Genomic DNA, 57,671 nt, shown 5'->3' with positions numbered 1-57,671 from the left:
CTGCCGGCCGCTCCGATGTAACCGAAACCGGTCTCAGCAGAGTAAGCGCCATCATTCACAGTGTTCAGAATGGTGTCGGCGTTTTCTGCAACGATTTTGTTGTAGTCCTCGCTCATGGGTTCATTGGCCATATTGGCAAAGTAGACCACATTGGTGGGTACAACAAAAGCAGAAACGGTCACCACCGCGTCATCGCAATCCAGCAGTGTTCCCTTGACGGTGGCATCGCCCAGATTGTCGAAGCTCCATTCCACAGCGGACTCAACGGTCTCGCCGTTCCAGATTACTTCCAGGGTGTCGGGCAGGTTGCTGCCGTCGGTGTAAACGGTCTCGGGCAGCTCGGTGACAACGGTCACGGGAGCCAGCTCATTCAGCCGATCCAGCGTCCAGTTGCTTTCGCCAAGGATCGCAATGGTATCGGTGTCGGGGTTGACCTGCAGGGGCAGCCATACGGTGCGGCTGTCGGTCAGATTGTTGCCGTTCCAGCGGTCGCCCATGTAGATGAACTTGCCGGCCTCTGCGTCAATGGGCAGCACATAGGTTACCTGAGTATTGAAGCACTTGCCGGTATCATTCAGGGCGGGGTTGCCCATGGCTTCCCAGCCGGAAAGCAGGTTCTGACTGCGGTAGTAGGTATGGGCGGTGCTGTTCCAGCCGTCGGTGCCGGAGGTGATCAGGTAGTACCAGCCATCGTACTTGAACATGGCCGGAGCTTCCCGATTGGTCTCGGTCACGATGCGGGCGGCCCAGGTCTCATTCTGACCTTCGGCGCCCTCGGTGATGGTGTCGGTGTAGTTCTCATCCAGCAGAGAGATGTACAGGCGTGCATTCATCTCGCTGGAGTAGATGACGTAAGCATCATCCACACCGTCGCCGTTGCTGTCGGTGCCCTTGTCCACGAACACGGTCATGTCACGGGCTTCGCCCAAACGATCCGCGTTCAGGCTGGTGTCGTAGTTCATGCGGGTCATATTGACCAGCTTGAAGGGACCAAAGGGAGTTTCGCTCTCCGCGAAGCCAACCATGGCGCGGCTGTAGCGGCTTGCGCTCATCTGGCCTTCGCAGTCATTGGCGACCCACTGGTTCAGGGTCTCGTTGTTGTACAGGGGGCCATCCGCATGGAAGACGATCACGAACTTGCCGGTGGACTCGTTGTAGATCATCTTCGGACGCTCGGTGATGCAGTAATCACCGTACAGACCCTCAAACGCCAGCTGCAGTGCAGAGGTGGTCTGAGTGCCTTCGGTCTGGCTGTCCGGGTACAGGAAGCTGGAGGTCTCGAACTGGGTCTCATCATAGCTCTTGGCCGTCCAGGTGGTGTCCTCGGCGCTGGTGGGCGCCTTGTCGAACTCGGTCACATAGGCGCGCAGGAAGCGCTTGACTTCGTCAAAGTCCTCCTGTGCAACGCCTTCGGGAGCAGTTTCCATCATGCCCCAGGCCTTCAGCGTCTCGTAATTGGTCTGAGACAGCTGCATGGCGTTGTAGCTCTGAGTGGTGCCCTCGCCATCCGCGCCAACGGAGGAGGTCACGGCAGCTTCGTCGGACTCTTCAATGGGCAGGATGGTGTTCTGCAGATACAGAACAGTGCCGCGGTCGGTCCAGTTGTACAGGTCGGTGGAAACATAGCAGCGGACACCGTCCACAGGGCGGGTGCTGTTAGTCTTGTCCTCGCCGTACCACAGGTATACAGTCTTGCCTTCGGTGATTTCACCGTCGCCGTCCAGGTCCACGTTCACGCAGCCCTCGCCGGTGCCCTCCACCATTACGGTGGCGCTGCCGCCGTGTGCCTGCATGGGCAGACCGGTATCGGCATAGATCACATCGCCGTCGGTGCCGGGAATGCTGGTGTATTCCTCAGGCAGAACGCGCAGATTCTCGTAGATGGTCTCGATTTCTGCGGCGGCTTCCTGAATCTGCTTGTCGGTTGCAGCCTCATTTTCCAGCAGAGCCTTAGCGGCATCCAGCGCTGCGTTCAGATCCTGCAGGCTGTCCTTGGGGATCACGGAGCCGGAACCGGTTACCTGACTTGCGGTCAGGGGAACCTCGGCGTAGTTCACGCCGGCGGCCTCATCGGCGGCCAGCTTGGCCTCGATGTCTGCAATGGTCTGCTGCAGCTCTGCTTTCAGCTCCTCACCGGGAACACCGTTCACCGCCAGCCAGCTGATAACAGGAGCCTGAGAGCCGGTGCAGGTCAGAGTGTATCGAACCGTCTGGGCTTCTTCCAGCGTAAAGGTGAATTCGTTGTAATCCAGCCAGTTGCTGCTGCTCAGAGAGATGCTGCCCGCATCCAGAACGGTGTCGCCATAGGATACGGTGGCATCCATGGGCCGGGTCATGCCCCACCACTCGCGGTGTGCCGAGGTGATGGTATACGTACCGGCTTTCAGATAGAAGTCGTAGGAGATGGTCTCGCCGGCCGTATTGTTATGGCCGTAGATACCGGTATCCTCCTTGTTTTCGGTGCTGGACCAACTCTTGGTGCCAACATCGGTGTCCACCAGACCCCAGGTATTGTCACTGGTCTTGAACTGGTCGAACTTATCGTTCAGCAGCTGATCGCCCAGTGCGTCTTTCAACAGAGTGAAATACTCGGTAGTCTCGGGAGCGTTTGCATCATTCAGGTTGCAAACGGTGTCGATGAAGTAGACCAGATTCTGGGGAACCACTTCCACCACTACAGTAGCGGTCAGGGGCAGACCCAGCACATTGGTACCACCCTGTACCACGCCGGTGATGGTGGCGCTGGTGAAGGGATCAGCCAGGTTTTCTGCGGTGTTGCCTTCCCACAGGATCTCCATCTCCTTGGTCTCGCCCTTGGAGGTGAGAACGGAAACGGTGGTGGGCAGAGCATCCTCGGAAACAGGCTGGCCTGCTTCGGCCACAAGGGTGGCGGGCAGCTCGGTCTCGATGGAGACCAGCGAATCGGTGGTGATCGGCAGCTCCTCACCCAGGGTGTAGAGCGCGTCGATCTGCAGAGTGCCGGACTTCACAACAACCTTCACAGAGTGCTTGTCGTTGGTCAAGCCGGTCAGAGTGTAGGTCTCAAAACGGGTGCCGCTGGAGGAAGTCTGTGCGTTTTCAGCAACCAGGTTGCCGTCCACATAGACATCCAGAACGGCGCTGCCGTCGTTGCCGCCGGTAATGGCAAAGCCGGTGCCGGCCACAGGGAAGTCGAAGGTGAATTCAGCGCCCGCAGTGCTGGTCACGCTCATGGTGCGGTACCAGTTGTCGGCGCTGCCGCCGCCGGGCTTGGTGATATCCCACACGCTCTTATCGGCGTAGGTCACGCTGTCATCCTGGCCGTCCACCATGCTGGTGGCGTAGGGGATGGTGCCCTCGATGGTGGTCACCTTCAGGTTATCGAAGTAGACCACGCTCCAGGGGCTGCTCAGCTTGATGCGGCCCGCATCCATGGGATTGGAGTCGGTGTAGCTGTAAACCACCTGGCCGTCCAGGCAGGCAACGATCATGTTGCCGTTGGCATGGATCTGTACAGCGTACTTGCCCTCGGCATCGGCCTCTACCTTGCCGTTGGACAGCTTGGTGCCGCCGCGGTAGAACTCCCAGTCACCGTCGCCGTACACCCGCAGGGTGTAGCCGTCCTGGTTCCAGTTCATACCGGTCTGGCTGCGCACGCCTACGCCGGCCCATACGTTTGCATCTGCACCGGGAATCTCCACATCAATGCTGGTGGAGTAGTTCATCCAGCGGAAGTCGCCCACGATGGTCATGGGTTCGCCGCCGTTCCACTGACCCACTTCCTGATCCAGGACCTGAGCCAGCTTGCCGTCCTCCACGACCCACGCGCCGTGGGAGTCCAGCATGTAGCGGGGCTCGTTGCCGCGTGCAGTCAGGTAGTCCACAGTGTAAGCATCCTTCACGCCGTCCTTGCTTACGCCCATGTCAGCTTCCTCGGCGTACTCAAAGTTATCGGCGTACAGGTACTCGTCGGAGGAATCCAGAGTCTTACCGGTGGCGTCGGTGTCCAGCACCAGACGGTCCTCGGTGTTGATGCCTTCCGCAGGCATCTTCAGGGCTTCCTCGCTGTACTCGTCCAGGGTGGTGGCGGTCACCACGCTGTAGGCGGGGATGGTGATGATCCAGCTGCCGTCAGCATTCTTTTCCAGGGTCTCGCCCTGCTTCATGTAGCTGTCGGTCTCGGTTACCCAGGTGCACAGCTTCTGATCTTCTGCCAGCTCCATGTTCTCGGTGCTGATGGCAAAGGTCTTTGCGTTCTGGGTATTGTTGACAAATACGGTAGAGAAATTCTTCTTGTCCGGATCTGCCATGGTCAGGTAGCTTGCATTGCCGTTGATGCCGGCGGTTGCATGCTCGTTGTCACTGCCTGCAAAGGATTCCTGGCTGGCGTTTACGATCAGCCGCCAGATGCCCTTGGTGTTGTCTTCATTCTCCCAGCCGGTATCGGCAAAACGGGAGAAGTGCGCGATCATCTGGAGCGCGGGATCGTAATGGATGTAGCCGCTCCAGGGGTCACGGGCACTGGCCAGCTCCTTATGAGCATACTGGATGCCCTCGTAGAAGGAGCCCAGCGCAGGCTGGAACATGTAGTGAGTCCGGCGGGAGGACATGAAGGCGGTGGTCATGCTGTCCACCAGGGCCAGCGGGCTCTGGTAGCCACCAATGCTCTCGTAGCCATACTCGCTGTTCTTGTTCTCCTGCAGTTCGGTGTAACCGAAGGTGGCGCAGCCTTCGCTGTACCAGACTTCCTTGCCCCACTCCTCAGCCATCTTCACATAATCCTCGGTGGCGCTGGTGCGGTAATGGAAGCCGATGATGTCAACATCATTGAACAGCTCTTTATCTGCCAGCATGCTGGGCACAATGTTCAGAGTCTTGTTCTCGTCGGAAGCGATGATGCGGATGTTCCGGTAAGCTTCCTTCGCTTCCTCGGTAAAGTAGTTGGGGAACTCGGTCTCATTCTCGATCCGATCCGCGAAGTACTTGATCAGGCCCTCGTTGGGGTTGGAGGTCTCGTTCCGGTCCGGGTTCACGAAGTCCACCACATAGCCGTACTTCTCGTAGGCATCGAAGATGGTCTCGCGGTACCAGGTGTACATCTCATCCCAGCCGCTCTTGTTGTTGGAATCCCAGTCGGTGAAGCCGGTGTCCGCGATCCAGTCGGGGTACATCCAGCGCAGCACGCTGATTTTCACATCCGGGTTCACGGCCTTCGCGTCCGCCGCCATTACGAAACCGGGAGAACGGGAGGCATCCGCCTTGTCATTCGCCCAACGCATGGTGCAGGCTTCCGCACCGGTGGAGTTGTTGCCGTCGTTACCCATTTCCATCTTGATGTGGGTGAACAGCGGATGCTTGCCGCCGAACAGGTACTCCATCATCTCCCAGTATTTGTCGGGATGCTCGGCCTTGTAGTCCAGCAGCAGGTTGCTAGTGCTGTTGCCGTTCAGCATGCCCCAGCCCTTCCAGGTCAGGCCGTTTACGTTCTCCGCTGCGGCGTCCACATCGGCGCCGTCCAGGGTGATGGTTGTGGGAGTTACCTCCTCCATTGCCGCAATCAATTCATCGGTGGCCGCGTCGATTTCCTTCTGGGCCAGAACAGTGGTCTGCGCCTTATCCAGAATCTCCTGACCCGCTTCAATCGCGGCTTCCAGTCGGTCACTGGTCATGCCGGAGTTAACCTTGTCTTTGGCCTGTTCCAGAGCTTCTTTCAGCGCATCCAGGGAGGCCTGATTCTTCTCCTTCTTGTGCTGGGCGGTCAGTTTCATGGCCTGACTTGCACCCATCACCCCGGAGGAGTAAACAATGTTGTCGTAGGTGCCCTGCTGCAGGTAGCTGGTATTAAAGGACCGGCCCAGCATTGCCTGCACATCACCCATTTCGCTCAGCTTGAAGCCGATGTCGGCCACTTCAGCAGCCTTCACACCGTTCACATAGACGACAACGGAACCATTGCCGCCATCTTTTTCCTCATACACCAGCGCAATGGCGTTCCACTCGCCCTGGTTGAAACCGGTCAGAGGCACACTGTTTGCACTCACGCCGCTAGGCAGTGCACCGTAACGCAACTCGCCCGCATAGGTGGAAATCCGCACTGCATTGTCCGCATTGCCGATATTCAGTGCCGCGGTACGTGTCAGCAGATCACCGGTGGCAGTCTGTTCGGTCTCCACATCCAGCAGGATGGTGAAACCAGTGGTGTCAAACTTGGCCTTCGTGTCATTGATGGTCGCATGGTACTTTGCGGTGTTGTTCCAGGTCTGGTCCATCTGGAACACAGTGCCGAAAGGCTCCATCTCCGACACCACCGCACCATCTGCATAGGTCAGGCCGTCGGTCTCTTCCAGGGGCTCACTCAGCTCCACATCGGGAACCACAGGTGCAGTCTCCTTGGCAGCAATCATGATGAAGCTCACCTGCACCGCGCCGTCAGTGTTGGCATTCGGAGCCACCTCCACGGTCATCACACCGCTTGCATCCACGGTGATGTCGGTGTAGCTCAGGGTGTCTGCCGTGCCCACACAGTTCTGAGCGTAAGAATACCCCGTGGTCAGGGTGGCATCGTTAATGATCACATCCGCAGCACGCTTGGGGTTGCTGCCCGTCCAGCCGGAGGGCTCGTGCATACCAATGTATACATCGTAGGTGCCGGGCTGGAGGTTGTCGAACTGATAGCTGATGCTATCGGTTTTATTCGTCGCATAGCGCATGCTCTGGTAGATATCCGCAACATTATTGCGAATGGTACCGGCAGCACCCACATAACCGAAGCCGGTCTCGGCGGAGTAAGCTCCGTCGTTCACGGTATTCTTCAGGGTGTCTGCATTGGCGGCCACAATGGCCTGATAGTCGGCCATGTCATCCACGGCCTGCGCCATATTCACAAAGTATACCAGGTCCTGGGGAACGACCATGGCATCAACAGTAACCTGTGCATTGCCGCACTCGGTCAGGGTGGCAGTCAGGGGAGTACTGCCGAAATCACCCGTCAGACCGGACCAGGTCACCGCACTGTTGACCGTTTCACCGTTGTAAACAGCGGTGGCGGTGGTGGGCAGGTTGCTGCCGTCTGCATAAACTGCTTCCGGCATATCCAGAGTGACCTGACCCAGATCACAGCGGACTGCCAGCCAGCTGATGGCCGGTGCCTGGGTGGTGCCGTTCTGAGAAACGGTGTACCGGACCTTGGTCTCCTCGGTCAGGGTGAAGGTCAGGTTGACCTGTTCCTTCTGGCCCTTGGTCTGGATGGTGGCAGTGGTCTCGGCCAGCACCGCGGCATCCGCAGAGGTACCGTTGTACACGGTCATCTTCATGGGCCGGGCATTGCCCCACCACTCCTGATGCAGAGAGGTCAGGGTGTAGGTACCGGCAGGCAGGGTCAGATCGTAGGAAACGGACGCACCCTCCACGTTGTCATGGCCCAAAATACCGGTATAATCCTTGTCCGCTGTGCCCACATCCGCATAGGATTTTTCCTGAGCATAGTTGTTCACCAGGCCCCAGCTTCCCTTGCTGGTGTGCTGGTCATAGCGATCGTTCAGCAGCTTGTCGCCCAGCAGCGTCTTCACGGCGTCGAAGGCCTCGGTGCTGGCCAGCGCGCCGTCCGCACTGGGTTTGGCAACCGCCGAGTCGATGAAGTACACCAGATTTTCCGGCACAACCTCCACAAAGTAGGTGTTGCCGTCCACATCCTGCACCTCCACTGTGCTGTAGAGAGTGCCGAAGGTTTCAGCAGTCACGGTTTCGGGCCAGCTGATACCTTCCGGAAGGGTGTTCTGGTAGGTTGCGATGTAACTGGTTGTCGGCTGAACAGGCTCAGCTTCCTCTTCACCGTCAGCCTGCTCTGTGCTGCCAACCGCATCGCTTGTCGCAGCGCTGCTGGCAGCGGTGTCGCCTGCCGCAGTACTGTCAGCAGAAGAATCGCCCGCTGCAGTACCGTCGGCAGCATTGACTGCCGCGGTATCATCAACAGCCGTACTGTCAGCTGCGGTGCTGCCTGCAGAAGCATCGGCCGCCGCAGTGCTGTCGGCTACCGCAGCATCTGCCGGCTCGGAACCGGTTTGCTCGTTCTGAACCACCGAGGAAGCCACTGAAGAAGCTACTTCCTGAGCTGCATCCGCAAATACGCCCATGGGCATAGACGTTGCGAATACACCGGCACAAAGAACGGCAGCCACAATCCGTTTTCCTTGTTCCTTGATTCCTTTCATTCCGTCTCCTTTTACTCCTTTCACATTGCTTGCCTGCCTTTTCCGCCGCCTTTGTCCCCACACTGACGGAACAGAAAAGCGCCCCCGATACAAGCAACATTCATTTTGCTCTGGAAATCACCAATTTTTCTACAAAACCAGCAATATTTCCAGATGTTAATCATTATAAATCTTTTTTTTATGCAAAGTCCATGTAATTTTTCCTATCCTCTTTTAAAAAAACGCTTCAAAAAATGCATGTTTTCCCCCTTGTTTTTTATCTTTCATGAGCCTTTCGTAAAAAGTGATCTTTCTTTTTTGTTCAACTTGACAACACGCTGAATTCGCACAAAAGTCCTCGGGATTTATATGATCGAATAAATTTTTAATTGCATTGCCCTGTCAGAACATTTTATTCCGTTTCCTTAATCAGCAATATTGCACTAGTTATGGAGCACAACGCAACCGAATTCTGTATTTCCTCTTTTGCGCCAGGCTCCCCTTCTTGACAGATACGGAAAAATATGGTAAACAGAAAGCAACGATTCCCCGTTTTCTCATCAACACCGGAACAGGAGGTTCTTTTTATGATCGATTTTAAAAATCCTACCGCTTACAAGCTCACCGCTGCCGATCCTTCCGCCTATCAGGCAATGCTGCAGCCCATGATGATCCCGGATGAAGAGATCATTCAGGCCTACAAGACGGTGCGGGATGCCATTGTATTCACCAACCGCCGTATTTTTGCCATCAATCTTCAGGGGCTGACCGGCAAAAAGAAGGACATTTCTTCCCTGCCCTACAGCAAGATCCAGGCCTTTTCGGTGGAGACTGCCGGTGTACTGGACATCGACAGTGAGCTGGAGCTCTGGTTCAGCGGCCTGGGTAAGATCCGGTTTGAATTCGCCGCCAAAACCGATGTGGGCGCACTGTGCCGCTGCATCAGCACCTACACCCTGAAATAAATCATTTTGCAGTCTCTTCTGTCCCATAACCAGACAAAAAGCAAGGGCGCTTCCCGCTTGGGGAAGCGCCCTTGCTTTTTGTTTTGCTGCGCAAAAGGAAATTACTCCTGCGCCTCGTTGAAGGCCTTGAAGGCCTTGTAAGCCATGTAGATATCCACCTTGGAGGCCAGCTCGAAGGGAGAGTGCATGCTCAGCACCGGCACACCCACATCCAGGGTGTCGATGTCGTGAGCCGCCACATACTTGGCAACGGTGCCGCCGCCGCCCTGGTCGACCTTGCCCATCTCACCCAGCTGCCATACCACGCCGGCATCGTCGAAGATGCGGGTGAAGTAGCTCACCAGCTCGGCGCTGGCATCGTTCGCGCCGCCCTTGCCGCGGGAACCGGTGTACTTGGCCAGGGCCACGCCCTTGCCTGCATATGTACTGTTCTGGGGCTCGAAGGCGCTGGAGAAGGTGGGATCGTAAGCCGCGGTCACGTCGGCAGACAGGCACTTGGAGGCCTTGAAGCAGGTGACGCTGTCCACACCATGGGCAGCGCACAGCTGCTGCATGAAGTGGAACACATACATGCTGGCCAGGCCGGTGGGGCCGTCAGAGCCGATCTCTTCCTTGTCGGTCAGCACACAGACGGTGGTGAAGGCGGGGTTCTTGGTCTCGATCTCCGCTACCAGAGCCGGATAAGCGTCGATGCGGTCATCCTGACCGTAAGCGCCCACCAGACCGCGGTCAAAGCCCACGTCGCAGGCCTTCTGAGCGGGCACAGCCTCGATCTCGGCCCGGTTGAAGTCCCGCTCGGTGATGCCGTACATGTCGTTCAGCAGCTTCATGGTGAGCAGCTTGACCCGGTCCTTCACTTCCTCGTCCTCGTAGGGCAGAGAGCCAACCACGATGTTCAGCTCCTCGCCGGTGATGCCCTCGCTCAGCTTGCGGACATTCTGGTCCGCGCCCAGATGGGGCAGCAGGTCGGTGATGCAGAAGACGGGATCGCCGGGCTTCTCACCGATGTTGATCTCCACCTTCTCGCCGTTCTTCTTGAACACAACGCCATGCAGGGCCAGAGGCAGGGTGGGCCACTGATACTTGCGGATGCCGCCGTAGTAGTGGGTCTGCAGCAGGGCCAGGTCGGCGCTCTGGTACAGGGGGTTGGGCTTCAGGTCCAGACGGGGCGCATCCACATGGGCGATGTTCAGGTGCATGCCCTCGGCCATGCTCTTGGTACCGATGGTGGCAGCCAGGATGCTCTTGGCACGGTTCACGGTGTAGATCTTGTCGCCGGGCTGGTAGGCCACGCCGGGCTCAAAGGGCTTGTAGCCCGCTTCCACCAGCATCTTCTCCGCATAGGTGGTGCACTCGCGCTCGGTTTTGCCCTCGTCCAGGAAGGTCTTGTAGCCCTCGCAGAAGGCGTTTGCCTTCTCAAAGGCATCGGCAGCGCTGTCCGCCGCCAGAGGTGCTTCGTAGAACAGCTCGTCGGCCAGCTGCTGGCCCTTGGTCTTTTCTTTGCTCATTGGTTATCCCTCGATTTCCACGCTGGAATACAGCGTTTGATATTTTTGGAACGCATGTGTGATCTTGTACACATACAGTTTCATCTGTTCATAGGGGAAGGTGTGCAGGATTTCTCCGTCGGCCGAATAAGCCTCCTTCTCCAGCAGTCCATCCACGGTTCCCCAACCGCTGTGATAGGCGGCAGCCGCGGTGGCCAGGTCGTTTTCGTAGCGGCTCAGGCAGGCGGCAAAATAATAGGAGCCAAAGCGGATGTTGGTCTCCGGGTCATACAGATCCTCGAATTCCAGCTCTTCTTTTGGGGCGATTTTGCTTTTGATCCACCAGAAAGTCTCCTCGGTGATCTGCATCAGGCCACGAGCGCCCACGTTGGACTCCGCCTTGGGGGCAAAGCCACTTTCGGTGCGGATCACGCTGTAGATCACCAGCGGGTCCACCTGATTTTCACGGGCATACTGCTCCACCAGCTCCTGATATTTTTGGGGGTAGCGCGCCAGATCCAGCTTATGCAGCCCGGCGCGAATCAGCGGCAGCGCCAGCAAAACCGCTGCCACAAGGCCCAGCATCAGTACAAGCAGAGCCTTGCCGTATCGTTTCAACAATCACATCCCGCCTTTCAGGTGTTCCAGCACCCGGTCCGCCTGCTCCAGCAGGCTGGCCAGCGTGCCGTCGTTTCGGATCTCCCAGGCGCAGGCGGCCCGCAGGGTCTCCTCGCTCAGCTGGGCATCCAGCCGGCGGCGGGCAGACTCTTCCGAAATACCGTCCCGGGCACAAATGCGCCTGACGGATTCCTCCAGCGGTGCGCTCACCAGGATGATCCCGTCGCAATAAGGCTCAAAGGGTGCGCCCACAATGACCGCACCGTCCACAAAGAATACCTCCTGCCCCGCCTGCCGGGCCTCTTCGCCCTCCTGCAGCAGACGGCGGACGATCTCCGGGTGGGTGATGCTCACCAGACGCTGGGAGCCATCCGGCCGGGCAAAGGCCCGGTCTGCCAGCAGGCGGCGCTGAATGCCGCCCGATTCGTCCAGGATGTCCGCGCCAAACTGCTCCACCAGCAACGGGATACAGGCAGAGCCCGGTTCCAGCACCTGCCGGGCCACCAGGTCCGCATCCGCTACCCGGTAGCCCAGGGCCCGGTAATGGGCCGAAACGGTGGATTTGCCACAGCCGGACCGGCCGGTGATGCCGATGGTCCTCATGATTCCACCACCCGGAAGGCGGCGGCGCGCAGCAGCCGGTTATACACCGCCAGCGATACGCCGGTATCCGCCGGGCAGCGGGCAAACACCTGCTTTGCGCCCAGCTCATCCAGCCGGCGCAGAGCAGTGAACAGGGCGTGGGCCTGCTCGGCCCCGCTGTCCTGTGCGCCGTATTCCACACAGGGCACCGGCAGCTGCCCTGCCTCGCCGGTAAAGCACAGGCAGAGGGTATGCTCGGTCTTATGCTGCTCCACATAGGCGGCAAAAGCGGCCAAATCTCCCTTGACGATGGTCACCTCCGCCTTGGGGGCATAGTGCTTATACTTCATTCCGGGGGAACGGGCGGTCTCCCCTTCCTTCAGTTTTGCCAGAATCGCGCCGGACAAAACAACCTCTTCGCCCAGCACCTGCTCCATCTGTTCCTTGGTGATGTAGCCGGGGCGCAGCAGCACGGGGGTATCCCCCGCCAGGGTGATAACGGTGGATTCCACACCCACCTGGCAGTCGCCGCCGTCCAGAATCAGAGGCAGACGGCCGTCCATATCGCTCATTACATAATGGGCGCAGGTGGGGCTGGGGCTGCCGGAAAGGTTCGCCGAGGGCGCCGCCAGAGGCAGTCCACTTGCCGCGATGACCGCCCGGGCCACCGGATGGCTGGGCATGCGGATGGCTACCGTGTCCAGACCGGCACAAACCTCGTCCGCCACCTTGTCGCCCCGGGGCATGATGATGGTGAGCGGGCCGGGCCAGAAGGCCTCCGCCAGCTTTCTGGCTCCCTCCGGCACCCGGCTTACCAGACCGTCCAGCATCTCCATGCGATCGATGTGAACGATGAGGGGGTTATCCTGGGGGCGGCCCTTGGCCTCAAAGATTTTCTTGACGGCGTTGCCGTCAAAGGCGCTGGCAGCAATGCCGTACACCGTTTCGGTGGGGATCGCCACGATCTCGCCCTGTTTCAGAAGCTCCGCCGCTTTGGCGATGGAGGCTTCGTTTGCTTTTTCCAATAAGGTTTCCATGGAACTCATTCCTTTTCTGCCGCTTTCAGCTTTTCCGCCTGATCGACGGTGATCAGCGCATCCAAAACCTCGTCCAGTGCGCCGTCCATGATGCTGTCCAGCTTGTACAGGGTCAGCCCGATGCGGTGATCGGTGAGCCGCCCCTGGGGGAAGTTATAGGTGCGGATGCGCTCGGAGCGGTCGCCGGTACCAACCTGGCTGCGGCGATCCGCATCGATGGCATCCTTCTGGGCCTGCTGCTTTTGCTGCAGCAGGCGGCTGCGCAGTACCTTCAGGGCTTTGTCCTTGTTTTTGTACTGGCTGCGCTCGTCCTGGCATTCCACCACCATGCCGGTGGGCAGGTGGGTCACCCGGATGGCGCTGGAGGTCTTGTTGATGTGCTGACCGCCCGCGCCGGAGGAACGGAAGGTATCGATCTTCAGATCGTTCATGTCCAGCTCCAGATCCACCTCCTCCGCTTCGGGCATAACTGCCACGGTGACGGTGGAGGTATGGATGCGGCCCTGGGTCTCGGTTTCCGGTACCCGCTGCACCCGGTGCACGCCGCTCTCGAATTTCAGGCGGCTGTATGCGCCCTCGCCCTGCAGCGAGAACACGATCTCCTTGATGCCGCCCAGCTCGGTCTCGTTCAGGCTCAGCACCTCGTAGGTCCAGCCCCTGGAGGCGGCATACATACTGTACATCCGGAACAGGCTGTGGGCAAACAGGGCCGCTTCCTCGCCGCCCGCGCCGCCGCGGATCTCCACGATCACGTTTTTTCCGTCGTTTTCGTCCTTCGGCAGCAAAAGCAGCTTGAGTTTTTGCTCCAGAGGCTCCAGCTTTTCCTTGTTTTCGGTCAGCTGCTGCTGTACCATTTCCTTAAAGTCCGGCTCCAGGCCACCTTCGTCCAGCAGCTCCTTCGCCTCGCGGCAGGCTTCCTCGGCCTGTTCGTATTCGTCCATCGCCTCGATCAGGGGCGTGAGATTTTTGTATTCCCGCATCAGGTCCCGGAACAGCTTGTTGTCGCTGACGGTGGCGGGGTCCTGCAGACGGCGGTTCACCTCGTCGTAGCGAAGGCGCACATCGCGCAGTTTATCCAGCATGGGCAGTTTCTCCTTTTTTGTAAAAATGCAAAGAAACGCCCGCCGCTACTCCTCGCCGCGCAGGATCTTTTTGATGTTCTTTTCGATCTTGGCCCGGGGCACCATGACCTCGCGGCCGCAGCCGGTGCAGCGGATCTTGAAATCCATACCCACCCGCAGCACATCGAAGCAGCTTGCTCCGCAGGGATGGGGCTTTTTGGTGAGGATCTGATCCCCAACGCGAACGTCCATAGGCGGCCTCCTTTTGTGTTTTTGCGGCACACAGCCGTTAACTAATACATTATACCCTATCTTGCGGAATTTGCAAATATCCCGCCCAAGGGGTGCATATATTTTTTTAAGCGGCCACGGCCGCAATCTGAAACCAGTAGAAATGAGGATGAGGATTCATGGTGGAATATAAACCGGAGGGGCTTTGCCGCCCCGCATGCGAACTTAGCCCCTCTCAACTGGCCCAGGCGCAGGCTCAGGGTGAGGTGCTGCAGGCTACGGCTCTTGCCTTCGACCGTCAGCAGCGGCTTCGGCTGAATTTGAACGGCCAGCCCGCCTATATGGAGCATGACGACTGTGCCGACGGCATTGACTCCGGCCAGGTGCGGGAGATCGCGGTGCTCACCCGGGTGGGGCGGCCCACCTGTTTCGTGATTTTGGAAGCACCCGGGGCGGACGGAGCCTGGCGGCTTTCCCGCCGGATGGCCCAGCGCCGCTGCCGGGAGGAATATCTGGATCGGCTGCAGCCCGGGGACATCTTGCCCTGCCGGGTGACCCACATCGAGCCCTTCGGGGCCTTCTGTGATGTGGGCTGCGGCATCAGCGCGCTCTTGCCCATCGACTGTCTTTCGGTCTCCCGCATCCAGAGCCCGGCGGACCGGGTGCAGCTGGAGGAGGACCTGTTCTGCGTGATCAAAAGCCGGGATGACCAGGGCCGGCTGGTGCTGAGCCTGCGGGAGCTGCTGGGCACCTGGGAGGAAAACGCGGGCCGGTTTGCCGTGGGCGAAACGGTGGTGGGCATTGTGCGGAGCATCGAGGACTACGGCGTATTCATTGAAATCGCCCCCAATCTGGCGGGCCTTGCCGAGCGCACCGACGGGCTGCGGCTGGGTCAGCCGGTGAGCGTTTACATCAAGAGCATCCTGCCGGACAAGATGAAACTGAAGCTGGTGATCGTGAACCGGGAGCTGAGCGAGCCTCTGCGCTTTGCCCTGCCCTACACCCGGACCAGCGGGCACATTGATCGCTGGGTCTATTCCACCCCCTTCAGCCGCAAGCACATTGAGACGGAATTTAAATCTGAGGTGATGGCGGCCGCCGGGCCTTGCGCAGGTGAACAAATCCTTTTATAATAGTAACAGTACACCTAAGAAAAGGAAGTGTTTGCTGTGGCCGGAAATGCATTTACCTTTGGCGTAAAGCCGGGCGGCCTGACCGACCGCTCCCAGGTGAGCATCCTTTTGTGCTACCTGATTCGCACCGCCGCGCCCCTGTGCCGGCAGGATATAGAAAACGCGCTGCTGGGCGAGCAGCTGGTGAATTATTTCGAGCTGGCCGGAAGTCTGGCCGACCTGGAGGATCAGGGGCTTGTGACCGTGAATGAGAACGGCGGCTATCATATCACCCCTAAGGGGATCTCGGTGACCGATGAGCTGGGCTTTGACCTGTTGCCCCGCAGCGTGCGGGAAACCGCCATTCGCGCGGTAATCCGGGCGCAGCAATGGGTGCGCAAGGCCGCCCAGCATCAGACCCAGGTGACCAAAACCGACCAGGGCTATGTGGTGCACTGCTCCATCAACGAACTGGGCAGCGAGGTGTTTGGTCTTTCCTTCACCCTGCCGGACCCGCTGACCGCTGAAATGGTAAAAAACGCCTTCATCGAGAAGGGCAGCGAGATCTATGCCCTGCTTCTGGAAACCATGACCACCGATTCCACCCGGCAGGAGGAGCCGGACAGTGCCGCCAAGGGCTGATTTTCTCCTCTTCCCTTTTAAACGAACACAAACAAAACCGCCGCCGTGCAAGGTGAATGCACAGCGGCGGTTTTTCTTTTTTATCCGTCAATCAATCAGGGCTGCTTGCCTTCCACGATGCCCTCGTGGTGCAGCACGCTGCGGATGGTGCCGAAGAAGATCTTCACATCCAACCCGAAGCTCAGGTGCTGAACATAGTAGCCGTCCAGCTCCGCCTTTTTGGGAATGGGCAGCTCGTCGCGGCCGTGGATCTGGGCATAGCCGGTCAGGCCGGGCACGCAGTCGTTGGCACCGTACTTGTCCCGCTCGGCAATCAGGTCGTCCTGATTCCAGAGAGCAGGGCGCGGGCCCACAATGCTCATCTCGCCCTTGAAGATGTTGAACAGCTGGGGCAGCTCGTCCAGGCTGGTCTTACGCAGGAAATGGCCGATGGGCGTGATAAAGGCATCCGGGTTTTCCAACAGATGCGTGGGCATATCCTTGGGGGTATCGGTGCGCATGCTGCGGAACTTATAAATCTGGAAGTAGGTCTTGCCCTTGCCCACCCGCTTCTGGCAGAAAAGTACCGGCCCCGGGGACGAAAACTTGACGCACAGGGCCAGAATCGCCAGCAGGGGCGACAGCACAACAATGGCACAGAGCGAAAGCACCCAGTCAATCACACGCTTGATCACATTGCGATACATGAAACATTCCTCCTAGCTGGTCTCGCCTCATCAGGCGGGTTCCTGCCCACAGTTGGTCTTGTGGTGGAAGGTGGGCACCATGTCGATGAGCGCCTGCACCAGATTGTCGCTGTTGTTGGTGTAGGCGATCTGCTTCAGGGTCATCAGGTGATCGAAGAAGGTCTGGTTGTTCAGCTTGAGGGGCGCGCCGATGTAGATCTTCCGGTTTTCGGTTTTGCGCAGGCCCTCCTCGTCCATCAGCAGCTCCTCAAACAGCTTTTCGCCGGGGCGCAGGCCGGTGAAGACGATCTGAATGTCCTTGTAGGGAATGAAGCCGGAAAGCTTGATCAGGTTCTCGGCCAGATCCAGAATGCGCATGGGCTTACCCATATCCAGCACGAAGATCTCGCCGCCGGTGGCCATGGAACCGGCCTCCAGCACCAGGCTCACCGCCTCGGAGATGGTCATGAAATAGCGCACAATATCCGGGTGGGTCACGGTGACCGGGCCGCCGCAGGCGATCTGATCCTTGAACAGAGGGATCACCGAACCATTGGACCCCAGCACGTTGCCGAAGCGCACCGCCGCAAACCGGGTCTTGCTTCGCTGGGCCATGGCCTGCACGATCATCTCGCACACGCGCTTGGTGGCGCCCATCACGTTGGTGGGGTTCACCGCCTTGTCGGTGGAGATCAGCACGAACCGCTCGGCCCCGTACCGGTCCGCCGAGCTGGCCACGTTGAAGGTGCCGAACACATTGTTCTTCACCGCCTCTTCCGGGCTGTCCTCCATCAGAGGAACATGCTTATGAGCAGCGGCATGGAACACGATCTCGGGGCGATAGTGCTCGAACAGTGCATCCATCTTTTTGGAATCACGCACCGAGGCGATCTGCACCTGCAGATCCAGCTTATCGCCGTATTTGCGGCGCAGCTCCTGCTGGATGGCATAGGCGCTGTTTTCGTAGATATCCACCAGGAGCAGCTCCTTGGGCTCACAGGATGCGATCTGGCGGCACAGCTCGGAACCAATGGAACCGCCGCCGCCGGTGACCATGACCCGCTTGCCCCGCAGAAATTCCGCGATCCGCACCGACAGCTGCACCTCTTCCCGGCCCAGCAGGTCTTCCACTTTTACATCGCGGATACGGGAGGCAAGGTCCTTGCCGTCGGTGATCATCTTCACAATGTCCGGCAGGATCTTGATGTTGCACTTGGTCTTGTTGCAGATGGACAGCACCCGGCGTTTGTTTTCCTCATCCATGGTGGGGATAGCCAGCAGAATGCTCTCGATCTCACATTGCTCCACGATCTCGGGGATGTCCTCGGTGGTACCCATGATCTGGATGCCCATGATGTAGCGGCCCTGCTTTTCCGGCGCGTCGTCCACACAGCAGATGATGTTCATGTCCGGGCTGGGCTTTTTGAACTGCTCATGCAGAAGGGTGCTGGCCGCGTCGCCTGCGCCGATGAGCAGGGTGCGGCGTGCCTTATGGGCGCCCTTTTTGCCCAGCTTCACATTCCGGTACATCCGGTACACCAGGCGGGAATACATGGTCACACCCGCCGAGAACATGGCACTGAGGAAATAAACGGAGACGGGCACCTGACTTCCCGTTCCCTGGAAGATGAGCAGTGAGCTGGCCACAAACAGGAAAATCGCAATGGCCGAGCCGGTACACAGCCGGAAGAATTCCACCACCTCGGCGTAACGCCACAGGCTGTCGTACATGCCCATCAGGCCGTAGACGATCTCGAAGCAGCAGACGAACAAAAAGCAGCTGGCCACCAGCAGGCTGGAATACTGCGCGTAGGGCGCGCGGCCGCTGATCAACACCCAGGGGGCCAGATAGCAGACCGTGAGAGCGCAGATGTCGAACAGCATCAGAATCTGCTTGCGGAATCTGCTCAGGATCGCACCGATCTTCATTGACAAATTCTATCACCAAACTTTGTTTTTGTTTTCAGCCGGACCCCGGGCGCGACAAATAGTGCCCTGCCGGCAATCCACAGGACACCATGCCCCATTGTTCCGAATAGCTCCACGACCCTGATAAGACAAAATGCCTGTCATCCGGCACGACACCGCCCCGACCGGGCGGCAAAAAGGCGCAGTGCTACCCCTTGTTTTTCTTGTAATTTTACACTATTTTCACCAAAGAATCAATGTTTTCGCAGCTGATTTGCCTCATTGGGATTAGTTTGCACCGTTTTTACACAAAAAAGCCGCCGTATTTTGCCGATACGGCGGCTTTTTCCCGAAAACCATTTTTGTCACAAAATAATACAGATCAGTCCGGTGCAGCCCTCGTTGATCACCCGTTCCAGAGTTTCCTGCAGACGGGCACGGGCCTCCTGGGGCATGTGCAGCAGCTTGTTCTGCAGCCCCTCGTTCACCAGCTCATGCAGGCTTTTGCCGAAGATGTTGGACTGCCAGATCTTCAACGGGTCCTGCTCAAAGTCGTGCAGCAGGCTGACCACCAGTTCCTCCGACTGCTTTTCCGAGCCGACGATGGGCGAAATCTCGGTGTTGATGGTGGCCTTAAGCAGATGGATGGAGGGCGCGCTGGCCCGCAGCCGTACCCCATAGCGGCCGCCCTGGTGCACGATTTCCGGCTCCTCCAGCCGAAGCTCGCTGATGGTGGGCATCACGATGCCATAGCCGGTGGCCTCCACCTGTTCCAGCGCGCTGCGAATCTTCTCGTACTCCCGCTTGGCCCGGGCAAGACCGATGATGCAGGGCATCAGACTGGCCTCGTCGCAGATCTCCAGCCCGGTGGTCTCGCCCAGCACCTGATAGAAGATCTCCGGCCGCAGCTCCAGCTCCAGCACCACCCGGCCGGTGGCCAGCTCCAGCGAGCGGATGCGGGAGGTCTTCAGCGCCTCGCACTGCACCGGGTCCTCCCGGCAGGCCACATCCTTCATCTGAGCCACCGAGTCCGCGTATTCCCGGGCCGCCGCGTAGACCTGCTGCTGCAGCCAGTGGTCCGGCTCCAGCATGGTGATCCACTTGGGCATGGCGAAGGCGATCTCCTTCACCTCGAACTCATAGAGCACGCTCTGCAGAATCTTACCGATAGCCGCCCGGTCCAGGTCCAGGCAGCTGACCGGGATAACAGTATGGCCATACTCCTGCTCCATCTGCTGGGCCAGCTGGTACACATCCGGCTTATGAGGGTCCACACAGTTGAGCAGAATCACAAAGGGCTTGTTGATCTCGTCCAGCTCGGCGATGACCTGAGCCTCCGCCGCTTGGTATTTTTCCCGGGGAATGTCGCTGATGGAGCCGTCGGTGGTGATGACCAGCCCGATGGTGGAATGCTCCCGGATCACCTTGCGGGTGCCGGTCTGGGCAGCCTGGTCGAAGGGAATCTCCTCCTCGAACCAGGGGCTCTTCACCATGCGGGGCTTTTCGTCCTCCTCATGGCCCATGGCCCCCTCCACCATGTAGCCCACACAGTCGATGAGCCGGGTCTTGAAGCTGCCGCCCCCCTCCAGCTCGATGGTGACGGCAGTCTCCGGGATGAACTTGGGCTCGGTGGTCATAATGGTGCGCCCTGCGGCGGACTGGGGCAGTTCGTCCCGCGCCCGGTTTTTCACCGCCGGGCTGGTAAGCTGGGGCAGCACCAGCTCCTCCATGAATTTTTTGATGAAGGTGCTCTTGCCGGTGCGCACCGGGCCCACCACACCGATGTAAATATCGCCGCCGGTACGGGCTGCGATGTCCTTGTAAACGCCCTGGGTTTCCATTGGATTCCTCCCCTCCTTTCACATGCTGGCCGGCACCAGCAGCCGGGCCGCCTGGGTGATGCGGGTGTCCTCCAGCTGGTTGCTTTTCAGCATGGCCGCCGGTGACACATGGTACCGCTTGGCGATCTCAAACACATCCTCGCCGGGGGCTGCGTAATAGATGCGCAGCGCGATGTCCGGCTCCGGCTGCTCCAGTGCCTCGCCGCACTCCACCTGCTCCAGCGCCGTCTGCCAGCTGCGCTTGAACACCAGACCGTCCAGCCGGATGCGGGCGCTCAGGGTCATTTCGGCCCCATTCTTGCGCACATCGATGTCGGTGACGGTAGGCCAGCACTCGCAGCGGTACTCCTCCGGACTGCCCGGCCAGGGTGGGCTGAGCGTGTATTCAAAGCTCTTGTCGTAGCAGTCGATCTCGCCCAGCGAGTTCATACAGAACACATGGGCGCTGGCCCGGCCGCTCAGCTGTACCCCCTGCCCCACAGCACTCAGCTCCGGCAGGCCGGGCAGCACAAAGCAGTGGATGATCTGGGCTTCCTCATCCGGCAGCGCGCCGCCGGTCTGGGCTTCGCACTCCTGGCTGAGGGTCTGGAACAGCTGCTCGGTGAGGATACGCTGGCTGCTCACCTGAGTCTCGTACTGCGTAGAGAAGGCATCGCTGACCAGATAGCACTCATTTTTACGCCACACCCGCAGATGCAGCGCTGCGGTGGCGGTGATGGTATGCCCGTTCTCCTGGGCCGCAGCCATCACGGTGCAGCCGGTGAGCTCGGCGGATGCAAAGCACTCGCTGTCCTCCGGTACACCCTCCAGGTCCAGAATCTGATTGAAGGGTACCCGCTGCTGGGTCTGCTCCATCTGATAGCCGGGCCCAGTGCGGTACAAAAGACTCACCTGGATGGCACCTTTGACCACTGCCTTGCCGGAAATCAGCTTCACGTCCTCCACCTGGCCCACTCCGGCCACATCCAGAATGGCCTGGGGCGGCTGGGCAAACTGCAGCTGTTCCTCCGCGGTAATCATCTTGTCCAGACTGGCCAGACACTTGACGCCCTCCACCGATTCCATCCGCTGCTCGATGCCGCAGTCCGCCAGAGCGGTGATCACCTCCTGATCGGTGCGGCAGGCCACCCGGGCGCTGAGGGCATAGGCCCCCCGCAGGTCCACCCGACGCTGGTTCACCGCACGGCAGTTCAGATATTCCAGCTGACCGCCCACCTGAACGCTGTAGCCGGAGTAATCCCCCTCCGGCAGGTCCATCGCCCGGGTGAAGGGCAGTTTCTGTTCGGTCTGACACAGGCTCTGGTCCTCCTCGGCCTGGTAATACACCACACACCGCAGGTAGCCGTCCACGGTAAGGCGGCCGGCCGTGATCTGTTTTTGCAGCGGCACCAGGTAGACGAAGCATTTTATGATCTTGAACACCTGCGGCAGATAATCCGGAATAAGGATCTCCGCCTCCACCGGAAGCTCTGCCTTGGTTTCGCACAGGCTCCCCATGGCGGACAGCGAGTCCCTGAATACCTTCAATTCCATTTTTTCGCCCCTTTCGCGCGTTTCTAGTCCCATGTATATGCGCGCGGTGGGCAAGCCATACCCCTTTTTGCAGACAAAAGGCCCGCCGCCTGGTTTTTTCCAGGCAGCGGGCCCTCTCATCGGGTTGGATTCAGTTTTCCTTTTTGATTTTAAACAGCGCCCGCAGCACTCCTGCCAGGCATTTGGGGCTTTTGACCACGATCACTTGCATTGCCTCTTCCCTCCCTTGTGGCTGATGGTTTTGCTCCAGTATATCCATCCGCCCTGGAATTTGTGCATCAGTAGTCCAGTTGGTGGTCCTTTTTGGTGCGGATCACCAGCAAAGTGCCCTCTCGTACTGTGATGGTGGCGCCGCCGGGCATAGTCTCATTGCTTACCCCCAGCGGAAAATCCACCGTGGTGAGGGTGGCATCCTCCAGCGTGTACTTAGCCCCCCGCTCGCACACTCCCTCGGCCCTGCCCTCCAGCGGCAGCACCGAGAAGTATTCCTCCGGCTCGTAGGGCAGCTCCAGGCTTTTGCCGGGCATCAGGTAGCAGAGCAGGCTGTCCTCATCGGCCAGCATCACCTGTATGCCCTGCTTTTCCAGCCATAGGCCGGTGCCGATGTTGGCCAGTGTATGCTCCAGCCGGTGTCCGCCCAGCGCCCCCAGCATGAGCACCTGGGAAAACCCCTTTTCCGCCGCCAGCTTGGCAGCATAGTGGGTGTCCGTATCGTCCTTGACCCGGGGCAGCACCACGGCACCGGTCCCCTCCGGCGGAGGTGCGCTGTCGAAATCCCCCAGGATCACATCCGGCTCCCGTTCCAGTATCTGCCGGGTGCTCCGGTAGCCCCCGTCGCAGGCGATCAGCCAGTCGCCGGGCCGCAGCAGTTTCTTCATGGAGGGTGCAAGCGGTGCGGCCGAGACGATCACGCATCGTGTTTGCTGCATACGATTCTCCTTTCCGCGCCTCCCTTTGGGGCGGCAGAGCTTACGCCTGATTGTACCACACTGCCGCCCGGGATGCAAACCGGCCTTTGCATTTTGCCAAACGCAGTGGTATAATAAAGCCAAACAGAAAACTGCCATGAGTCTGGCACAATAGAAATAATTCGTTACGGCGTAGTCTATTCATCCGATGGACTGGGCCGTTTTCTTATTTTTAAGAAGGAGTGTTTCTATTATGCCGAAGACAAAACTGGAAGAACTGGTGTATGGTCTGCTGATGACCCTGTTCATGGTACTGGCCATGGAGCTGTACAACACCGGCCTGCGTATGGGCGGGCTGACCAACGCGGGTATTCTGGCCGCATTGCCGGAGACGCTGATCATCTTTCCCATCTGCTTTGTGATGGGCTTCTGCTTTGTGGACCGGTTCGCTCCGCGCATTGCCTTCCGGCTGGTGGACCCGGCAGTGGACCGGCCTGTTTTTGTGATTTTGGCCCGTGCCAGCATCACGGTGGCTTTCATGTGTCCCATTATGAGCTTCTGGGCCACCGTGATTTTCAAGCGACCGGGATGGGAATTTGTGCCCTGCTGGCTGCAGACCGTTGCCTGCAACTTCCCCATGGCGTTTTTCTGGCAGATCTTTTTCTGCGGACCGCTGGTAAGGTTTTTATTTCGTTTGCTGTTCCGCCGGAGCAATCCTTCTTCTGCGGAATAACTTCCGCCTGCTGCCTTTCTTTTCAACAAAACGCCCCGCGCCTGTCAAAAACGGCAGACGCGGGGCGTTTTTTATTTGATTGCTTTCCCGAAAGCCGTCAGCGCAGTTCCCAGTCCTTGATGTCCTTCACTTCGTCGTACATGGCGGCGTAGCTGTCGTACCGGCTCTGGCTGATCTTGCCCTCCTTCAGGGCCTCCAGCACCGCGCAGCCCTTTTCGGCCCGGTGGGCGCAGCCGGTGAACTTGCACTCATGCACGTAGGGTGCAAATTCCGGGAAGGCGTACTGCAGGTTCTCCTTGGGAATGTAGCAGGCCTTGCCGGTGTCCAGGCTGGCAAAGCCCGGGGTGTCGGCCACATAGCCGCCAAAGGCCTCGAAAATCTCCACCTCACGGGTGGTGTGGCGACCGCGGCCCAGCTTCTGGCTGATGGAGCCGGTCTGCTGGGCAAGGTCGGGCAGAAGGGCGTTGAGCAGGGTGCTCTTGCCCACGCCGGAGTTGCCGCAGAAGGCACAGAGCTTGCCCTGGATCATGGCCTTGATCTCCTCCAGTCCGCCGCCGGTGGCGTGGTCTACGATCACCACCGGCAAAGTGGACAGCGCATAGGCTTCCATCAGCTTTTCGGTGCTGGCCAGATCGCCCTTGGTGAACACCAGCACCGGCTGGACCTCCTTGTCCACCGCGATGGCGGTGAGCTTATCCAGCACCAGGGTGCTGGGCACCGGCTGGGTGGTGCTGGCCACGATAAACAGCACATCCAGATTGGCAATGGGCGGCCGTACGAATACGTTGCGGCGAGGAGCGATCTCAGCAATCACATTGCCGCCGTTCTCCACCTCCACCGTGACCCGATCGCCCGCCACCGGGGTAATGCCCCGCTTGCGGAAGATACCCTTTGCCTTGCATTCCAGCAGCTCATCGCCGCACTGCACATAGTAGAAACCGCCGATCCCTTTTTTGATATATCCTTCCGGCATAGTGAATTCCTTTCCCCGTTTGCTTGGTTCGTGCCATTGGAAAGAGCCGGGCCGCAGATTTACGGCCCGGCCCTCATGTTATGTTACATTCGTTTCCGGCAGGATCAATCGTCTCCGTGCTCCTGCTGGTGCCCCTGATTGGCACTGTTGCCATTGTTGCCCTGATCCGGAGTTACCACCACCGGCGGCATGGTCGCGGCCGGAGTGGGCGCAGGCGTAGGTTCCGGGGTAGGCTCGGGCGTGGGTTCCGGGGTCGGTTCCGGCGTGGGCTCCGGTCCCAGAGACACGGTGTAGCCCACCGTGGTGTTGATGCGCACCAACGCGCCCGACTCGTAGGTCTGGGCAATCACGCGGCCGGCCTCGTACTCGCTGCTGTAGGCTTCGGTGCGGGTACCGGTGCGAAGGTTGCTGGCGGTCAGCGCCTTCTGTGCGTCCGCCTCGGTCAGGCCGATCAGCTGGGGCACCGAGCGCTCCAGATCCACCTTCTTCTGGCTCACATACATGGTCACGGTGGAGCCGCTGGCCACCTGCTCGCCGTTGGCAGGATCGGTGCGGATCACGCTGCCCTCGGGCACGGTATCATCCGCCTCATTGATCCGGCGGACCTGCAGGCCCTCGTTCTTCAGAGCCTCCTCCGCTTCGGCGGCGGTCCAGCCGTTCACCGAGGGGATGTTCACATACAGAGTACCAATGCTCACCTTCAGGGTGACCTTCTGGCCCTCCTTCACGGTACGGGGACCGCGGGGCGACTGGCTGATGATGATGCCCTCTTCGGTCTCGCTGCTGTTCACCATCTCAGCGGTCAGACTGAGCTTGTCATTATACTGGGCTTTTACTTCCTCCCAGTTCATGCCGGTGAAATCGGGCAGTTCCACGTCCTCCTTGCTGCTGAACAGGGGATTGGTGGAGTTCGCGAAGATCATAAAGCACAGAATGGCGGAGCCCAAAGCGAAGGCCGTGGCCATGCCCGCCAGCACCGGCAGCAGACCGATGCTTTTTTTCTTCTTTTTCCGGCTCTGGGTACCCGTGGGGCGGCTCTGAGCACTGCGGGAAGCCTGCTGGCTGCCGGTGCGTGTGGAACGCTGACCGGTGCGCCGCGGCTCGTTCTGACCGGAGCCGGGTCTGCTTTGTTTAACCACCTTGTCAATATACCTCGACGGCGAATCCTCAGTTAAATACTCATACTCAAACCGGATGCTGGGGTTGCGCTTGAATTCCTCAATGTCCTCCAGCATAGCGCGGGCGCTGGGATATCGCCGGTTCGGGTCCTTCGCCATGGCCCGGGCGGTAATATCCTGCAGTGCCTGGGGCACATCCGGTGCAATCTGTCCCAGAGGGACAGCCTTGTCTGAAATCTGCTTGATGGCCACCGAGACCGCGTCGTCCGATTCAAAAGGCAGCTTGCCGGACAGCATCTCGTACAGCATGATGCCTACGGAATAGATGTCTGCCTTGGCGTCGGTCACGTCGCCCTTGGCCTGCTCGGGGCTGATGTAATGCACCGAACCGATGGCCTTGTTGCTCACCATCTGGCTCTCGGCGCGGGAGAAGCGGGCGATGCCGAAGTCCATGATCTTGACCTTGCCATCGGCCAGCAGCATGATGTTCTGGGGCTTGATGTCCCGATGGACCACGCCTTTCCGGTGGGCATGATCCAGGGCATCCAGAATCTGCTCGGTGAAATGCACCACCTCTTTCCAGGTGAGAGGCTCGCCCCGCCGGGTCATGTACTCCTTCAGGGTGATGCCGTCGATGTATTCCATCACGATGTACTGGAGCTTGTCGGTGACCGACACATCGAACACCTTCACGATGCCCGGGTGGTCCAGAATGGAGATGGCCTTGGATTCATTCTTGAACCGGTAGACCAGCTCCGGATTCTCCAGAAATTCCTCCCGCAGGACCTTCACCGCGATCACACGCTGGTTTTTCAGGTCCACACCTTTATAAACGTTGGCCATACCGCCCACGCCCACCAGTTCCTCCAGCAGGTAGCGGCCGTCCAGCTTTTTGCCTATCAGTTGATCCATCTCAGTCCTCCGTTTGCTCTACCTCGATCAGCAGGGCGGTGATGTTGTCCTGCCCGCCTGCCTGGAGCGCCTGCTCCACCAGCCGCCGCGGCACCGTGAAAAACGGATTGTGCTGGATGATAGCCAGCAGCTGACCATCCGGCACCACGCCGGAAAGCCCGTCGCTGCACATGAGGATCACGTCGCCGGGCTGCGCAGACATGCTGGAATAATCCGCCTGCACACCGGGCTCCACCCCAAGCGCCTTGGTGATGAGGTTTTTGTGAGGGTAGTTCTCGGCCTCCTCGGTGGTCAGCCGCCCTGCCTCCACCAGCTCCTGTACCATGGAATGGTCCCGGGTGAGCTGGCTGATCTGCCCGTCCCGGCACAGGTAGGCGCGGGAATCGCCCACGTGGGCCACGTGCAGAGTGTCGTGCCGCACCAGGCAGCACACAGCGGTGGTGCCCATCCCCTTATTTTCCGGGTGGGCCTGGGCCTCGTTGTAAATGGCCCGGTTGGCCTGAGTGACGCAATGCATCAGGAAGGCACGCTCCTGACCCTTGGGCAGGTTTTTTAAACCGCTTGCAAAGCAGGACTCCATGGTATCGGTGGCGATCTGTGCCGCCAGCTGACCCGATGCCGCGCCGCCCATGCCGTCGCACACAACGGCCCAGACGGTGTCGTCCGGCAGGCGGGCGGCCCGGTAATTGTCCTGATTTTCATTGCGGCAGCTGCCGATATCGGTTTTGCCGGCCAGTTTCATGGCTGTTCCTCCTTTGCTGCCTCCCGCCGCAGCTGGCCGCAGGCGGCGCTGATATCGCTGCCCAGGCGGCGGCGCACGGTGGCGTTCACCCCTAAATCGGTGAGCATGTTCTGGAATCGCTTCACGTTCTCCGCGTCGGTGGCGGAGTAGGGGCTGCCGTCCACCGGGTTGATGGGGATCAGGTTCACATGGGCCCCCATGCCCCGGATGAGCTTCGCCAGCTCCTTGGCGGTGGCAGGGCTGTCGTTCACGCCCCGTACCATGGAATATTCAAAGCTGATGCGTCGGCCGGTGACCTTCTGGTAGCGGCGGCAGGCGGCGATGAGCTCCTCCACCGGGTATGCGTCGTTCACCGGCATCATCTGGCTGCGCATGGCATTGTTGGGCGCGTGCAGCGAGATGGACAGGGTGAGCTGCAGCTTCTTTTCCGCCAGCTTGTCGATCTGGGGCACAATGCCGCAGGTGGACAGGCTGATGTTCCGCATGCCGATGTTCACGCCCTCGGGGCTGGAAATGATGGTGAGAAAATCCATCACATTGTCGAAGTTGTCCAGTGGTTCGCCGATGCCCATGAGCACGATGTGGGAGATGCGCTCGCCGATGTCCTTCTGGGCGGCGTAGATCTCCGCCGCGATCTCTCCGGCCTCCAGGTTGCGCACCCGGCCCGCCTGAGTGGAGGCGCAGAACCGGCAGCCCATGCGGCAGCCCACCTGGGTGGACACACACACGGTATTACCATAATTATAGCGCATTACCACCGTCTCGATGCAGTTGCCGTCCGCCAGGCGGAAAAGATATTTCACGGTTCCGTCCTTGGACTGCTGCCGCCGCTGGATGACGGGAGCCGCAATGTAGTACTCCTCTTCCAGCTTTGCCAGCAGCGCCTTGGGCTGGTCGGTCATGGCCGAAAATTCGGTGACCAGCTTCTGGTGCAGCCAGTGAAAAATCTGTTTTGCCCGGAAGGCGGGCTGGCCCATGGCCTTCAGCCGCTCGGCCAGCTGCTCAAGGGTGTAGGATGAGATACAGGTTTTCTGCATGGTTCACAACTTCTCCATAATGGCAATGAAAAATCCGTCCGGCCCGGCCTTGCCCGGCAACAGGGTCAGCATGCCGTCCTCCACTCGTGCTCCTTCGGGCACGAAGGGGGGCTGGACGAGCCGGAAAGCGGCGTTTTGCTCCAAAAAGGCCCGCACGATGTTCTGGTTCTCCCACGGGTCGATGGTGCAGGTGGAATACACGATGCGGCCGCCCTCTTTCACATAACGAGCGGCGGTGGCCAGAATCTTCGCCTGCAGCTCGTGCAGCTGCTCCACCCCGTCCATGGTTTTGTAGCGGATGTCCGGCTTTTTGGCGATGATGCCAAGGCCGGAGCAGGGCACGTCACACAGCACACGGTCCGCCCCGGCAAACTCTTCCCGGTAGACCGACGCGTCGTTGTGCAGCACCGTTACATTGGCAAGGCCCGCGCGGGCGGCGGCCTTTTCGATCAGCGGCAGGCGGCTTTCCACCGCATCGCAGCTGATGAGGGTGCCGGTGTTCTCCATGTCCTCGCCGATGGTCAGGGTCTTGCCGCCCGGCGCGGCGCACAGATCCAGCACCTTTTCCCCGGGCTTTGCCTGCAGGCTATAAGCCGCCAGCTGGGAGGCCTGGCCCTGCACATGGTAAAGCCCCTGCCGGAAGGACTCGGTGGCCGCTGGGCTGCCGGTAAACTTGGCCAGCAGGGTGTTCTCCAGCCAGCCGGGTTCCACCTCCACGCCCTCTGCTTCCAGCAGCTCGGTCAGCTGGGCGGGTGTGGTTTTCAGCGGGTTACACCGCAGGGCCACCCGGGGTGCTTCAAAGAATGCCTGCAGAATCTGCTCGCATTCTTCGGGATAATTTTTTTGAATCAATTTTACCACCGGCAGGCCCACGGAATACCGGATGCTCAGCCGCTCGGCCTCGGTTTTGAAGGAGGCCGAAGCCGGGTCCTGGGTCACGGCCTTGCGCAGCACCGCGTTCACAAGCCCGGCGGCGCTGGATTTTTTCAGCGCGCGGCACAGGCTCACCGACTCGTTCACCGCCACCGCGCGGGGCACCTGCATGTAGCGGGCCTGATACAGACCGCTGCGCAGGATGGCCCGCACCTGGGGGTCCAGCTTGGCCAGCGGGCGGCTCAGACAGCGGGCCAGCGCCCAGTCCAGAGTGAGCAGCCGCTCGGTGACGCCGTAAAACAGGGCGCTCACGAAGGCCCGGTCCCGGCCGGTCAGGTCCTGATGCTCCAGGACTGCGTTCAATACCAGATTGGCAAAGCCGCTCTCCTCCTGGCGGACCAGTGCCTGAACCGCGATGCGGCGGGCTTTATCCATAAACGTGTTCCTCCAATGGTGAAATTACAGCCGGTCGCCCGCTTTCAGGCGTCGACCCGCCGCCCAGGCGGAGCCCGCCATGGGCTTGGAGCCCTCCGGCACCACCTCGTCCAGCTCCAGCGCACCCTCGGCGCAGGCGATGGTGAGGGGTTTGATGCTCAGTACAGTGCCGGGCGCCCCGCTTCCGGCGGCCACATGGCTTTTGCGTAGCTTGATCTTTTTGCCTTCCTGCTCAAAGTAGGCCACCGGCCAGGGGTTCATGCCCCGCACCAGGTCGTGCAGCTTCTGGGCAGGCTGGTCAAAGGCAAAGCGGGCCATCTCCTTGGTCAGGGGCGGGGCCAGCGTGGCCTTGCTGTGGTCCTGGGGGGTGCGCACGGCAGTGCCCTCGGCGATGGAGGCAATGGTCTCCACCAGGGTTTTAGCACCCTGGGCGGTGATGCGCTCGAACAGCTCGCCGCTGGTCTCCTCGGGGCCGATGGTCACCGGGGCGACGTTCAGAATGTCGCCGGTGTCCAGGCCCTCGTCCAGATACATGATGGAGACGCCGGTCTCCTTGTCGCCGTTGATCACCGACCACTGCACCGGCGCAGCGCCACGATACTTGGGCAGCAGCGAAACGTGCAGGTTGATGCAGCCCTTGGGCGGCACGCACAGCACCTCCGGCGGCAGGATGCGGCCATAGGCCACCACCACGATCAGCTCGGGGGCCAGGTCCCGGATCTGCTGCTGCACCTCCTCGGTGCGCAGGGTCTTGGGCTGGTAGACCGGCAGATCATGCTCCAGCGCCAGCTGTTTGACCGGCGGAGCGGTGAGGATCTGCTTGCGGCCCACCGGCTTATCCTCGCGGGTGAACACGCCGCACACCTCATGCCCTGCTTCCAGAACGGCAGCCAGGCTGGCAGCGGCAATGTCCGGCGTGCCCATAAACAGAATGCGCATTATTCCTCGTCCTCTTCGATCTCGTCCGGGTAATCGTCCTCATAGAAATGGTCGGCCAGGTCCATGATGGTGATGCCGTCCAGATGGTTGGTCTCGTGGCAGAAGCAGCGGGCCAGCATCTCCTCGGCCTCCATCTCGAAGGTCTCGCCGTGGCGGTCCTGGGCGCGGAGCTTCACCTTGCGGGGGCGGCTGATGGCGCCGTTGTGGCCCGGGAAGGACAGGCAGCCCTCGTACAGGGTCACCTCATCCTCGGACTCCTCCAGGATCTCCGGGTTGATGCACTCGATGAACTTGGGCTCGTAGCCCTCGGGCATGGTGCCATCCTCCGGCAGGTCGCGCTCGTCCAGCGCGATGAACAGGCGGCGCATCACGCCCACCTGGGGGCCGGCCAGGCCCAGACCGCCTGCGTCGATCAGGGTTTCTTTCATATCGTCCAGCAGAGTTGCCAGACGGTCGTCAAAATTAGTCACCGGGCGGCAGACTTTTTTCAGAATGGGATCGCCGTCCTGCACGATGGTACGCAGAGCCATAGAAGTTTATCCTCCTTAAAATGAGCCGGCGGGAAGGCCGGCGAGATTGGTTGATGAAAGATTCTCGAGGGGATCAGTCGCCGTCGGAATTGAAGTCCAGCGTCACCGACGCTTTGGACGGCAAGCCCTCGTCGCTGTAAGCCGCCAGCACCCTGCCCAGCACCTGGCGGAAGGCCCGGTCGTTGCGGCATTTGATGGTGAGCTTGTAGCGGTAGCGGTCTTTGACCATGACGATGTTCATGGGCGCGGGGCCAAGAATTCGCAGCGGCATGCCCGGATGGGCGCTGGCCTCGGCGCCCAGCAGCCGGGCAAAGCGGGCGGCCGCCTGCATGGTGCGGTTTTCGTCCGCGCCACTGAAGGCAGCGATGCAGACGCTGCAGAAGGGCGGATACAGGCAGATCTTGCGGAACATGATCTCCTGATCAAAAAAGGCCTCGTAGTTCTGGGCCGCCGCCAGATTCAGGGTGGAATTTTCCGGGTCCATGGTCTGGATCAGCGCCCGGCCCGCGGCCCCGGCCCGGCCGGAACGGCCGATCACCTGGGTCACCAGCGAGAACACATTCTCCACCGCCCGGAACCCCTGGGAAAAGAGCAGCGAGTCGATGCCAAGCACGCCCACCAGGGTCACCTTTTCAAAATCCAGTCCCTTGGCCACCATCTGGGTGCCCAGCATGATGTCGTATTCGCCCCGGGCGAAAGCCGCCAGCATGTTCTCGTGGGCGTTCTTCTGGCTGGTGGAGTCCTGGTCCATACGCAGCACCCGGGCGTCCGGGAACAGCTCGACCAGCTCCTCCTCCACCCGCTGGGTGCCGAAGCCGGTGTAGCGCACCTTTCCGCCGCATTCCGGGCAGACGGTGGGCACCAGGGAAATCGCCTTGCCGCAGTAATGGCAAAGCAGCTTGTTTTCAGATTTATGATACACCATGGGGACGCTGCAGCTGGAGCATTTGATCACCTGCCCGCAGCTGGAGCACATGCCCACGGTTTTGTAGCCCCGCCGGTTGAGCAGCAGGATCGCCTGCTCGCCCCGGGTCAGGGTCTGGCGGATGCGCCCGGCCAGCGCGGTGCTGATGCTGCCGGAGTTTCCGGCGGCCAGTTCGGCGCGCATATCCACCATTTCCACCGCGGGCAGCGGCTGACCCGCATAACGCCGGGTGAGCTTATACAGGGTATAGCGGCCCTCCAGCGCGGCTTGGTAGCTTTCCACACTGGGGGTGGCCGAAGCGAACAGCACCAGAGCGCCGTGGTCCACGGCCCGGCGCTTGGCCACCTCCCGGGCATCGAAGCGGGGTGCGCTTTCCGACCGGTAGGTGTGCTCCTGCTCTTCGTCCAACACGATGAGGCCGATGTTTTTCAGCGGCGCGAATACCGCACTGCGGGTGCCCACCACGATGTCGGCCCCGCCGGCCTGGATCATCTGCCATTGCAGCAGGCGCTCGGTGTGACTGAGAGCAGAATGCTGCACCGCCACCCGCCCGCCGAAGGTCTGCTTCAGGCGGCGGATCATCTGGGGGGTCAGGCTGATCTCCGGCACCAGCACCAGAGCAGTCTTGCCCAACTCCAGCGTGCGCTGAATCAGCTTTAAAAACACCAGCGTTTTGCCGCTGGCGGTCACCCCGTAGAGCAGGGCGGCACTGGGCTTGTTTTGCGCCATCTGGGCGCACAGCCCGTCGTACACCTGCTGCTGTTCCTCACTGAGGAGGATGGGGTCGTTTGTCTGGGGAATGTGGCTGAACAGGTCCAGCACCTTATCCACCTGCCGCTTTTGCAGCACGCCCTTTTCGCACAGATTATCCAGCACAGCGCGGCTCAGGCCCAGCTGAGCCAGCGCACTTTGGGGCAGCGGGCCGCTTTGCAGCGCCGCCACTGCCGCCTGCTGTTTGGCGGTGGGCTTTGGTTTTTCGGGCAAAGGCCCTGCAAGGGAATATTCCGGCTCGGTATGGCGCACCAGCTGCTTTTGCAGCCGGGGGCCGTTTTCCGTTTCCGCCGGTTTATACTGGGCCCCATAGGGGATGATGGCCTTGACCGCCTCGTACCAGGTGCAGAAGGTGCGCTCCTTCAAAAAGCGCACCAGACCCAGCAGCTCGTCGGTGAGGCGAGCGTTTTCCGGCGCTGCGTCGAACAGTTCCTTGCAGCGGCCCGCCTCCTCCTGCTGACCCACAGCCAGCACAACGCCCATGCGGGGCTTGTTGCCCCGGCCGAAGGGCACCAGCACCATGCCCCCCGGAACCACCGGATGGGCCAGTGTGGGGGGCACCAGATAGGTATAGAGCTTATCAAAATGAAACGTGGCGCCGCTTACTGCCACCTGGACTGTTTGCAGCACCGCGCCGCGCTCCCTTCCGCCCGCCGGGGGCGGGTCACTCTTCTTCCTGCTGATATTTCTGGATCAGGCCGTAGATCTCCTCGGCACACTCGTCCACGGTGTCGTTGATCACGACCTCGTTGTAGTCCACCGCGTACTCCATCTCCTCCACCGCACGGGCAAGGCGCTTTTTGATGGATTCCTCGGTCTCGGTGCCGCGGCCCCGCAGCCGCTCCTCCAGCTCGCCGTAGCTGGGCGGCCGAACAAAGATGGTCACCGCATCGGGGTACAGCTTCTTGATGTTGCCCGCGCCGATCACCTCGATGACCAGAATCACGGTAATGCCGTTTTCAATGCGCTTGTCCACCTCGGACTTGGGGGTACCGTAGTAGTTTTCGCAGTATTCCGCGTACTCCAGAATCTCACCCGCCTGAATGCGGCGTTCAAACTCCTCGCGGCTCAGGTAGAAGTAGTTTACCCCTTCCTTTTCGCCGGAGCGCATGGGGCGGGTGGTGGCGGAAACCGAAACCTCGATCTCCGGGTGCAGCTCCATCAGCCGCTTGACCACCGTGTCCTTGCCGGAGCCGGAAGGCCCGGAAATTACGATCAGATGGCGTTCCTTATTCATTGTCCAGTTCGTCCTCCATTTCATCCTCGGCATCGTCGGTGTCGTTCAGACGGTTGGCCACGGTCTCCGGCTGCACGGCAGACAGGATCACATGGTCCGAGTCCATGATGATGACCGCACGGGTACGGCGGCCGTAGGTTGCGTCGATGAGGGAGCCCTTATCCCGCGCTTCCTGTACGATGCGCTTGATGGGCGCGGATTCCGGGCTCACGATGGCGATCAGCCGGTTGGCGCTGACCATGTTGCCAAAGCCGATGTTGATCAGTTTCATGCTTGGCTCTCCTTACTCGATGTTCTGGATCTGCTCGCGGATCTTCTCGATCTCGGCCTTGGTGTCCACCACGATGCGGGTGATGGCGATGTCCTGGCACTTGGAGCCGATGGTGTTGGTTTCCCGGTTCAGTTCCTGGGTCAAAAAGTCCAGCTTGCGGCCCACCGGACCGTCGCTTTCCAGAATCTCACGGTACTGGGCGATGTGGCTGCGCAGGCGCACCGTCTCCTCGTCCACCGCGGTCTTGTCACCGAAGATGGCGGCCTCGGTGAGGATGCGCGCCTCGTCGATGTTCTGATCCTGCAGGATGGTCTGCAGGCGGGTGTACAGCTTCTGGGTGTAGGCCTGCACCCGCTCGGCGCTGCCTTCCTCCACCTTGCCCACGTTGGCCTCGATGGTGGCAAGGCGGCCCATCACGTCCGCCTTCAGCTTCTCGCCCTCCACGGCCCGCATGGCCACGAAGTTTTCCAGCGCGATGGTGCACACCTGGCTCACATCCTGCCACAGCTGCTCCTCGTCCACATCCGCGTGGCGCACGCTCAGCACATCCGGGTAGCGGGCGATCAGACTGGCGGTGGCGTCGTTCTTCACGCCCAGCTGCTCGGCCAGAGCGGCCAGTGCGTCGGCATAGCTTCTGGCCAAAGGCAGATCCACCTCCACCGCCACATCCTGGCTGCCCACGCTCTGCATCTGCAGGCTCAGCTCCACCTTGCCCCGGCTGATGCTTGCGCTGAGCAGCTTTTTCAGCTTATCATCCAGATAGGCACAGCTGCGGGGGATGCGGGAGGAATACTCAAAATAACGGGAGTTTACGCTTTTGATCTCGACGGTGATGTCCCGTCCGTTCAGGATTGCTTCGCCGCGGCCGTAGCCGGTCATGCTCAAAGCCATTGATAAAGGCACCTCGTTCCCTGTAGGATCGTTATTGAAATCGCCGGGGTCTGCCCGGCCTGAAACCGGCTGCGGACATATTTCCCCATTTAAATATACATGCTATTATTCTACTCGGTTTGGCGCTTCATTGCAAGTTTTTTATCGCTCCGTGCCCGGCCGCCCTTGTTTTGCCCGCCGCCTTATATTACAATGGATGCGTTGATTTTCCGGCTTTGGGGAGGATTTTTCATGCAGACGAGGGAACGCTGGCATCTGATCGACGGGCTGCGGGGCCTGGCACTGGCCAACATGGTGCTGTACCATCTTTTATTTGATGTCTATGTGATCTGGGGCTTCGATCCGCTGTGGCCCGCCCGGTGGCCGGTGCGGGTGTGGGAGCGGTGCATCTGCTGCTCCTTCATTTTCATCAGCGGCCTGTGCTGGCACTGGGGCAGGCGTCACGCGCTGCGTCGGGGGCTTGTGCTCAACGGCTGCGGGCTGCTGATCACTGCCGTGACCCTGATCGCGGTACCGGACCAGGCGGTGTGGTGCGGGGTACTCACCTTCCTGGGCTGCGCCACGCTGCTCACCATTCCGGTGGACCGGCTGCTGAATGGCCGGTGGGCGGCTGCAGGCCTTGCGATGAGTCTTGTGCTGCTGGCGGTGTTCTGGCCGGTGAACCAGGGCTGGCTGGGCCTTGGCACGTGGCGGCTCTGGCAGCTGCCGGACGCGCTTTACCGCTCCCGCCTGCTCACGGTGCTGGGCTTTCCCTTTCCGGGTTTTTTCTCCAGCGATTACTTTTCCATCCTGCCCTGGTATTTTCTCTTTCTGGCGGGCTACTTTGCCCGGCCGCTTCTGTTTGCCAGCGAGCATGTAAAGCAGGCTGCCCGGCTCCGGCTGCCGGGGCTGGACTGGCTGGGGCGCAAAAGTCTGCCGGTCTATCTGGTACACCAGCCCTTGTGTATGGCGGTATGCGTCATTTTTCTTTCGCCCGCTTCGCCTCTTTGTCTTGTAAGATGAATTCTGCCCCTTGCCTTGTGCAGCGCTCTTTTCCAAAAGAAAAGGGCGCTGTTTTTTATTTCCAGCTCCGCTTGAGGCCCACCTGTGAAAACCTCCAAAATACTGTCAAATATTTTGGATGCTATGTCAGTTGATATTAATGATAATAATTGCTATAATTAAAATCCGACCATTTTTGGATTCCAGAAGGAAGAATACATAACCTATCACAAAGAAAGGAATGTGAGGAAACTGAACCATCTGCCCTTATCCGTCCGCGTCCCCATTGAGGAGGACAATCCCAGTATCCTGCGTCATGAGCAGGCCTGCATCCGCTGTGGCATGTGCAAGGAAGCCTGCACCAACCTGATGGGAGTGCACGGCAGCTACACACTGGAGGACACCGGAAACCGCGCCATCTGTATCTACTGCGGCCAGTGCGCCAACGTCTGCCCGGTGGACAGCATTGTGGAGCGGGACGAATGCCCCCAGGTCCGCCAGGCGGCCGCCGACCCCGACCGGGTGCTGGTGGTCAGCACCTCGCCCTCGGTGCGCGCTGCGCTGGGCGAGGAATTCGGCATGGAGCCCGGCGCCTTTGTGGAAGGCAAAATGGTGGCGCTGCTGCGTGCTCTGGGCGCCGACTACGTGCTGGACACCAACTTTGCCGCCGACCTGACCATCGTGGAGGAGGCCAGTGAGCTGATCCGCCGCATCACTGAAAAGGACCGGCCCCTGCCCCAGTTCACCAGCTGCTGCCCCGGCTGGGTCCACTTTGCCGAGATGTATGCCCCCGAGCTGCTGCCCCATCTGTCCACCGCAAAGAGCCCCATCGGCATGCAGGGCCCCACGGTCAAGACCTACTTCGCCAAGAAGATGGGTCTGGACCCGGAGAAGATCGTGCATGTGGCCCTTACCCCCTGCACCGCCAAAAAGTTCGAGATCCGCCGCCAGGAGCTGCACGGCGCTGCGGACCATCTGGGCATCCCCGGCCTGCGGGACACTGACCAGGTGATCACCACCCGAGAGCTGGCTCGCTGGGCCAAGGCCGAAGGGGTGGACTGGAACGCATTGGCGGATTCCGCCTACGATTCCCTGATGGGTCAGGCTTCGGGCGCGGGTGTGATCTTCGGCAACACCGGCGGCGTGATGGAAGCCGCCCTGCGCACTGCCTACGCCTACCTGACCGGCGAAAGCGCTCCCCAGAGCCTGCTGAATCTGACCCCGGTTCGCGGCTACGAGGGCGTGCGGGAGGCGCAGGTGGAGATCGGCGACCAGACGCTTCAGGTCGCGGTGGTCTACGGCACCGCCAACGCCCGCGCCTTTTTGCAGCGCATGAAGGAAAGTGGCAAGCAATACCATTTTGTGGAGGTCATGGCCTGTCCCGGCGGCTGCATTGGCGGCGGCGGTCAGCCCAAAAACATCATGCGGGATGCGGACGAAACCCGCAAACAGCGCATCGCTGCCCTTTACCGGCGGGACAGCTCCATGGAGCTGCGTACCAGCCATGAGAACCCGGAGATCAAGCAGGTCTACGAGGAGTTTTATGGCCAGCCTCTCAGCGAGATGGCCGAACAGATGCTGCACACCAGCTACCGGGATTGCAGCGGCCTGTTGAAGAGTCAGCCCGTTTCCGGCGAATAAGTTTTTAAGCACAGCAAGGCCCCCGGCCTGCCGCAACATGCGGTGGGCCGGGGGCCTGTTTCATTTCATTCGGGTGCGATCAGCCGCGCCGGGGCCGACTGGGCCGGGAGGGAGCGGTGCTGCGCTTTTTCTGGTGCTCGCGGCGCTGCTCAGCAGCCTCCTGGGCACGCTGGGTCTGGGCGCGGGCCTTGCCCTTCTGGGCGGCGGCACGCAGGGCGGCCACCTCGCTCTTGGTCAGCTCCCGGTACTGGCCGGGCTGGAGCATGCCCAGCTTCACCGCGCCCATAGCGCTGCGGCGCAGGCGGATGACCTCCAGGCCTACTGCCTCGCACATGCGGCGGATCTGCCGGTTCTTGCCCTCCTTGATGGTCATTTCCATCACGGTGCGGCCCGGCTCATCCACCACCACGTTGATCACCGCGGGCTGGGTGACGCTGCCGTCGTCCAGGGTAACGCCCTTGCTCAGAGCAATAACCTGGCTCTCGTCCGCGCGGGGACGCACGGTCACCCGGTAGAGCTTGCTCACACCATGGGAGGGATGCATCATCAGGTTGGCAAAGCTGCCGTCGTTGGTGAGCAGCAGCAGACCCTCGCTGTCCTTATCCAGACGGCCCACCGGGAAGACCCGGGCCGGGTAATCGGCCAGCAGGTCCATCACGGTCTTGCGGCCGCGCTCGTCACTGGTAGTGGTCACAAAGCCGCGGGGCTTGTGCAGCATCAGGTAGTGGTATTCCTGCTTCTTCTCCAGGCGGATGCGCTGGCCGTCGATGCTCAGGGTATCCCGGTTCACGTCCATCTTATCGCCCAGGTTTACCGGGTGACCGTTCACCTTCACCCGGCCCTCCAGAATGATCTGCTCCGCTGCACGACGGGAGCACATGCCCTGCTCGGCCATTACCTTTTGTACTCGTTCCAATGCCATAATCCGTTCCTCATATTCTCTGTTGGTTGATTGCAGAAAAAGCGGGCGGCAGATTCAACATGCCGCCCGGCTTGGTTTACTGGTTCTGTGCCGGGTCGGCCGCTGCGGCCTCACCCTTGTTCAGCAGGCCGGTGAGCTTGTCCACCAGCTCGGGCACCATGTTCAGCGCCCGGTCCACGGTGCTGTTGTGGTCCGCCAGCTGGATGGTGCGCACGTTGCCGTCCTTAATGACCAGGAAGGCCACCGGGGTGACCGACACGCCTGCGCCGCTTCCGCCGCCGAACAGCTCCTTGGTGGTCTTGGCGCCGAAGTCGGAACCGCCGGATGCAAAACCAAAGGTGACCTTGGACACCGGCAGAATGGTGGTGCCCTCCAGTGTGATGGGTTCGCCGATGATGGTGTTGGAGCCAACCATCTCGCGGATCTTATCCAGGGTGACGCTCATCATACCCTCAAGCGGACGTTCAGCCATAGTTGTTTCCCTCCTGTGATGCAACCGGCCTTGCGGGGCCGGGATGTTCCGTTTGTTTCAATGCGAGCCGGGCGGCGGTCAGATCAGCTTTTCCTTATGCAGGCGAAGCAGCGCCCAGACTCCTGTTATTACCATTATAATCAGATGGGACGTGATTTTACAAGAGAAATGTTCCCGCCCCTGGTGTTCGCCGGTATAATCCGGCTCGATGACCAGCTGCTCCATGCGCAGATCTAAAAAATTCTGCAGCATGCCGAAGCTGGCACCAAGGCCCGCGTGTACCGCGCCCACAGCCAGCGCAGTGGAAGCGGCACTTTCCCCATGCACCGGCAGATAGATTTGAATGTGATGGATCTTGAAGCCTTCCAGCAGGCGGCGCAGAATCTGACCGCCGGTGCGCACCCAGGCAAGCACCCAGTCCAGGGTTTCCTGCAGCGTTTTTTCCGGCTTTTGCTGCGGCGGCCGGGCAGTGGCTTTGCCGGTTTGTCGGGCAGCGGGCTGGAGTGCCGCCTGCTTTTGCTCAGACACTTCTGCCTGCGGCTTGTGCGCTGGTGTCTGCTCTGTTGCTGCCGCTTTCTCCTGTTCGGCAGCTGCTTGTGCCGTGGGCTTCTTCGTTACAGGCTTTGCTTTTTTCGGTCTTCGGGGTTTCTTCTGCTTTTGGGGCTTTTCCGGTTTTTCCGGGCGGGGATACAGCTTCACCCGCACCGCCAGCACCCGAAGCGCGGCGCTGAACTGCCCCTTCTCATAGCAGAGTTCAGCGGTCACCGGAACCAGAAGCGCAGCGATGAGCAGCGCCAGAAGCACCAGCAAAACCCACCCGATCCCCTTCAGGATCAGCCATAAAACAGCCATCGGCTCGCCTCCTTACCCATTTTACTTCATGGGATGGGTCAGGCCTGGGTCTCGCCCGTACTGCCCGCCATCTCCAGCTGAACGCCGTCGCCCTCGTGCAGCGGGGGCAGCTGCTCCAGCGTTGCCAGACCAAAGGTGCGCAGAAACACCTCAGTGGTGCACAGGCTGATGGGCCGGCCGGGCAGATCCAGCCGTCCGGCCTCCTCCACCAGACCCTTTTCCATCAGCTTTGCGATGGTGGACGAGGAGTCCACGCCGCGCACCTGCTCCACAAATCCGCGGGACACCGGCTGGTTGTAGGCGATGATCGCCAGCACCTCCAGCGCCGCCTGGGAAAGGGGCGTGTTGCGCCGATTGTCCAGCACCCGTTTCACCGGCTCCTGCACGGCGGTTTTGGTGGCCATCTGCCACTTGTCGCCCAGGGGCAGGATGCACAGGCCCCGGTCCGCCTTTTCGTATTCCTTCTGCAGCTGCTCCAGAATGGCTACGGTGTGATCCTTCGGGATCTCCAGCGCCTCGGCGATCTTGTCCGCTCCGATGGCGTCGCCATGGGCAAACAGGATGGCCTCCACAGCCGCCTTGTATTCCTTTTCCTTTTGTGTCATGCCTTTTGTCAACTCTCCTGTTTCTTCATCCGGCCCCGGCGCACGGTGAGGCTCTCCTGGTCGTCGATCTCAATACGACCCGCGCGAATCAGCTCCAGCACCGCCAGAAAGGTGGCCACCGTCTGGCTGCGGCTTCCGCCCCGGTTAAATAGCCCGCGGAGGCTTGCCACCCGGCCGGTAACGATGCTGCGCAGCACGTGCACCACCCGGCTCGCCACCGACACAAAGGGCGCGGTGACCAGCGGCTCAAAGCTTTGCTGGCTGGGGGCAGCCTTGCGGCGCTTGCCCCGGCCCAAAAGCAACTCCATCGCCTGGGCCAGCAAGCTGGCATCGTGCGTCAGGCGATAGGTATTATCCTGCTCCAGCTCCACAGGCGGGCGCACAAAGCTGCAATGGCTGGCGGCCTGTTCGCCCAGCTGGCGGGCCACCTCTTTGCAGGCGCTGTATTCAATCAGCTGACCGGTGAGCTCTTCCTTCATCCGCTCTGCTTCCTCGCTGCGGGGCAGAAGCAGAAAGCTCTTCATCTGCACCAGACGGGCAGCCATCTCGATGAACTCACTGGCCACCTCCATCCGGTTATCCTGCAGGCCGTTGATCAGGCTGGTGTACTGGTCGATCAGCTCCAGGATGGGAATGTCGTAGATGTTCATCTTGTTCTTGCTCACAAGATAGAGCAGCACATCCAGCGGACCGTCGAATTCTTCCAGGTGGAAGGTCAAAGTCTCCATGCTTTCCCCTCCTTACACCGCAATGCCCGCCGCCATATAGACCGCCCGGTCAATGAAGGCGGTGGCGTGGTTCAGAATGTTCCACATGCCGTTGTTCAGCCAGTAGAGTGGCACATCGAACACGCCCAGCATCAGCAGGATGAACATACCGATGAAAATCTGGCGCTCATACTGCATCACCCGGAAATACAACCGCCGGGGCAGCACCAGCAGAAGAATGCGGCTGCCGTCGAAGGGCGGCACCGGCAGCAGATTGAACACTGCCAGCGACACGTTGATGGCCACCATGTAGTAAAGGAAATACAGTACCAGCTCCGCCAGCATCCCCGCCGGCAGGAAATAGTATGCCAGCTTATACAGCATCATAGACAGATACGCCAGCAGCAGATTGGAAATCGGCCCCGCCGCCGCGCTGAGGGCCATGCCCAGCTTGGGATTCTTGTACCGCTGAGGGTACACCGGCACCGGCTTGGCCCAGCCGATACCCGCCACGATCATACAAACCGCACCCAGCAGGTCAAAGTGTGCCATAGGATTCAGCGAAAGCCGCCCCATATTCTTTGCGGTGGGATCGCCCAGCTTGGCGCTTGCCCAGGCGTGGGCGGACTCATGCACCGGAATGGCCAGCAGCATGGCAAGGCCGCGCATCACCCAGACCATCAACTGGGCAGGACTGATCAGACCCATAAAACTCTCCCTTTTTGTTCATTTGACGCCTTATATAAAATAAGGTAGGATGTCTTTGGCAAACCACTGCGCACTGCCCGGCTCGAATGAGGGGCATATTCGGCAGTTTGCTTTTTATTATAGCGTTTTTTGGGGCCATTCACAAGCAAAATGGGACTTTTTCAGAGTTTTTCAAAGATATTTTTAAAAAACCCTTGATTTTTCCCGTCCGGCTTGCTATTATATTCTAGCGACTTAAATTATATCGAGGAGGTGCAGCAAATGGCAAAGTGCAATTGTTGTGGCAAGGGCGTTTCCTTCGGCATCCAGGTTTCCCACTCTCATCGTCGGTCTAACCGCACCTGGAAGGCGAACGTGAAGCGTGTTAAGGCTATTGTAGACGGTTCTCCCAAGTACATCTACGCCTGCACCCGCTGCCTGCGCTCGGGCAAGGTTACCCGCGCTGTTTGATTTTTCAACGCAAAAACTGCCGGTCATCTTCGGATGACCGGCTTTTTTGTGTTCTGCTCCACCTTGTCCGCTTGACCGGTCCGCCCGGCCATTCTATAATGAAGGTAATGCAATTCGCGGTGACGCTTCACCGCTTCGGGAGGGATTTTGCGTGGAGATCCAATATTACAAGGAACCCAGCCGCTTTTTGAAGCGGGAGATGGAGTTCAAGGTGTTCGGCCATTCCGGCCTGCCCTGCCTGGCGTTTGCCTGTGAGGGAGGCCGCTTTTACGATTGGGAGGACCACGGCATGGTGGCCGCGCTGGCCCCGCTGATCGACGCGGGTAAAATTCAGCTGTTCTGCGCCGACAGCGTGGACGCCGAGAGCTGGCTGGGCAGCGGCGAGGGCCGGGCCCGCAGCGAGATGCAGGAACGCTGGTTCAACTACCTGGCAGGCGAGCTGATTCCCCGGGTGCTGACTTTGAACGACGGCACCCACAATCGGGTGGCTCTGCTGGGCTGCAGCCTGGGCGCTGGCCACGCGCTGAACCTGTATCTGCGCCGGCCGGAGCTTGTGTGCGGTGCAATCTGTTTGTCCGGCAGCTATTCCGCTGCCCCCTGGTTCGGGCCTTATCACGACGATCTGACCCTGCGCAACAGCCCGCTGGAATACCTGCCCCTGCTGCACACCGAAGGCCTGCCTTCCACCCGGCTGGCTCCTCTGTTCCTGTGCTGCGGCCGCGGCCCCTACGAGGACGATTTCCTGGCCGACACCCGGGCCATGGCCCAGGCTCTGACCGACCGGCGCATGCCCGCCTTTGTGGACTACTGGGGCGAGGACGTGAGCCACGACTGGCCCTGGTGGGCAAAGCAGGCCGTTTATTTCCTGCCCCAGCTGCTGCAGCAGCTGACCGGCAAGGCAAAACCCACCGCATGATCCATTCCGCCGAGCTTTCGGGGCCCGGCGGAATTTTTTTGCGTTTTTGTGTAACGGACGGCCGCTTCCGCCGTCTAATAAATCGAAACGGCTGTTTTACATCATAGCTTGGGGAACTACCCCAAGCAGACGGAAAGGAGGGGTGCGCTTGCAGGACCTGGAAGAATTGTATCAGCTTTACAGCTCGGACATCTACCGCTATCTCTGCGGGCTCACCCATGACCCTGTCTGGGCGGAGGATCTGCTCAGTGAGACCTTTTTGAAGGCTGTGCGCGCCTTCGGCCGCTTCGAAAGCCGCAGCAGCGTGAAGACCTGGCTGTTCGCCATCGCCCGCAACGTGTGGGTGGATGCGCTGCGCCGCAAACGGCCCACGCTCTCCTACGACGATATGCTGGCCGGATATCTGGAGCAGGACATGCCGGACCCACGGGGTCTGGAGGAAGAATGCGACACCCGGGAGCTTGCCCGCCGTGCCCGACTGCTGCTGGAAGCCTGCAAGCCCAACGCCCGCACCGTTCTGCTGATGCGGGCTCAGGGCTACTCCTTCGCCGAGATTGCCCAGGCATGCGGCATCACCGAAAATTCCGCCCGCATGCTGAACTTCCGCACCCGCAACTGGCTGCGGGAACAACTGAAACGAGAGGAGGGATCGATGCCATGAATAAAGGCATCGTGTCAGACATTTCCTGTGATGTATGTCGGGACCTGATCCCGCTGGTGGCCGACGGCGTTGCCAGCGAGGACAGCGAAGCCCTGGTACACAGCCATGTGGCCCACTGCCCCGCCTGTCAGGCCTATCTGGATTCTGGCGGCATTCAACTGCCCCCGCCGGAGCCGGACGCCGCCCGGGTGCTGGGACGCATCCAGCGCAAACTGCTGATCCAAAGTGCTCTGATGGCGGTGGCAGGCTTTGCGGTCTGCCTGGCACTGGCCAACGGGCCATTCCTGGCCTGGGGCCTGCCCGCATTGGGAGCACTGGGTTATGTATTTCTGCGCCGCAGCGTCTGGTTTGCAGCCGTCATCAGCGCCATTCCCATGGCTTTGGTGCTGCTGGTCAGCACACCGAATCGTTACTCTTTGATGCAGGCCGGGCTGTATCTGGCAGCATTGCTGGTGGGTGCGCTCATCGCAAGACTGCTGCACTTCGCCTTCGGCGGGCTTCGCCGGGGCAAATCCGAGCCAAAGGAGGAATCTTTGGATGAATAAAATCAAATGGCCGGCCCTGCCCCAGATCCGGCGCACTCCCCTTACCCGGGTTATCGCCGCACTGGCTGCACTGGTACTCATCGCTGCACTGGTACTGGTGGTGGAGCGCCAGGTGGGCAATCCCTTCACCGCCCGGTGGACGGTACACGCCATCAACGACGCTCTTCAGGCAAAATACCCCCGCGAAGGCTATGTGGTGGGCAATGCCCGCTACACCTACGCGGATGGTAAGCGCCGCTATGTCTGCCCGGTGTACCAGACCGGCGAGGAGGATGTGGGCTTTTCCGCCTACCTGAGCGGCGGTCAGGTTTACACCAACCGGGCCCTGACAGTGGACAGCGGCCTGAACACCTCCAATCGGCTGCGCAATAAACTGGCCGGTCAGCTGGACACCAACCGCCTGTGCCGAGACCTGAAGGGCCGTTCCCCCTACGAGACCACCCTCACCTTCTATCCGGAAAACAACGACCAGGTGTTTGACCCGCAGAGCCCTCTGTTCCGGGTGGGGATGGAGTTCTCCGCCGATGATCTGCCCCTGCCCACTGTGCTGTATACGGGCTTCCACAGTGCGGACCGGGAGCCGCCCGAAGTCACACTGGAGGAAGCCGCTGCCTATCTGGTGGCGTTGAAACAGGCTGCCGCCAACCAGGGGCTTGCCTGCGACTACTACTCCGCCACCGTCTATGGCCGGAACACCACCTGGCTGCTGCTGGATGTGCCCGCCGATGCCATCCCCGACCAGCTGCCCGCAGCAGAAAGCAGCGATGAACTCACCGCAGCGGAAAGCACCGCCCCGGAACCGGGCAGCTTCGACGCACTGGTGGCCCTGTTGCAGGACCGCATCACGCAGAACAGGCAGACCTCGCCCACTGTGACGGATGCCTCCCCCGCAAACAGCGCCCGCAGCCTGAGCGATCAGCGGATTGCCCTGCTATACAGCGAGGACAGCTGTTTTCAGCCGCTGTAACCGCGCCGCGGATTCTCTTTGAAACACTCAATCGCCCTGTGTGCCGTTCTTTGGCGCACAGGGCTTTTCTGTTTCTCCGGCTTCTCTCACTTCTCAAGTTCCGCCGGTTCATGGTATAATAGAACCAATATTTGATAAAACCAATGGAGGGAGCTTACTTATGGCGATTCGAATTGGTATTTTTGGTTACGGCAATCTGGGCCGGGGCACCGAGTGTGCGGTGCGCCAGAACCCGGATCTGGAGCTGGCTGCGATCTTTACCCGACGCGACCCGGCCAGTATTTCTCCTCTGACCGAGGGTGTGCCGGTGGTGGCGGCAGGCGAGGCGGCCAACTGGGCCGGTAAGATCGACATAATGATCCTGTGCGGCGGCAGTGCCACCGACCTGCCGGTGCAGACCCCCGAGCTGGCCCGCTGGTTCAATCTGGTGGACAGCTTCGACACCCATGCGAAAATCCCGGAACACTTTGCTGCGGTGGACGCTGCCGCAGCCGCCGCGGGCACCACCGCCCTGATCAGCGGCGGCTGGGACCCGGGCTTGTTCTCGCTGAATCGGGTATATGCCGAGGCCATTCTGCCCCAGGGCGGCACCTACACCTTCTGGGGCAAGGGCGTAAGCCAGGGCCATTCCGACGCCATTCGCCGCATCGAGGGCGTGGCAGATGCCCGCCAGTACACCGTGCCGGTGCCCGAAGCGCTGGAGCAGGTGCGTGCCGGGCAGCGACCCACCCTGACCACCCGCCAGAAGCACACCCGGGAGTGCTTTGTGGCCGCAAAGCCGGGGGCGGATCTTGCCCGCATCGAGCAGGAGATCAAGACCATGCCCAACTATTTCGCGGATTACGACACCACCGTAACTTTCGTGAGTCTGGAGCAGCTGCACGCCGAGCACAGCGGCTTGCCCCACGGCGGCAGCGTGCTGCGCAGCGGTCTGACCGGCTGGAACGAGGAGCACACCGCCACCGTGGAATACAGCCTGAAGCTGGATTCCAACCCGGAATTTACCGCCAGTGTTCTGGCTGCCTGTGCCCGTGCGGTACACCGGATGCACGCCGCCGGGCAGACCGGCTGCAAGACCATTCTGGACGTTCCGCCCGCCCTGCTCAGCCCGCTGAGCGGCGAGGAGCTGCGCCGCCAGCTGCTGTAAACAGCAGCGCAACCTTCATTCTCAAGGAGTTTTTATGAAGATCACCCACATCTGCCACAGCTGCTTTCTGGTGGAACTGGACCACACCCTGCTGCTGTTTGACTACTTTCAGGGCGCTCTGCCCCCGATGGACCCGGAAAAGACGTTGTTTGTTTTTTCCTCCCACCGGCATCACGACCACTACTCCCCCGCAGTGTGGGAGCTGAGCGAGCACCATCCCAATGTGTTTTATGTGCTGGACGAAAACATTCCTGCCCGGCGCTCGGCCAATGTGCTGCCCGCCGCGCCCCGCAGCCGGTACGACTGGCAGGGTCTTTGCATCGAGACGCTGCGCTCCACCGACGAGGGGTGCGCCTTTCTGGTGCAGGCCGAGGGGCTTTGGTTCTACCATGCGGGCGATCTGAACTGGTGGCACTGGGAGGGTGAGCCGGACGAACAAAATGCCTGGCACGACAAGGCCTTCCACGAGGAGCTGGACCGTATCCGGGGCCGCTTTTTCGACGCAGCCTTTGTTCCGCTGGACCCCCGGCAGGAGGAAAACGCCTGGTGGGGCTTTGTGGACTTTCTGAAAGCCTGCCGCTGTGACAATGTGTTCCCCATGCACTGCTTCGAGGACCGGGCCGGAATGCTGGCTTACCTGAACCGGCCGGAGCTGGCGCCCTATCTTGCCCGCATTCACGCGGAAGAGGTCTGGCAGGGCTGAGGCCCCGTTTTTATCAATCCATTCCAGAAAGGAATTTTTGCAATGAAATTTAAAATGATCCACGAAAACTACAATGTCTTCGATCTGGACCGCTCCAAGGCCTTTTATGAGAAGGCTCTGGGTCTTACCGAGGTGCGGCGCATCACCGCGCCGGACGGCTCCTTCATCATTGTCTACCTGGCCAACGAGGAGAGCGACTTCCAGCTGGAGCTGACCTGGCTGCGGGATATGGACCGCCCCTACAACCTGGGTGACTGCGAGTTCCATCTGGCCTTCCAGGTGGAGGACTTCGACGCTGCCCACGCTCTGCACAAGGAGATGGGCTGTATCTGCTTTGAAAACGAAGCCATGGGCATCTACTTCATCCAGGACCCGGACGGCTACTGGCTGGAGATCGTCCCCGAAAAGAAATAACCCGGTATTTTTCACGCAAAAACGCCCGCGCAGGCTGCCAAATCGGCAGCCGCGCGGGCGTTTTTTTCATTTGCATTCCTTCATGGAACCATCAATGCGGCGCATCATACCTCGATAGAGCACCACCGCAACCAGCGCGGCCAGCGTCTCCGCCACCGGGAAGGAGACCCATACGCCATTCAACTCCCAGAAGCGGGAAAGCACCATTGCCAGCGGCGGGATGATCACCAGCTGCCGGATGAGCGACACCGCCAGCGACTGTATGCCCTTGCCCAGGGCCTCAAAGCAGCCGGCCAGTACCGTGCCGAAGGTGGAGACCACAAAGCCCAGGCTGGTGATGCGCAGCATGGGCACACCGATGGCCACCATGGCACTGTCCGCGTCGAAGAGGGCCATGATCTGCTCCGGCAGCACCCAGGCGATCAGGGTGCCCAGCGCCATGATGACAGCCGTGAGAGTCAGACTCCAGCGAATGGTGGAATGCATCCGCTGCTTCTGCCGCGCACCGTAGTTGTAGCTCACGATAGGACGCATGCCCTGAATCAGGCCGTTGGCGGGCATGTACACAAAGGTCTGCAGCTTGAAATACAAACCGAACACTGCCACCGCCAGCGCGTGCAGCTCCACCAGCAGGGCATTCAGCACACCCACCAGCAGGCTGGGCATGGCAGTCATCAGGCAGGAGGGCACGCCCACTCCGTAGATCTTGCCGGCAATGTTCCAGTCCGCCTTCATGTCCTTGCGGGTGATGTGCATGCCGGTTTTGGCCCGGAAGAAGTAAACCAGCGCCATGGTGCAGGCGGTCATCTGCCCGGCCACAGTGGCCACAGCAGCGCCCGCCACACCCATGCGGGGGGCGCCCAGCAGACCGAAAATCAGGATGGGGTCCAGCACGATATTCACGATGGCACCCACACCCTGCAGAATCATGGGCACGAACATGTTGCCCACCGACTGCAGCAGCTTTTCGATGTAGATGTGAAACAAACTTCCGAAAGCAAGGCAGATGACGATGCGGGTGTATACCAGGCTCATAGCCAGCACCTGCTCATCGGTGGTGAACAGGCGCAGAAACGGCTCGCTGCCGAACAGGCCGATCAACAGAAAGCCCAGCGCGTGAATGCCGGTGAACACCATGCCCATGGAGGCGGCTTTGTCCACGCTGCGCTGGTCGCCCTGGCCCAGGCTGCGGGCCACAAAGGCATTGGCACCCACGCCGAAGCCCACTGCCACCGCCAGCACCAGATTCTGCAGCGGATAGGCCAGCGAAACGGCGGTGAGCGCATCGCTGCTCAGACGGGCAACAAAGATGCTGTCCACCACGTTATACAGCGACTGGATCAGCATGGATAAGATGGGCGGCAGCGACATACTCACCAGCAGCGGCAGTACCGGCCGGCTGCCCATGGGGTTCTGGTTGATTCGTTCGGTCATTCCGGTTCCTCCTTGGCACAAAAAAAACAGGGCTACAATCCCCTGTTTGTGAATCAGAAACAGGAAAATTTATAGCCCTGCGGTTTTTCGCATATTTAATGGCCGGAATCAAGCTCCGGCATTTCGGCGGGTATTATAATATCACCCCGCCCGGCTGCTTGTCAAGTGGGAATTCCCGGGATTTTTTCACCTTGCTCAGTGCAGCAGCTGAATGTAGCCCAGCAGCGGAACCGGCTGTTCCTTATCCTGCACAGCATAAACCAGGCTCACGATCCAAAGAACAAAGCCCGCCAGGCTTACCAGATTCAGCGCCAGCATCACGAGCCAGCCCACCAGCGGAATCCAGCCCAGAAGCCAGCCTGCCACCGAGGAAGCCACCCGCAGCACCAGGAAAAACAGGTTCAGAACCAGCGCCTGGTTCAGATGAAACCGGGAATTGTACCGGTCACCCACAAAGTAGGCCAGGCACCAGCCCACCAGCGTGATATATGCCACAATGTTCGTTGCTTTTCGATCCATACATCTACCTCATTCCGCAAACCAGCCGTCTTCGGACCGGTTCGACAAATCATTTTTTCTGATTATACCAGTCAAAAAGACTCTTTGCAATGCCATCGGCCGCACACCCCTCCGGTGCTGCGCATAGGATGGGCCAAAAAGCGAGGTGTTGCAGGATGAAAACGAGTGTAAATTCCATGGCAAACAGCGTGGATTTCTTTATGGGTGCTCTGGGACCGAAGGGCTTTCAAGGCTACTTTGACTGGCTGGACACACAGGAGCAGGTTCCGCTGTATCTGATCAAGGCAGGCCCCGGCTGCGGCAAGAGCACCCTGATGACCCGTCTGGCTCAGGCAAGCCCCCTGCCGGTGGAGCGCATCCACTGCTCCTCCGACCCGGACAGTCTGGATGGCGTGATCTTCTCCCGGCCCCGGGCGGCCATCATCGATGCCACCGCGCCCCATGTGGTGGAGCCCACCTACCCCGGCGCGGTGCAGAAGGTGGTGGACCTGCACCATGTGCTGGACAACGATTATCTGACCGCTCACCGGGGCGAGATCGTGGCCCTGTTCCACCGGTGCAAGGCATTGCAGGACCAGGCGGGCCGGTCCATCCAGGCGGCAGCCGCCCTGTTGGAGGACAGCCGCCGTCTGACCGCGCCGCTGGTGAACCAGGAAAAGCTGTTGGGCTGGGCCAGGCGGCTGGGCGCCCGCAGGCTGCCCCACACCGGCCGACCCGGCAGCGAGCGCATCCGGCTTTTAAGCGCTGTGACGCCCAAGGGTCGGATGGTCTTTTTGAACACGGTGGAAACGCTGGCCAGCGAAGCCATCGTGCTGCACGACGAGCAGGGTGCGGCAGCTCCGCTGGCTCTGGCGCTTCTGCGGGAAATGGCACTGGAGCGGGGCTACGCAATCATCACCTGCCCCTGCCCGCTGCGGGAAGGTGTAATCGACCATCTGTTCATCCCGGAGCTGAAGTTTGCCTTTTTGACGGGCAGCTCCTGGCACCCCATGGCGCTGGAGGGCTGCCGGAACGTACACTGCACCCGCTTTCTGGAAAAGGGCGGGCTGCGCAGTCAGCGGGCGCGGCTGCGGTTTGACCGGCGGGCGGCGGCTGAGCTGCTGGAGCTGGCCAGCGCGGCCCAGCGGCAGGCCAAGGCCAGCCACGACGAGCTGGAGAGCTTCTACCGCACGGCGGCAGATTTCTCCCGGCTGGATGAAATTGCCGAACAGCTGACCAAAACCCTGTTTGCGTGACCGGGCGCCCCTTTTGTGATACAATGGATTCAATGTGTATCGCGAGAGGGGCATTTTTCATGGAACAAATCCATCTTTCGGTGCGGCAGCTGGTGGAGTTCCTGTTGCAGACCGGCAGCATCGACAGCCGGTTCACCGGCTTTGACCGGGCCAATGAGGGCGCGCGCATCCACCGGCGGCTGCAAAAGCAGGCCGGGCCCGGCTACGAGGCCGAGGTCTATCTGAATCAGGAATACACCGTAGATGAGGTGGACTATCTGGTGGATGGCCGGGCAGACGGCATCTTCACCGACGAGGACGGCCTGACTGTGGTGGATGAGATCAAGACTGTGACCACCCCCACCGACCAGATCCACGAGGACATGAACCCGGTGCACTGGGCCCAGGGGCAGGTATACGCGGCCATCTACGCCCGGCAGCACGGGCTGGACAACATCGCAGTGCGGCTGACCTATTTTCAGGTGGACGACGAGGTGGTGGTAAATTTCCGCCGGGAATTCACCGCCCGTCAACTGGAGGACTTTGTGCTGGATCTGCTGGCCCGGTATGCCCCCTGGGCCAAGCGAGCCGCCGCTTGGCAGGTGAACCGGGGCGAAGCGCTGCGTGGACTGCGGTTTCCCTTTGAGGAATACCGGGCGGGCCAATATGCTCTGGCGGGGGCGGTATTTCGGACCCTGCGGGACAAGGGTCGACTGCTCTGCCAGGCCCCCACAGGCATCGGCAAAACCATGAGCACCCTGTTCCCCGCGCTCAAGGCCATGGGCGAGGGCTGCGGCGAGCGGGTGTTTTATCTCACTGCCCGCACCACCACCCGGCAGGCAGCGGAGGATGCGCTGGCCCTGCTGCGCAAAAGCCAGCCCGACCTTGCGCTGAAAAGCATTACCCTCACCGCCAAGGACACCATCTGCCTGCTGGAGCAGCGGGAATGCACCCCGGAGGCCTGCCCCTACGCCAACGGCTACTACGACCGCATCCGGGATGCTCTGTGGCAGGCGCTGGACGAAAATGAGTTCACCCGCACTGCGCTGGAGGACCTGGCCCGGCGGTTCACCGTCTGCCCCTTCGAGCTGGGGCTGGACCTGTCTCTCTGGTGCGATGTGATCGTGGGGGATTACAACTATCTGTTCGACCCGGTGGTCAGCCTGAAACGCTTTTTTGAGAGCGGCGGCGACTACCTGTTCCTGGTGGACGAGGCCCACAATCTGCCGGACCGGGCCCGGGAGATGCACTCGGCCAGCCTTTTGAAAAGCCAGGTACTGGAGGCCCGCAAGGCCCTGGGCAAGGGTAAAAGCAAGCTGAAAACTGCTCTGGGCAAGCTGAACGACGAGTTCGTGGAACTGCGCCGCCAGTGCGACGAGGGGGAAAACCGCACCTTCTTTGAAAAGGAGGCCCATACCGGCCTGAACCGGGTGATCAGTCGGGTCACTGGCCCCATGGAGGAATGGCTCACCGAGCACCGGGAGGGTACCGCCCACGATCTGATCCTGGCTCTTTACTTTGAGCTGCGGGGTTACCTGCGGGTGGCCGAGCGGTACGATGACCACTATGTGACCCAGGCGGCAGCCTTTGGCACCGATGTGCGCATCAGCCAGCTTTGCCTGGACCCCAGCGCCTTTCTGGACCAGAGCTTTTCCAGCGGGCGGGGCGCGGTGCTGTTCAGCGCCACCCTGTCCCCCATGGATTATTACCGGGACATTCTGGGCTGCGCCGAGGCCCGCTGCGCCGCGCTGCCCAGTCCCTTCCCCGCCAAAAATCTGGGCCTGTTCTGCGCGGCGGACGTGAGCACCCGTTATAAGGACCGGCAGCAGAGCATCGAGCCGGTGGCCCGCTATCTTTATGAAATGTGCCGGGGACGCACCGGCAATTATATGGCCTTTTTCCCCAGCTACAGCTATCTGACCCAGGTGCTGGAACGCTTCGAGGAGCTGTTCCCCGAGATTCGCACCCTGGTGCAGCAGCCGGGCATGGACGAGCAGGCCCGCAAGGATTTTCTGGATGCCTTTCAGCCGGACGCCGCCGAGACCCTTCTGGGCTTCAGCGTGATGGGCGGTGTGTTCGGCGAAGGTGTGGACCTGGCGGGCGAGCGGTTGATCGGCACCGCCATCGTGGGGGTGGGCTTGCCCCAGGTGAACCCCCGGCAGGAGATTCTGCGGGATTATTTTGAAGAGAGCCGGGGCAGCGGCTTTGCCTATGCCTACCAGTACCCGGGCTTCAATAAGGTGCTGCAGGCGGCAGGACGGGTCATCCGCACCCCGAAAGATAAAGGCGTGGTGCTGCTCATCGACAGCCGCTTTTCCCGGGCGGAATATCGTCATCTCTTCCCCAGCCACTGGGCTCACTGCCGCTGGCTCTACGGTCCTGAGCAGCTGGCAGACCAGTTGGACAGCTTCTGGGGTTCGGTCTGACCAAAACACTTTTCCCCTTTTTCGGCTGTTCGGCACAGGCCCTGCCCGAACAGCACGAAAGGTGGGCTTTTCTTTTTCCTACCTATATAGTATAATTAAGTCATTCATCCCGGCATCGCGGCCGGTGTATCCCGCTCCCGGCCGAACCGGAAGGAAAGGAGACCCCGCCATGCACCGAACAATATTGGCAAGCCTGCTTGCGGCGGCAATGCTGCTGAGCGGCTGCGGCCGCCCAAAGGACGCTGCCGTGCAGCCCGCAGGCAGTGAGAATGGTTCGCCTCAAAGCGAACCGGAACAGGAGGTTATGAAGATGGAATCCACCGAAAATGTGATTTATCTGGCCGGAGGCTGCTTCTGGGGCATTGAACAGCTGATGCAGTCCATCCCCGGCGTGATCGATGCCAAAAGCGGCTACGCCAACGGTTCCGGCGAGGCCGATGCCAACTACCCCACCGTATGTACCGGGAAAACCGGCTTCCGGGAAACGGTGCGGGTGGAATACGACCCGGAGCAGGTAAGCCTGGACGCACTGCTGCTGGCGTACTTCTATGTGATCGACCCCACCGTGGAAAACCGGCAGGGCAACGATGTGGGCACCCAGTACCAGACCGGCGTTTACTACACAAACGACACGGCGAAGGAGACGGTGGAGCGCATCGCGGAGATCGAGCGCAGCCGCAGCCGTCTGTTCAAGGTGGAGATCGGCCCGCTGGTGAACTTCTACCCCGCCGAGGAATATCATCAGGATTATCTGGAAAAGAACCCCGACGGCTACTGCCACATCCCCCTTGCGGAAATGAAGCTGTTTTCCAGCCTGCGCATCGATCCGGGCGATTACCAGAAGCCCGCGGCGGAAGCCATTCGGGACAAGCTGACCAGTGAGCAGTACCGGGTCACCCAGCAAAACGGCACCGAGCGTCCCTTTGCCAACGAATTTTGGAACCAGTTTGAAAAAGGCATTTATGTGGATGTGGTCACCGGTGAGCCGCTGTTCTCCTCCACCGATAAATTCGAGAGCGGCTGCGGCTGGCCCGCTTTTTCCAAGCCCATTGAAGAGCCCGCTGTGGTGGAACTGCCGGACGACAGCCACGGCATGCACCGCACCGAGGTGCGCAGCCGCTCCGGCGATTCCCACCTGGGCCACGTGTTCACCGGGGACCCCGAGTCTCCCAACGGGGTGCGGTACTGCATCAACAGCGCATCCCTGCGCTTTGTCCCCTACGCAAAGATGGAAGCGGAAGGCTACGGCTATCTGCTGGACCTGTTTGAGGAATAAGCCGCGTTTTTCGCAAAAATGCCCCGGCTCTTCGCAAAGAGCCGGGGCATTGCTTTTGAAACCGCTTCGTTTATCCCTTGGGCTTGCGGGCCAGCGAGGCCGCCATGCGCCGGTAGGTGTGACGGATGCCGCGAATGGCTACACTGTAGGCCATGATATTTTCCGGCAGGGCCATGCCCACATAGCCGGAATCACCGATGTGGTGGATGTCGGTGCCGGTCATCTTGCACTCCAGAGCGATCTGACGGATGGTGGCGGTGTCCGCTCCCTCCTGCGAGGTACCGATGGCTGTGATGGTCAGGCGGCCAAGGCTGTGGGCATAGCTGACCAGACCACGCACATACTCGGTGGTGATGCCGGGCACAGTGCCGGGCGCGGGCAGCAGGATGATGTCCGCCCCAGCCTTGCTGAAGGCATCCACATCCGCTTTGGTGATGATGTTCTCACCACCCTCGCCCACAACGCCGGAAGCGTGCATCTTGCCCGCCGCCAGCACGATGCCGTCACCCACCTGGGCGCGGATGCTTTCCAGCGAATGCACGATGGCCTCGTTGCTCACGCCGTTGCCCGGGTTGCCGGTGAGCACGATCAGGTCCACGCCCATCTCCATGGCCCGCTGGGCGTTTTCCGCCGTGGCGTAACGGCCCCGGCTCATGGCCCAGATGGTCTCCTCATTCTGGGCGCACACGGCCGGGTCCACCGGCTCCAGATTGATGCCGATCATCCGGCCGGTGAGTTCCTTCACCCGGCGCACCACGTCCTCGGGCCGGGTCTCGGGCAGGCCCACGATGCGGGGCTCCCACACATCGAACATATTCAAAAGCAGCAGGTCCGCACCCATGGAAGCGGCGAACTCCGCATTGGTCACATCGCTGAGCAGCGGCGGGGTGATGCCGATGGTCTCGGCTGCAAGCACCCGGCCCTCGCTGCCTGCCACTGCCTGCAGCAGCTCCTTTGCGTTCAGGGAGGCGAGCTCCGCCGGAAGCAGGTCCAACACACGTTTTGTCATAATGATACGCTCCATTCCGCCGCCTGTCTTAGCCGGGGCGGCTGATGATTCGCCGGGAAATACTTCCGGCTGTTTGCTTTAAGTATGCCCCATGGGCCTGCGGCTGTCAACCTTGCTCCCTCTCCGCTTCAAAACCGTCGGACCCTTTTGACTTTTAGCTTACCTTTTCCTTACAGACTTGCCTCTTTTTTAAGTCTTCGCCGCAAAATTTCCATTTTTCTCCAACGCTTTAACAAGATAAACAACTTTTCAACACTTGACGTAACAGTTGTTACGTTATAGAATAGACAGGCAGGGCAAACCGTGGGGTTCGCCCGAAGCTTTCTATGCTTATGGAGGCCCGTTATGCCCAACGCCCGCAACAGTGAAATCTGCCAGCAGACCAAGGATTCCATCGCCAATGCTGCGGTAGACCTTCTGCTGCTGGATGCCGATCTTTCGGTGAGTCTTTTGTGCCGCCAGGCCGGAGTTTCCCGGAATGCCTTTTACCGGAATTTCGATTCCATCGAAGAGGTGGTCGGATACTATCTGCGCTCCCGCTGGATTCGCTATGCATCCTCTTTGCCGGACCGGCGGGACCTGCTGGACTCCCCCGGCCGATATCTGATCATCTACATCTACGGCCAACGGCCCCTGCTGCGCAGCCTTCGGCAAAAGCAGATGCTGGGTGTGCTTGAGGAGATGTTCCTGGAGGTACTGGGCCCGGACGTGGGCACTCCCCCCAGCCTACGCTATCACCGCAACGGTATGGCTTTTCTGATCTACGGTCTGGTGCGCACTATGATCGAAAACGACTTCACCGAAACACCGGAAGAGGTGTTCCAGCTGATGGACTCGGTTTCCGGCAAATGATTGCTTTTCAAAACGTGCTGCTTTTCACACAAAGCGTCACGTTTTCTTTTTTCTCTGTTGTTTCCACAACCGTCTTTCGGCTCCAAACGCTGTATGATGAGAGTAACCTCCAAGAGCAAGATCGCCCCGGGGGATTCTTCCGCATATACTAGGAATACCGGCGCTGCATTTTGCCCGGACATCCTCCACTGAAAGGCGGTATCGTTATGAAACAGCGGCTTTCCCGCGCCCTCCCCTTTGCACTCTTCCCGGCCATTGCCCTTGGCACCGGCTGGCTTTCCAGCACACTCACCCGGTATGGGCTGGAAAATGTCTATCCCACTTTGCTTAAATCCCCTCTCACTCCTCCCGGCTACGTGTTCCCCATCGCCTGGACCATCCTGTACATCCTGATGGGCATCGGCATGGCGCTGGTCTGGAACAAAAGCACTCAGGACCGGGTGCCCACGCTTCGGCTTTGGGGCTTCCAGCTGATCCTGAACTTCTTCTGGAGCATCCTGTTCTTTGGCTGGAATAATCCGCTGGGGGCGCTGATCTGCCTGGTTGCCCTCTTCCTGGCAGTGCTTCTCATGGCGCTGCGGTTCTACTCCGTAAGCCCCGCAGCCTCCTGGCTGCAGGTTCCCTATCTGCTGTGGCTGCTCTTCGCTGGCTACCTGAACGGCGCGGTATGGATTTTGAACCGCTGAACAATCATTCTGAACAGACAAACGCCGAAGGCCCCGGGTTCCAACTGGAACCACGGGGCCTTCGGCTTCTATTACAATGGCTGTTTTGGGAATATCTTACTTGTTCTTGCTCTTGATGTACTCGTCAATGGCCTTGGCGGCATGCTTAGCGGAGGGATCAGCGTTTTTGCGCAGGCAAAAACGCCCCGGAGCGGGCCTCGCTTTGCCAAAAGCAAAGCGAAGAAAAAAGACTCACGGTTTTCATGCAGCCGCCGCTCTTACTTGTTTTTAATGTATTCGTCAATGGCTTTTGCCGCATGTTTACCAGCGCCCATGGCCAGGATAACAGTAGCAGCGCCGGTTACGGCGTCACCGCCGGCGTACACGCCCTCGCGGCTGGTCAGACCGTCGTCGCCGTTGGTCACGATGCAGCCGTGGCG

General features: G+C 60.3%; 51 protein-coding genes and 1 pseudogene (1 of these 52 running past the window's edge). 19 read left to right on the top strand and 33 right to left on the bottom strand.

All coding sequences use genetic code 11. The annotated features are described in order from the left end of the window. Window positions 1-8,189: the 5' portion of a hypothetical protein gene (locus tag B5F28_RS11850; RefSeq protein ID WP_087296092.1), read on the bottom strand. It extends 1,138 nt beyond the left edge of the window; the window shows 8,189 of its 9,327 coding nt (coding positions 1-8,189); it begins with the start codon at window positions 8,187-8,189; the stop codon falls past the left edge of the window. 566 nt (window positions 8,190-8,755) lie between these two features. Between B5F28_RS11850 and B5F28_RS11845 the strand changes: the two genes are divergently transcribed. Further along, on the top strand, window positions 8,756-9,133 hold the full coding sequence (locus B5F28_RS11845) for a PH domain-containing protein (protein ID WP_087296091.1): 378 nt from the start codon (window positions 8,756-8,758) through the stop codon (window positions 9,131-9,133). 101 nt (window positions 9,134-9,234) lie between these two features. Here B5F28_RS11845 and B5F28_RS11840 read toward each other — a convergent pair whose 3' ends face one another. Genes B5F28_RS11840 through B5F28_RS11815 form a run of 6 tightly spaced genes read right to left on the bottom strand, consistent with a single transcriptional unit; the run spans window position 9,235 to window position 14,170 of the window. Then, a complete protein-coding gene (locus B5F28_RS11840) occupies window positions 9,235-10,641 on the bottom strand; it encodes an aminopeptidase (protein WP_087296090.1) in 1,407 nt (468 codons plus the stop codon). Window positions 10,642-10,644: 3 nt separating this feature from the next. After that, the gene (locus B5F28_RS11835; RefSeq protein WP_247643480.1) at window positions 10,645-11,241 is read right to left on the bottom strand and encodes a lytic transglycosylase domain-containing protein; all 597 of its coding nucleotides are present in this window, start codon (window positions 11,239-11,241) and stop codon (window positions 10,645-10,647) included. Further along, window positions 11,242-11,841: a dephospho-CoA kinase gene (gene coaE, locus B5F28_RS11830; protein WP_087296089.1), complete on the bottom strand. Its 600-nt coding sequence runs from the start codon at window positions 11,839-11,841 to the stop codon at window positions 11,242-11,244. It abuts the gene before it with no gap. After that, complete coding sequence (locus B5F28_RS11825) at window positions 11,838-12,857, bottom strand: L-threonylcarbamoyladenylate synthase (protein ID WP_087296088.1); 1,020 nt, start codon at window positions 12,855-12,857, stop codon at window positions 11,838-11,840. Before B5F28_RS11825 ends, coaE begins: the two co-directional genes overlap by 4 nt. A gap of 5 nt (window positions 12,858-12,862) precedes the next feature. Next, window positions 12,863-13,939, bottom strand: coding sequence for a peptide chain release factor 1 (gene prfA / locus B5F28_RS11820; RefSeq protein ID WP_087296087.1), 1,077 nt, complete (start codon window positions 13,937-13,939; stop codon window positions 12,863-12,865). 45 nt (window positions 13,940-13,984) lie between these two features. Beyond that, complete coding sequence (locus tag B5F28_RS11815; protein WP_058965125.1) at window positions 13,985-14,170, bottom strand: DUF951 domain-containing protein; 186 nt, start codon at window positions 14,168-14,170, stop codon at window positions 13,985-13,987. A 158-nt stretch (window positions 14,171-14,328) separates the two neighbouring features. On the opposite strand from B5F28_RS11815, the gene B5F28_RS11810 reads away from it, so the two are divergent. Both B5F28_RS11810 and B5F28_RS11805 read left to right on the top strand, forming a co-directional pair. Next, window positions 14,329-15,282, top strand: a complete 954-nt coding sequence (locus B5F28_RS11810; RefSeq protein WP_087296086.1) for a S1 RNA-binding domain-containing protein — start codon at window positions 14,329-14,331, stop codon at window positions 15,280-15,282. Between the two features lie 36 nt (window positions 15,283-15,318). Then, on the top strand, window positions 15,319-15,903 hold the full coding sequence (locus B5F28_RS11805; protein WP_087296085.1) for a DUF4364 family protein: 585 nt from the start codon (window positions 15,319-15,321) through the stop codon (window positions 15,901-15,903). A 95-nt stretch (window positions 15,904-15,998) separates the two neighbouring features. Here the strand turns inward: B5F28_RS11805 and B5F28_RS11800 are convergent, their stop codons facing one another. The 5 genes from B5F28_RS11800 to B5F28_RS11780 all read right to left on the bottom strand — a co-directional run bounded on the left by B5F28_RS11800 (window position 15,999) and on the right by B5F28_RS11780 (window position 22,779). After that, window positions 15,999-16,589, bottom strand: coding sequence for a sugar transferase (locus B5F28_RS11800; RefSeq protein WP_087296084.1), 591 nt, complete (start codon window positions 16,587-16,589; stop codon window positions 15,999-16,001). A 30-nt stretch (window positions 16,590-16,619) separates the two neighbouring features. After that, a complete protein-coding gene (locus B5F28_RS11795) occupies window positions 16,620-18,497 on the bottom strand; it encodes a polysaccharide biosynthesis protein (RefSeq protein WP_087296083.1) in 1,878 nt (625 codons plus the stop codon). A 344-nt stretch (window positions 18,498-18,841) separates the two neighbouring features. After that, window positions 18,842-20,317 (bottom strand): stage IV sporulation protein A, encoded by a 1,476-nt coding sequence (spoIVA, locus tag B5F28_RS11790; protein WP_087296082.1) that lies wholly within the window; start codon window positions 20,315-20,317, stop codon window positions 18,842-18,844. An 18-nt stretch (window positions 20,318-20,335) separates the two neighbouring features. Beyond that, complete coding sequence (locus tag B5F28_RS11785) at window positions 20,336-21,850, bottom strand: DUF3794 and LysM peptidoglycan-binding domain-containing protein (protein WP_158097595.1); 1,515 nt, start codon at window positions 21,848-21,850, stop codon at window positions 20,336-20,338. A gap of 278 nt (window positions 21,851-22,128) precedes the next feature. Further along, window positions 22,129-22,779, bottom strand: coding sequence for a thiamine diphosphokinase (locus B5F28_RS11780; RefSeq protein WP_087296080.1), 651 nt, complete (start codon window positions 22,777-22,779; stop codon window positions 22,129-22,131). A gap of 232 nt (window positions 22,780-23,011) precedes the next feature. Between B5F28_RS11780 and B5F28_RS11775 the strand changes: the two genes are divergently transcribed. Continuing rightward, entirely contained in the window at window positions 23,012-23,491 is a 480-nt protein-coding gene (locus B5F28_RS11775; RefSeq protein WP_087296079.1) for a DUF2798 domain-containing protein, read from the top strand. A gap of 97 nt (window positions 23,492-23,588) precedes the next feature. On the opposite strand, the gene rsgA is transcribed toward B5F28_RS11775, so the two are convergent. From rsgA to B5F28_RS11720, 11 genes are all read right to left on the bottom strand, one after another. Further along, the gene (rsgA, locus tag B5F28_RS11770; RefSeq protein WP_087296078.1) at window positions 23,589-24,464 is read right to left on the bottom strand and encodes a ribosome small subunit-dependent GTPase A; all 876 of its coding nucleotides are present in this window, start codon (window positions 24,462-24,464) and stop codon (window positions 23,589-23,591) included. A 104-nt stretch (window positions 24,465-24,568) separates the two neighbouring features. Then, window positions 24,569-26,494: a Stk1 family PASTA domain-containing Ser/Thr kinase gene (gene pknB / locus B5F28_RS11765; protein ID WP_087296077.1), complete on the bottom strand. Its 1,926-nt coding sequence runs from the start codon at window positions 26,492-26,494 to the stop codon at window positions 24,569-24,571. Between the two features lies 1 nt (window position 26,495). Further along, the gene (locus tag B5F28_RS11760; protein ID WP_087296076.1) at window positions 26,496-27,236 is read right to left on the bottom strand and encodes a Stp1/IreP family PP2C-type Ser/Thr phosphatase; all 741 of its coding nucleotides are present in this window, start codon (window positions 27,234-27,236) and stop codon (window positions 26,496-26,498) included. Next, window positions 27,233-28,273 carry a dual-specificity RNA methyltransferase RlmN gene (gene rlmN, locus B5F28_RS11755; protein ID WP_087184301.1) on the bottom strand — a complete coding sequence of 347 codons (1,041 nt, stop codon included), beginning with the start codon at window positions 28,271-28,273 and terminating at the stop codon, window positions 27,233-27,235. Before rlmN ends, B5F28_RS11760 begins: the two co-directional genes overlap by 4 nt. Before the next feature lie 3 nt (window positions 28,274-28,276). Then, window positions 28,277-29,581: a 16S rRNA (cytosine(967)-C(5))-methyltransferase RsmB gene (gene rsmB, locus B5F28_RS11750; RefSeq protein WP_087296075.1), complete on the bottom strand. Its 1,305-nt coding sequence runs from the start codon at window positions 29,579-29,581 to the stop codon at window positions 28,277-28,279. A gap of 24 nt (window positions 29,582-29,605) precedes the next feature. Next, window positions 29,606-30,520 (bottom strand): methionyl-tRNA formyltransferase, encoded by a 915-nt coding sequence (gene fmt / locus B5F28_RS11745; protein WP_087296074.1) that lies wholly within the window; start codon window positions 30,518-30,520, stop codon window positions 29,606-29,608. Next, on the bottom strand, window positions 30,520-31,050 hold the full coding sequence (gene def, locus B5F28_RS11740) for a peptide deformylase (protein WP_087296073.1): 531 nt from the start codon (window positions 31,048-31,050) through the stop codon (window positions 30,520-30,522). The genes fmt and def overlap by 1 nt, the downstream gene beginning before the upstream one ends. Before the next feature lie 73 nt (window positions 31,051-31,123). Then, window positions 31,124-33,376 carry a replication restart helicase PriA gene (gene priA, locus B5F28_RS11735; protein ID WP_087296072.1) on the bottom strand — a complete coding sequence of 751 codons (2,253 nt, stop codon included), beginning with the start codon at window positions 33,374-33,376 and terminating at the stop codon, window positions 31,124-31,126. A 34-nt stretch (window positions 33,377-33,410) separates the two neighbouring features. Further along, window positions 33,411-33,983: a guanylate kinase gene (gene gmk, locus B5F28_RS11730; protein WP_087296071.1), complete on the bottom strand. Its 573-nt coding sequence runs from the start codon at window positions 33,981-33,983 to the stop codon at window positions 33,411-33,413. Beyond that, a complete protein-coding gene (gene remA, locus B5F28_RS11725; protein ID WP_087184296.1) occupies window positions 33,976-34,254 on the bottom strand; it encodes an extracellular matrix/biofilm regulator RemA in 279 nt (92 codons plus the stop codon). The genes gmk and remA overlap by 8 nt, the downstream gene beginning before the upstream one ends. A 12-nt stretch (window positions 34,255-34,266) precedes the next feature. Beyond that, entirely contained in the window at window positions 34,267-35,145 is an 879-nt protein-coding gene (locus B5F28_RS11720) for a YicC/YloC family endoribonuclease (RefSeq protein WP_087296070.1), read from the bottom strand. Window positions 35,146-35,376: 231 nt separating this feature from the next. Here B5F28_RS11720 and B5F28_RS11715 point away from each other — a divergent pair, with 231 nt between their 5' ends. Both B5F28_RS11715 and B5F28_RS11710 read left to right on the top strand, forming a co-directional pair. Further along, a complete protein-coding gene (locus tag B5F28_RS11715) occupies window positions 35,377-36,147 on the top strand; it encodes a heparan-alpha-glucosaminide N-acetyltransferase domain-containing protein (RefSeq protein WP_158097594.1) in 771 nt (256 codons plus the stop codon). Between the two features lie 222 nt (window positions 36,148-36,369). Next, window positions 36,370-37,767: a [FeFe] hydrogenase, group A gene (locus tag B5F28_RS11710; protein ID WP_247643479.1), complete on the top strand. Its 1,398-nt coding sequence runs from the start codon at window positions 36,370-36,372 to the stop codon at window positions 37,765-37,767. A 79-nt stretch (window positions 37,768-37,846) separates the two neighbouring features. On the opposite strand, the gene B5F28_RS11705 is transcribed toward B5F28_RS11710, so the two are convergent. The 6 genes from B5F28_RS11705 to B5F28_RS11680 form a co-directional block, all read right to left on the bottom strand. Continuing rightward, window positions 37,847-38,689 (bottom strand): pseudouridine synthase, encoded by an 843-nt coding sequence (locus B5F28_RS11705; protein WP_087296068.1) that lies wholly within the window; start codon window positions 38,687-38,689, stop codon window positions 37,847-37,849. Window positions 38,690-38,765: 76 nt separating this feature from the next. After that, entirely contained in the window at window positions 38,766-39,161 is a 396-nt protein-coding gene (gene ytfJ, locus B5F28_RS11700; RefSeq protein ID WP_087296067.1) for a GerW family sporulation protein, read from the bottom strand. A 78-nt stretch (window positions 39,162-39,239) separates the two neighbouring features. Next, a complete protein-coding gene (locus B5F28_RS11695) occupies window positions 39,240-40,013 on the bottom strand; it encodes a DUF2953 domain-containing protein (RefSeq protein WP_087296066.1) in 774 nt (257 codons plus the stop codon). 38 nt (window positions 40,014-40,051) lie between these two features. After that, window positions 40,052-40,618 carry an SMC-Scp complex subunit ScpB gene (gene scpB, locus B5F28_RS11690; RefSeq protein WP_087296065.1) on the bottom strand — a complete coding sequence of 189 codons (567 nt, stop codon included), beginning with the start codon at window positions 40,616-40,618 and terminating at the stop codon, window positions 40,052-40,054. Window positions 40,619-40,626: 8 nt separating this feature from the next. Next, entirely contained in the window at window positions 40,627-41,346 is a 720-nt protein-coding gene (locus B5F28_RS11685; RefSeq protein ID WP_087296064.1) for a segregation and condensation protein A, read from the bottom strand. A gap of 12 nt (window positions 41,347-41,358) precedes the next feature. Further along, window positions 41,359-42,033, bottom strand: coding sequence for a site-2 protease family protein (locus tag B5F28_RS11680; protein WP_206423083.1), 675 nt, complete (start codon window positions 42,031-42,033; stop codon window positions 41,359-41,361). A gap of 261 nt (window positions 42,034-42,294) precedes the next feature. On the opposite strand from B5F28_RS11680, the gene rpmB reads away from it, so the two are divergent. The 8 genes from rpmB to B5F28_RS11640 all read left to right on the top strand — a co-directional run bounded on the left by rpmB (window position 42,295) and on the right by B5F28_RS11640 (window position 47,836). Then, window positions 42,295-42,483, top strand: a complete 189-nt coding sequence (gene rpmB / locus B5F28_RS11675) for a 50S ribosomal protein L28 (RefSeq protein ID WP_077138557.1) — start codon at window positions 42,295-42,297, stop codon at window positions 42,481-42,483. A gap of 151 nt (window positions 42,484-42,634) precedes the next feature. Beyond that, window positions 42,635-43,399: an esterase family protein gene (locus B5F28_RS11670; protein WP_247643478.1), complete on the top strand. Its 765-nt coding sequence runs from the start codon at window positions 42,635-42,637 to the stop codon at window positions 43,397-43,399. 148 nt (window positions 43,400-43,547) lie between these two features. Continuing rightward, window positions 43,548-44,060: an RNA polymerase sigma factor gene (locus tag B5F28_RS11665; RefSeq protein ID WP_158097593.1), complete on the top strand. Its 513-nt coding sequence runs from the start codon at window positions 43,548-43,550 to the stop codon at window positions 44,058-44,060. Next, the gene (locus tag B5F28_RS11660) at window positions 44,057-44,605 is read left to right on the top strand and encodes a zf-HC2 domain-containing protein (protein ID WP_247643477.1); all 549 of its coding nucleotides are present in this window, start codon (window positions 44,057-44,059) and stop codon (window positions 44,603-44,605) included. The genes B5F28_RS11665 and B5F28_RS11660 overlap by 4 nt, the downstream gene beginning before the upstream one ends. Further along, a complete protein-coding gene (locus B5F28_RS11655) occupies window positions 44,598-45,572 on the top strand; it encodes a YfjL-like protein (protein ID WP_087296062.1) in 975 nt (324 codons plus the stop codon). Before B5F28_RS11660 ends, B5F28_RS11655 begins: the two co-directional genes overlap by 8 nt. A 160-nt stretch (window positions 45,573-45,732) precedes the next feature. Continuing rightward, the gene (locus B5F28_RS11650) at window positions 45,733-46,719 is read left to right on the top strand and encodes a diaminopimelate dehydrogenase (RefSeq protein ID WP_087296061.1); all 987 of its coding nucleotides are present in this window, start codon (window positions 45,733-45,735) and stop codon (window positions 46,717-46,719) included. A gap of 34 nt (window positions 46,720-46,753) precedes the next feature. Beyond that, the gene (locus B5F28_RS11645; protein WP_087296060.1) at window positions 46,754-47,422 is read left to right on the top strand and encodes an MBL fold metallo-hydrolase; all 669 of its coding nucleotides are present in this window, start codon (window positions 46,754-46,756) and stop codon (window positions 47,420-47,422) included. A gap of 42 nt (window positions 47,423-47,464) precedes the next feature. Further along, window positions 47,465-47,836 (top strand): VOC family protein, encoded by a 372-nt coding sequence (locus B5F28_RS11640; protein WP_087296059.1) that lies wholly within the window; start codon window positions 47,465-47,467, stop codon window positions 47,834-47,836. 66 nt (window positions 47,837-47,902) lie between these two features. Here B5F28_RS11640 and B5F28_RS11635 read toward each other — a convergent pair whose 3' ends face one another. Beyond that, entirely contained in the window at window positions 47,903-49,270 is a 1,368-nt protein-coding gene (locus B5F28_RS11635; protein ID WP_087296058.1) for an MATE family efflux transporter, read from the bottom strand. 195 nt (window positions 49,271-49,465) lie between these two features. Beyond that, window positions 49,466-49,789 (bottom strand): hypothetical protein, encoded by a 324-nt coding sequence (locus B5F28_RS11630; RefSeq protein WP_087296057.1) that lies wholly within the window; start codon window positions 49,787-49,789, stop codon window positions 49,466-49,468. Window positions 49,790-49,944: 155 nt separating this feature from the next. On the opposite strand from B5F28_RS11630, the gene B5F28_RS11625 reads away from it, so the two are divergent. The 3 genes from B5F28_RS11625 to msrB all read left to right on the top strand — a co-directional run bounded on the left by B5F28_RS11625 (window position 49,945) and on the right by msrB (window position 54,705). Next, window positions 49,945-51,024: a hypothetical protein gene (locus B5F28_RS11625; RefSeq protein WP_087296056.1), complete on the top strand. Its 1,080-nt coding sequence runs from the start codon at window positions 49,945-49,947 to the stop codon at window positions 51,022-51,024. Between the two features lie 59 nt (window positions 51,025-51,083). Next, the gene (locus B5F28_RS11620; protein ID WP_087296055.1) at window positions 51,084-53,429 is read left to right on the top strand and encodes an ATP-dependent DNA helicase; all 2,346 of its coding nucleotides are present in this window, start codon (window positions 51,084-51,086) and stop codon (window positions 53,427-53,429) included. A 304-nt stretch (window positions 53,430-53,733) separates the two neighbouring features. After that, a complete protein-coding gene (msrB, locus tag B5F28_RS11615; RefSeq protein WP_481808397.1) occupies window positions 53,734-54,705 on the top strand; it encodes a peptide-methionine (R)-S-oxide reductase MsrB in 972 nt (323 codons plus the stop codon). Window positions 54,706-54,775: 70 nt separating this feature from the next. Here the strand turns inward: msrB and B5F28_RS11610 are convergent, their stop codons facing one another. Further along, on the bottom strand, window positions 54,776-55,714 hold the full coding sequence (locus B5F28_RS11610; RefSeq protein ID WP_087296053.1) for a DUF7916 family protein: 939 nt from the start codon (window positions 55,712-55,714) through the stop codon (window positions 54,776-54,778). A 345-nt stretch (window positions 55,715-56,059) separates the two neighbouring features. Here B5F28_RS11610 and B5F28_RS11605 point away from each other — a divergent pair, with 345 nt between their 5' ends. After that, a complete protein-coding gene (locus B5F28_RS11605; RefSeq protein ID WP_087296052.1) occupies window positions 56,060-56,566 on the top strand; it encodes a TetR family transcriptional regulator in 507 nt (168 codons plus the stop codon). Window positions 56,567-56,772: 206 nt separating this feature from the next. After that, complete coding sequence (locus tag B5F28_RS11600) at window positions 56,773-57,252, top strand: TspO/MBR family protein (protein ID WP_087296051.1); 480 nt, start codon at window positions 56,773-56,775, stop codon at window positions 57,250-57,252. 257 nt (window positions 57,253-57,509) lie between these two features. Here B5F28_RS11600 and B5F28_RS15170 read toward each other — a convergent pair. Beyond that, window positions 57,510-57,671: pseudogene (locus B5F28_RS15170) on the bottom strand (dihydropyrimidine dehydrogenase); the annotation flags it as partial.

Source organism: Gemmiger sp. An194 (assembly GCF_002160145.1).
GTDB lineage: Bacteria > Bacillota > Clostridia > Oscillospirales > Ruminococcaceae > Allofournierella.
Note: the sequence above shows the minus strand (reverse complement) of the source record. Positions and strands in the feature narration are given on the sequence as shown.

Coding starts and splice junctions, on each gene's coding strand:
- B5F28_RS11845 (WP_087296091.1), top strand. CDS start 8,756: ATGATCGATTTTAAAAATCCTACCGCTTACAAGCTCACCGCTGCCGAT.
- B5F28_RS11840 (WP_087296090.1), bottom strand. CDS start 10,641: ATGAGCAAAGAAAAGACCAAGGGCCAGCAGCTGGCCGACGAGCTGTTC.
- coaE (WP_087296089.1), bottom strand. CDS start 11,841: ATGAGGACCATCGGCATCACCGGCCGGTCCGGCTGTGGCAAATCCACC.
- B5F28_RS11825 (WP_087296088.1), bottom strand. CDS start 12,857: ATGGAAACCTTATTGGAAAAAGCAAACGAAGCCTCCATCGCCAAAGCG.
- prfA (WP_087296087.1), bottom strand. CDS start 13,939: ATGCTGGATAAACTGCGCGATGTGCGCCTTCGCTACGACGAGGTGAAC.
- B5F28_RS11815 (WP_058965125.1), bottom strand. CDS start 14,170: ATGGACGTTCGCGTTGGGGATCAGATCCTCACCAAAAAGCCCCATCCC.
- B5F28_RS11810 (WP_087296086.1), top strand. CDS start 14,329: ATGGTGGAATATAAACCGGAGGGGCTTTGCCGCCCCGCATGCGAACTT.
- B5F28_RS11800 (WP_087296084.1), bottom strand. CDS start 16,589: ATGTATCGCAATGTGATCAAGCGTGTGATTGACTGGGTGCTTTCGCTC.
- B5F28_RS11795 (WP_087296083.1), bottom strand. CDS start 18,497: ATGAAGATCGGTGCGATCCTGAGCAGATTCCGCAAGCAGATTCTGATG.
- spoIVA (WP_087296082.1), bottom strand. CDS start 20,317: ATGGAAACCCAGGGCGTTTACAAGGACATCGCAGCCCGTACCGGCGGC.
- B5F28_RS11785 (WP_158097595.1), bottom strand. CDS start 21,850: ATGGAATTGAAGGTATTCAGGGACTCGCTGTCCGCCATGGGGAGCCTG.
- B5F28_RS11780 (WP_087296080.1), bottom strand. CDS start 22,779: ATGCAGCAAACACGATGCGTGATCGTCTCGGCCGCACCGCTTGCACCC.
- B5F28_RS11775 (WP_087296079.1), top strand. CDS start 23,012: ATGCCGAAGACAAAACTGGAAGAACTGGTGTATGGTCTGCTGATGACC.
- rsgA (WP_087296078.1), bottom strand. CDS start 24,464: ATGCCGGAAGGATATATCAAAAAAGGGATCGGCGGTTTCTACTATGTG.
- pknB (WP_087296077.1), bottom strand. CDS start 26,494: ATGGATCAACTGATAGGCAAAAAGCTGGACGGCCGCTACCTGCTGGAG.
- B5F28_RS11760 (WP_087296076.1), bottom strand. CDS start 27,236: ATGAAACTGGCCGGCAAAACCGATATCGGCAGCTGCCGCAATGAAAAT.
- rlmN (WP_087184301.1), bottom strand. CDS start 28,273: ATGCAGAAAACCTGTATCTCATCCTACACCCTTGAGCAGCTGGCCGAG.
- rsmB (WP_087296075.1), bottom strand. CDS start 29,581: ATGGATAAAGCCCGCCGCATCGCGGTTCAGGCACTGGTCCGCCAGGAG.
- fmt (WP_087296074.1), bottom strand. CDS start 30,520: ATGCGCATTCTGTTTATGGGCACGCCGGACATTGCCGCTGCCAGCCTG.
- def (WP_087296073.1), bottom strand. CDS start 31,050: ATGGCTCTGCGTACCATCGTGCAGGACGGCGATCCCATTCTGAAAAAA.
- gmk (WP_087296071.1), bottom strand. CDS start 33,983: ATGAATAAGGAACGCCATCTGATCGTAATTTCCGGGCCTTCCGGCTCC.
- remA (WP_087184296.1), bottom strand. CDS start 34,254: ATGAAACTGATCAACATCGGCTTTGGCAACATGGTCAGCGCCAACCGG.
- B5F28_RS11720 (WP_087296070.1), bottom strand. CDS start 35,145: ATGGCTTTGAGCATGACCGGCTACGGCCGCGGCGAAGCAATCCTGAAC.
- B5F28_RS11715 (WP_158097594.1), top strand. CDS start 35,377: ATGCAGACGAGGGAACGCTGGCATCTGATCGACGGGCTGCGGGGCCTG.
- B5F28_RS11705 (WP_087296068.1), bottom strand. CDS start 38,689: ATGGCATTGGAACGAGTACAAAAGGTAATGGCCGAGCAGGGCATGTGC.
- ytfJ (WP_087296067.1), bottom strand. CDS start 39,161: ATGGCTGAACGTCCGCTTGAGGGTATGATGAGCGTCACCCTGGATAAG.
- B5F28_RS11695 (WP_087296066.1), bottom strand. CDS start 40,013: ATGGCTGTTTTATGGCTGATCCTGAAGGGGATCGGGTGGGTTTTGCTG.
- scpB (WP_087296065.1), bottom strand. CDS start 40,618: ATGACACAAAAGGAAAAGGAATACAAGGCGGCTGTGGAGGCCATCCTG.
- B5F28_RS11685 (WP_087296064.1), bottom strand. CDS start 41,346: ATGGAGACTTTGACCTTCCACCTGGAAGAATTCGACGGTCCGCTGGAT.
- B5F28_RS11680 (WP_206423083.1), bottom strand. CDS start 42,033: ATGGGTCTGATCAGTCCTGCCCAGTTGATGGTCTGGGTGATGCGCGGC.
- rpmB (WP_077138557.1), top strand. CDS start 42,295: ATGGCAAAGTGCAATTGTTGTGGCAAGGGCGTTTCCTTCGGCATCCAG.
- B5F28_RS11660 (WP_247643477.1), top strand. CDS start 44,057: ATGAATAAAGGCATCGTGTCAGACATTTCCTGTGATGTATGTCGGGAC.
- B5F28_RS11655 (WP_087296062.1), top strand. CDS start 44,598: ATGAATAAAATCAAATGGCCGGCCCTGCCCCAGATCCGGCGCACTCCC.
- B5F28_RS11650 (WP_087296061.1), top strand. CDS start 45,733: ATGGCGATTCGAATTGGTATTTTTGGTTACGGCAATCTGGGCCGGGGC.
- B5F28_RS11645 (WP_087296060.1), top strand. CDS start 46,754: ATGAAGATCACCCACATCTGCCACAGCTGCTTTCTGGTGGAACTGGAC.
- B5F28_RS11640 (WP_087296059.1), top strand. CDS start 47,465: ATGAAATTTAAAATGATCCACGAAAACTACAATGTCTTCGATCTGGAC.
- B5F28_RS11635 (WP_087296058.1), bottom strand. CDS start 49,270: ATGACCGAACGAATCAACCAGAACCCCATGGGCAGCCGGCCGGTACTG.
- B5F28_RS11630 (WP_087296057.1), bottom strand. CDS start 49,789: ATGGATCGAAAAGCAACGAACATTGTGGCATATATCACGCTGGTGGGC.
- B5F28_RS11625 (WP_087296056.1), top strand. CDS start 49,945: ATGAAAACGAGTGTAAATTCCATGGCAAACAGCGTGGATTTCTTTATG.
- B5F28_RS11620 (WP_087296055.1), top strand. CDS start 51,084: ATGGAACAAATCCATCTTTCGGTGCGGCAGCTGGTGGAGTTCCTGTTG.
- msrB (WP_481808397.1), top strand. CDS start 53,734: ATGAAGATGGAATCCACCGAAAATGTGATTTATCTGGCCGGAGGCTGC.
- B5F28_RS11610 (WP_087296053.1), bottom strand. CDS start 55,714: ATGACAAAACGTGTGTTGGACCTGCTTCCGGCGGAGCTCGCCTCCCTG.
- B5F28_RS11605 (WP_087296052.1), top strand. CDS start 56,060: ATGCCCAACGCCCGCAACAGTGAAATCTGCCAGCAGACCAAGGATTCC.
- B5F28_RS11600 (WP_087296051.1), top strand. CDS start 56,773: ATGAAACAGCGGCTTTCCCGCGCCCTCCCCTTTGCACTCTTCCCGGCC.